Origin of the sequence: Paraburkholderia sp. RL17-383-BIF-A (assembly GCF_046028015.1) — a bacterium.
Taxonomy (GTDB): domain Bacteria; phylum Pseudomonadota; class Gammaproteobacteria; order Burkholderiales; family Burkholderiaceae; genus Paraburkholderia.
Genome location: NZ_JARESR010000016.1, coordinates 111,117 through 166,666 on the forward strand (window position 1 = coordinate 111,117; position 55,550 = coordinate 166,666).

Annotated in this window: 54 protein-coding genes and 1 tRNA gene (2 of these 55 cut by a window edge); 20 read left to right on the forward strand and 35 right to left on the reverse strand. The window is 63.0% G+C overall.

The genetic code is table 11. The features are described from left to right. The 3 genes from P0D71_RS19710 to P0D71_RS19720 form a co-directional block, all read left to right on the forward strand. Positions 1-417: the 3' portion of a ClpXP protease specificity-enhancing factor gene (locus tag P0D71_RS19710; RefSeq protein ID WP_091798546.1), read on the forward strand. Its footprint begins 93 nt before the window's first position; the window shows 417 of its 510 coding nt (coding positions 94-510); its start codon lies off the left edge, out of view; its stop codon occupies positions 415-417. Between the two features lie 19 nt (positions 418-436). Then, positions 437-512, forward strand: a tRNA-Thr gene (locus P0D71_RS19715). A 697-nt stretch (positions 513-1,209) separates the two neighbouring features. Further along, entirely contained in the window at positions 1,210-2,334 is a 1,125-nt protein-coding gene (locus tag P0D71_RS19720) for a methyltransferase (RefSeq protein WP_408353079.1), read from the forward strand. A 44-nt stretch (positions 2,335-2,378) separates the two neighbouring features. Here the strand turns inward: P0D71_RS19720 and P0D71_RS19725 are convergent, their stop codons facing one another. Continuing rightward, positions 2,379-3,662, reverse strand: coding sequence for a TIGR03862 family flavoprotein (locus tag P0D71_RS19725; RefSeq protein ID WP_408481638.1), 1,284 nt, complete (start codon positions 3,660-3,662; stop codon positions 2,379-2,381). Positions 3,663-4,039: 377 nt separating this feature from the next. Here P0D71_RS19725 and P0D71_RS19730 point away from each other — a divergent pair, with 377 nt between their 5' ends. Continuing rightward, a complete protein-coding gene (locus tag P0D71_RS19730; RefSeq protein ID WP_091798627.1) occupies positions 4,040-4,249 on the forward strand; it encodes a DUF1059 domain-containing protein in 210 nt (69 codons plus the stop codon). A gap of 89 nt (positions 4,250-4,338) precedes the next feature. Here P0D71_RS19730 and P0D71_RS19735 read toward each other — a convergent pair whose 3' ends face one another. Further along, positions 4,339-4,659, reverse strand: coding sequence for a type II toxin-antitoxin system HicA family toxin (locus P0D71_RS19735; RefSeq protein ID WP_091798629.1), 321 nt, complete (start codon positions 4,657-4,659; stop codon positions 4,339-4,341). A 384-nt stretch (positions 4,660-5,043) separates the two neighbouring features. Here P0D71_RS19735 and P0D71_RS19740 point away from each other — a divergent pair, with 384 nt between their 5' ends. Beyond that, entirely contained in the window at positions 5,044-5,886 is an 843-nt protein-coding gene (locus tag P0D71_RS19740; RefSeq protein WP_408481640.1) for a class I SAM-dependent methyltransferase, read from the forward strand. Positions 5,887-5,923: 37 nt separating this feature from the next. Here P0D71_RS19740 and P0D71_RS19745 read toward each other — a convergent pair whose 3' ends face one another. Next, positions 5,924-6,478, reverse strand: coding sequence for a DUF1415 domain-containing protein (locus P0D71_RS19745; protein WP_408481642.1), 555 nt, complete (start codon positions 6,476-6,478; stop codon positions 5,924-5,926). Positions 6,479-6,582: 104 nt separating this feature from the next. After that, the gene (locus P0D71_RS19750) at positions 6,583-7,236 is read right to left on the reverse strand and encodes a TetR/AcrR family transcriptional regulator (protein WP_408481644.1); all 654 of its coding nucleotides are present in this window, start codon (positions 7,234-7,236) and stop codon (positions 6,583-6,585) included. A gap of 155 nt (positions 7,237-7,391) precedes the next feature. Here P0D71_RS19750 and P0D71_RS19755 point away from each other — a divergent pair, with 155 nt between their 5' ends. Both P0D71_RS19755 and P0D71_RS19760 read left to right on the forward strand, forming a co-directional pair. Next, on the forward strand, positions 7,392-8,675 hold the full coding sequence (locus tag P0D71_RS19755) for an MFS transporter (protein ID WP_408481646.1): 1,284 nt from the start codon (positions 7,392-7,394) through the stop codon (positions 8,673-8,675). Between the two features lie 189 nt (positions 8,676-8,864). Continuing rightward, entirely contained in the window at positions 8,865-9,458 is a 594-nt protein-coding gene (locus P0D71_RS19760) for a nitroreductase family protein (protein ID WP_408185666.1), read from the forward strand. A 55-nt stretch (positions 9,459-9,513) separates the two neighbouring features. Here the strand turns inward: P0D71_RS19760 and P0D71_RS19765 are convergent, their stop codons facing one another. Next, positions 9,514-10,989: an MFS transporter gene (locus tag P0D71_RS19765; protein WP_408301930.1), complete on the reverse strand. Its 1,476-nt coding sequence runs from the start codon at positions 10,987-10,989 to the stop codon at positions 9,514-9,516. Between the two features lie 188 nt (positions 10,990-11,177). On the opposite strand from P0D71_RS19765, the gene P0D71_RS19770 reads away from it, so the two are divergent. Continuing rightward, a complete protein-coding gene (locus P0D71_RS19770; protein WP_408301932.1) occupies positions 11,178-12,428 on the forward strand; it encodes an Hsp70 family protein in 1,251 nt (416 codons plus the stop codon). A gap of 112 nt (positions 12,429-12,540) precedes the next feature. On the opposite strand, the gene P0D71_RS19775 is transcribed toward P0D71_RS19770, so the two are convergent. After that, the gene (locus P0D71_RS19775; protein WP_007180251.1) at positions 12,541-12,744 is read right to left on the reverse strand and encodes a cold-shock protein; all 204 of its coding nucleotides are present in this window, start codon (positions 12,742-12,744) and stop codon (positions 12,541-12,543) included. A gap of 481 nt (positions 12,745-13,225) precedes the next feature. Here P0D71_RS19775 and P0D71_RS19780 point away from each other — a divergent pair, with 481 nt between their 5' ends. Then, entirely contained in the window at positions 13,226-14,821 is a 1,596-nt protein-coding gene (locus tag P0D71_RS19780) for an APC family permease (RefSeq protein WP_408301934.1), read from the forward strand. A 129-nt stretch (positions 14,822-14,950) separates the two neighbouring features. Here the strand turns inward: P0D71_RS19780 and P0D71_RS19785 are convergent, their stop codons facing one another. From P0D71_RS19785 to P0D71_RS19815, 7 genes are all read right to left on the reverse strand, one after another. Next, positions 14,951-15,736 (reverse strand): DODA-type extradiol aromatic ring-opening family dioxygenase, encoded by a 786-nt coding sequence (locus tag P0D71_RS19785; RefSeq protein WP_408185669.1) that lies wholly within the window; start codon positions 15,734-15,736, stop codon positions 14,951-14,953. 152 nt (positions 15,737-15,888) lie between these two features. Beyond that, positions 15,889-16,488 carry a UbiX family flavin prenyltransferase gene (locus P0D71_RS19790; RefSeq protein ID WP_091798655.1) on the reverse strand — a complete coding sequence of 200 codons (600 nt, stop codon included), beginning with the start codon at positions 16,486-16,488 and terminating at the stop codon, positions 15,889-15,891. Positions 16,489-16,532: 44 nt separating this feature from the next. Beyond that, positions 16,533-16,844, reverse strand: a complete 312-nt coding sequence (grxD, locus tag P0D71_RS19795; protein WP_007180255.1) for a Grx4 family monothiol glutaredoxin — start codon at positions 16,842-16,844, stop codon at positions 16,533-16,535. A 118-nt stretch (positions 16,845-16,962) separates the two neighbouring features. Beyond that, positions 16,963-17,832 carry a peptide chain release factor N(5)-glutamine methyltransferase gene (gene prmC, locus P0D71_RS19800; RefSeq protein WP_408481648.1) on the reverse strand — a complete coding sequence of 290 codons (870 nt, stop codon included), beginning with the start codon at positions 17,830-17,832 and terminating at the stop codon, positions 16,963-16,965. 7 nt (positions 17,833-17,839) lie between these two features. Beyond that, positions 17,840-18,922 carry a peptide chain release factor 1 gene (gene prfA, locus P0D71_RS19805; protein WP_091798661.1) on the reverse strand — a complete coding sequence of 361 codons (1,083 nt, stop codon included), beginning with the start codon at positions 18,920-18,922 and terminating at the stop codon, positions 17,840-17,842. A 125-nt stretch (positions 18,923-19,047) separates the two neighbouring features. After that, the gene (hemA, locus tag P0D71_RS19810; RefSeq protein WP_091798664.1) at positions 19,048-20,334 is read right to left on the reverse strand and encodes a glutamyl-tRNA reductase; all 1,287 of its coding nucleotides are present in this window, start codon (positions 20,332-20,334) and stop codon (positions 19,048-19,050) included. Positions 20,335-20,397: 63 nt separating this feature from the next. Then, positions 20,398-21,108, reverse strand: coding sequence for a response regulator transcription factor (locus P0D71_RS19815; protein ID WP_408353059.1), 711 nt, complete (start codon positions 21,106-21,108; stop codon positions 20,398-20,400). 204 nt (positions 21,109-21,312) lie between these two features. Here P0D71_RS19815 and P0D71_RS19820 point away from each other — a divergent pair, with 204 nt between their 5' ends. Genes P0D71_RS19820 through P0D71_RS19830 form a run of 3 tightly spaced genes read left to right on the forward strand, consistent with a single transcriptional unit; the run spans position 21,313 to position 24,055 of the window. Continuing rightward, positions 21,313-21,567: a hypothetical protein gene (locus P0D71_RS19820; RefSeq protein ID WP_408481651.1), complete on the forward strand. Its 255-nt coding sequence runs from the start codon at positions 21,313-21,315 to the stop codon at positions 21,565-21,567. Between the two features lie 19 nt (positions 21,568-21,586). Beyond that, on the forward strand, positions 21,587-23,401 hold the full coding sequence (locus P0D71_RS19825) for an aminopeptidase P family protein (RefSeq protein WP_408481653.1): 1,815 nt from the start codon (positions 21,587-21,589) through the stop codon (positions 23,399-23,401). A gap of 30 nt (positions 23,402-23,431) precedes the next feature. After that, entirely contained in the window at positions 23,432-24,055 is a 624-nt protein-coding gene (locus tag P0D71_RS19830) for an HAD family hydrolase (RefSeq protein ID WP_091798678.1), read from the forward strand. A gap of 95 nt (positions 24,056-24,150) precedes the next feature. Here P0D71_RS19830 and P0D71_RS19835 read toward each other — a convergent pair whose 3' ends face one another. From P0D71_RS19835 to ugpB, 7 genes are all read right to left on the reverse strand, one after another. After that, the gene (locus P0D71_RS19835) at positions 24,151-25,272 is read right to left on the reverse strand and encodes a DUF748 domain-containing protein (protein ID WP_408481656.1); all 1,122 of its coding nucleotides are present in this window, start codon (positions 25,270-25,272) and stop codon (positions 24,151-24,153) included. 316 nt (positions 25,273-25,588) lie between these two features. After that, positions 25,589-27,253: an energy-dependent translational throttle protein EttA gene (ettA, locus tag P0D71_RS19840; protein WP_408481658.1), complete on the reverse strand. Its 1,665-nt coding sequence runs from the start codon at positions 27,251-27,253 to the stop codon at positions 25,589-25,591. 233 nt (positions 27,254-27,486) lie between these two features. Further along, complete coding sequence (locus P0D71_RS19845) at positions 27,487-27,783, reverse strand: DUF3761 domain-containing protein (protein ID WP_408185676.1); 297 nt, start codon at positions 27,781-27,783, stop codon at positions 27,487-27,489. Between the two features lie 49 nt (positions 27,784-27,832). Further along, a complete protein-coding gene (locus tag P0D71_RS19850; RefSeq protein ID WP_408481660.1) occupies positions 27,833-28,921 on the reverse strand; it encodes a sn-glycerol-3-phosphate import ATP-binding protein UgpC in 1,089 nt (362 codons plus the stop codon). 85 nt (positions 28,922-29,006) lie between these two features. Further along, on the reverse strand, positions 29,007-29,852 hold the full coding sequence (gene ugpE / locus P0D71_RS19855) for a sn-glycerol-3-phosphate ABC transporter permease UgpE (RefSeq protein ID WP_091798694.1): 846 nt from the start codon (positions 29,850-29,852) through the stop codon (positions 29,007-29,009). Continuing rightward, positions 29,849-30,733 carry a sn-glycerol-3-phosphate ABC transporter permease UgpA gene (gene ugpA / locus P0D71_RS19860; protein ID WP_091798697.1) on the reverse strand — a complete coding sequence of 295 codons (885 nt, stop codon included), beginning with the start codon at positions 30,731-30,733 and terminating at the stop codon, positions 29,849-29,851. The genes ugpE and ugpA overlap by 4 nt, the downstream gene beginning before the upstream one ends. A gap of 101 nt (positions 30,734-30,834) precedes the next feature. Continuing rightward, a complete protein-coding gene (ugpB, locus tag P0D71_RS19865) occupies positions 30,835-32,160 on the reverse strand; it encodes a sn-glycerol-3-phosphate ABC transporter substrate-binding protein UgpB (protein WP_408481662.1) in 1,326 nt (441 codons plus the stop codon). A gap of 327 nt (positions 32,161-32,487) precedes the next feature. On the opposite strand from ugpB, the gene P0D71_RS19870 reads away from it, so the two are divergent. After that, a complete protein-coding gene (locus P0D71_RS19870; RefSeq protein WP_408481664.1) occupies positions 32,488-33,465 on the forward strand; it encodes a glycerophosphodiester phosphodiesterase family protein in 978 nt (325 codons plus the stop codon). Between the two features lie 113 nt (positions 33,466-33,578). Here P0D71_RS19870 and ychF read toward each other — a convergent pair whose 3' ends face one another. Further along, positions 33,579-34,673, reverse strand: a complete 1,095-nt coding sequence (ychF, locus tag P0D71_RS19875) for a redox-regulated ATPase YchF (protein WP_091798706.1) — start codon at positions 34,671-34,673, stop codon at positions 33,579-33,581. 394 nt (positions 34,674-35,067) lie between these two features. Between ychF and P0D71_RS19880 the strand changes: the two genes are divergently transcribed. The 4 genes from P0D71_RS19880 (at position 35,068) to P0D71_RS19895 (ending at position 39,723) form a co-directional block, all read left to right on the forward strand. Continuing rightward, positions 35,068-36,240 (forward strand): UbiH/UbiF family hydroxylase, encoded by a 1,173-nt coding sequence (locus P0D71_RS19880; RefSeq protein ID WP_091800995.1) that lies wholly within the window; start codon positions 35,068-35,070, stop codon positions 36,238-36,240. A gap of 121 nt (positions 36,241-36,361) precedes the next feature. After that, complete coding sequence (locus P0D71_RS19885; RefSeq protein WP_091798709.1) at positions 36,362-37,087, forward strand: DsbC family protein; 726 nt, start codon at positions 36,362-36,364, stop codon at positions 37,085-37,087. A 94-nt stretch (positions 37,088-37,181) separates the two neighbouring features. Next, positions 37,182-38,972: a M61 family metallopeptidase gene (locus tag P0D71_RS19890; protein ID WP_408481667.1), complete on the forward strand. Its 1,791-nt coding sequence runs from the start codon at positions 37,182-37,184 to the stop codon at positions 38,970-38,972. Positions 38,973-39,126: 154 nt separating this feature from the next. Further along, on the forward strand, positions 39,127-39,723 hold the full coding sequence (locus P0D71_RS19895; RefSeq protein WP_091798715.1) for an FMN-dependent NADH-azoreductase: 597 nt from the start codon (positions 39,127-39,129) through the stop codon (positions 39,721-39,723). A gap of 136 nt (positions 39,724-39,859) precedes the next feature. Here P0D71_RS19895 and P0D71_RS19900 read toward each other — a convergent pair whose 3' ends face one another. The 8 genes from P0D71_RS19900 to rpe all read right to left on the reverse strand — a co-directional run bounded on the left by P0D71_RS19900 (position 39,860) and on the right by rpe (position 47,368). After that, positions 39,860-40,702, reverse strand: a complete 843-nt coding sequence (locus tag P0D71_RS19900; protein ID WP_408481669.1) for a uracil-DNA glycosylase — start codon at positions 40,700-40,702, stop codon at positions 39,860-39,862. 231 nt (positions 40,703-40,933) lie between these two features. Continuing rightward, positions 40,934-41,560: a CYTH domain-containing protein gene (locus tag P0D71_RS19905; protein ID WP_408301959.1), complete on the reverse strand. Its 627-nt coding sequence runs from the start codon at positions 41,558-41,560 to the stop codon at positions 40,934-40,936. 52 nt (positions 41,561-41,612) lie between these two features. Beyond that, positions 41,613-42,398, reverse strand: coding sequence for an indole-3-glycerol phosphate synthase TrpC (gene trpC / locus P0D71_RS19910; RefSeq protein WP_408481671.1), 786 nt, complete (start codon positions 42,396-42,398; stop codon positions 41,613-41,615). An 18-nt stretch (positions 42,399-42,416) separates the two neighbouring features. After that, positions 42,417-43,448 (reverse strand): anthranilate phosphoribosyltransferase, encoded by a 1,032-nt coding sequence (gene trpD, locus P0D71_RS19915; RefSeq protein WP_408301963.1) that lies wholly within the window; start codon positions 43,446-43,448, stop codon positions 42,417-42,419. A gap of 17 nt (positions 43,449-43,465) precedes the next feature. Beyond that, positions 43,466-44,068, reverse strand: coding sequence for an aminodeoxychorismate/anthranilate synthase component II (locus P0D71_RS19920; protein WP_408187528.1), 603 nt, complete (start codon positions 44,066-44,068; stop codon positions 43,466-43,468). 13 nt (positions 44,069-44,081) lie between these two features. Continuing rightward, on the reverse strand, positions 44,082-45,575 hold the full coding sequence (gene trpE, locus P0D71_RS19925) for an anthranilate synthase component I (protein ID WP_091798732.1): 1,494 nt from the start codon (positions 45,573-45,575) through the stop codon (positions 44,082-44,084). A gap of 367 nt (positions 45,576-45,942) precedes the next feature. Next, on the reverse strand, positions 45,943-46,659 hold the full coding sequence (locus P0D71_RS19930) for a phosphoglycolate phosphatase (protein ID WP_408481673.1): 717 nt from the start codon (positions 46,657-46,659) through the stop codon (positions 45,943-45,945). Between the two features lie 25 nt (positions 46,660-46,684). Further along, positions 46,685-47,368, reverse strand: a complete 684-nt coding sequence (rpe, locus tag P0D71_RS19935; RefSeq protein ID WP_007180282.1) for a ribulose-phosphate 3-epimerase — start codon at positions 47,366-47,368, stop codon at positions 46,685-46,687. Positions 47,369-47,658: 290 nt separating this feature from the next. On the opposite strand from rpe, the gene apaG reads away from it, so the two are divergent. Further along, positions 47,659-48,033 (forward strand): Co2+/Mg2+ efflux facilitator ApaG/CorD, encoded by a 375-nt coding sequence (gene apaG / locus P0D71_RS19940; protein WP_091798739.1) that lies wholly within the window; start codon positions 47,659-47,661, stop codon positions 48,031-48,033. 45 nt (positions 48,034-48,078) lie between these two features. Here apaG and P0D71_RS19945 read toward each other — a convergent pair whose 3' ends face one another. Then, complete coding sequence (locus P0D71_RS19945) at positions 48,079-48,249, reverse strand: hypothetical protein (RefSeq protein WP_408187530.1); 171 nt, start codon at positions 48,247-48,249, stop codon at positions 48,079-48,081. Here P0D71_RS19945 and mltA point away from each other — a divergent pair. Further along, entirely contained in the window at positions 48,170-49,402 is a 1,233-nt protein-coding gene (gene mltA / locus P0D71_RS19950) for a murein transglycosylase A (RefSeq protein ID WP_408301984.1), read from the forward strand. The two genes, P0D71_RS19945 and mltA, sit on opposite strands and share 80 nt — an antisense overlap. Positions 49,403-49,494: 92 nt before the next feature. Here mltA and paaK read toward each other — a convergent pair whose 3' ends face one another. The 5 genes from paaK to paaN form a co-directional block, all read right to left on the reverse strand. After that, positions 49,495-50,799, reverse strand: a complete 1,305-nt coding sequence (paaK, locus tag P0D71_RS19955) for a phenylacetate--CoA ligase PaaK (protein WP_091798744.1) — start codon at positions 50,797-50,799, stop codon at positions 49,495-49,497. Between the two features lie 202 nt (positions 50,800-51,001). Further along, positions 51,002-51,463, reverse strand: a complete 462-nt coding sequence (gene paaI, locus P0D71_RS19960) for a hydroxyphenylacetyl-CoA thioesterase PaaI (RefSeq protein WP_091798747.1) — start codon at positions 51,461-51,463, stop codon at positions 51,002-51,004. A 1-nt stretch (position 51,464) separates the two neighbouring features. Beyond that, entirely contained in the window at positions 51,465-52,256 is a 792-nt protein-coding gene (gene paaG, locus P0D71_RS19965; protein WP_408481676.1) for a 2-(1,2-epoxy-1,2-dihydrophenyl)acetyl-CoA isomerase PaaG, read from the reverse strand. A gap of 49 nt (positions 52,257-52,305) precedes the next feature. Beyond that, positions 52,306-53,508: a 3-oxoadipyl-CoA thiolase gene (pcaF, locus tag P0D71_RS19970; RefSeq protein WP_408481677.1), complete on the reverse strand. Its 1,203-nt coding sequence runs from the start codon at positions 53,506-53,508 to the stop codon at positions 52,306-52,308. A 124-nt stretch (positions 53,509-53,632) separates the two neighbouring features. Continuing rightward, entirely contained in the window at positions 53,633-55,333 is a 1,701-nt protein-coding gene (gene paaN / locus P0D71_RS19975; RefSeq protein WP_408481678.1) for a phenylacetic acid degradation protein PaaN, read from the reverse strand. Between the two features lie 137 nt (positions 55,334-55,470). On the opposite strand from paaN, the gene P0D71_RS19980 reads away from it, so the two are divergent. Then, positions 55,471-55,550, forward strand: partial view of an enoyl-CoA hydratase gene (locus tag P0D71_RS19980; protein WP_091798759.1) — the 5' end (the start) only. 697 nt of this gene lie beyond the right edge of the window; only the first 80 of its 777 coding nucleotides appear in the window; it begins with the start codon at positions 55,471-55,473; its stop codon lies beyond the right edge, outside the window.

The window sequence follows — 55,550 nt, forward strand, 5'->3', positions numbered from 1 at the left end:
GACAACCAGACGCGCGTGCCGCGTCAGTTCGTGCGCGACAACGAAATCGTGTTGAACATCAGCTTCGAGGCGACCAGCCAGCTGCAGATGGGCAACGAGTGGATCGAGTTCAGCGCGCGTTTCTCCGGCAAGTCGCACAAGATCGAAGTGCCGATCGCCAATATTCTCGCGATCTACGCGCGCGAAAACGGGCAGGGCATGGCATTCCCGGTCGAGTCGACAGGCGGTGAAGCGCAGGATTCGGGCACCGACGCCGAAGTGGCGGACGAGACCGAGGCGCCCGCGCCGCGTGCGGTCGAAACGGCGCCGGCCGCGGATGCCGCCGCCGCCAAAGCGGAAAGCGCGACGGACGCCCCGCAACCTGACGACGATGGATCGAAAGGTGGCGGAAGGGCTCGCCTCAAGATCGTAAAATGAAGTAGAATCACGGCCTCATGCCGGCTTAGCTCATCAGGTAGAGCGCTTGACTTGTAATCATGAGGTGGCGGGTTCGAGTCCTGCAGCCGGCACCAGTTGTACTAAACGGGGTTTCTGTTCATTCAGAAACCCCGTTTTTCATTTATGCGTGCGCACGCTACGTGATTAAAAAATCACCGCGCTTAAATGCGTGTTGTCTGGAATAAGCAGATTAATGAGAAACGAGTTGCGGACGCGAATTAGCATCCGCAATCGTAGGTTTATTTTGATGAGCTGGCGACGTGGAGGGTTTTGCCCGGCGCCGCCGTGGGTCTCTCAGGTTCTTCTTGGAATAGTTGCGTTCCACTAATTGGGAAAACTATACCGGTCACATTCCTTTCTGTCCATTAACCGGCTGTAAACCCCTACAAAGAATTTCGTCTCGGGATAGACGAGTTGTCCACTTGTATAAGATTTTGCCTATTCAATCGAATAAATCGCGGAGTCGCGTAGGACTGAGCCGCTCCTCGTTGATAAAGTGCGCAGAGAGAGGCGGTTCCGTGAAGCAACGGTGAGGCTCGATATCGGTCCAAAAATGCCATATCTCTTTCACCTTGTCGATGGTGGACTTTTTAGTCCGCGTCGGCGCGTTTCTCCAGGGGTTTGCCGGCGAATACCGCACCGCGAACCCGAACCACCGAGGTACTATTCGGGCGTCAGTCGGCCACGCTATCAAGTTACTCCGGCGGGCAACGCCCCCGAAGACGCGGTTTCTCAGCGCGTCGCTCCCGCAACACCGATCCCACCTTCACCATGACCAGCCCAGCAACCATCACCTGGCCCGAAGCCGACGGCCCCCGCGCCGCGCGTTGGCGCTCCGAAGCGGCCGTGCCGCCGCCCAAGCGCGTCATTGTCGCGGACGACCGCACCACCGCCGATTCCGCTTACCGTCTCGCTTGCGAAGGAACGGCACTGCTGTGGAACGGAGACTTCCAGAACGCTCGCCAACTGCTGCAAGCGGTCACGCGCCGGCTCGAGCGCAAGCCTCGCAAGCAGGGGGAAACGCCGCTCGACGCGTTCAACCTGCACAGGCAGGCACAGTCGCAACGCGCGCGCACGCTCGGCATGATCCTGATCCCGCTCGACGCCGCATACGGCATTCCGCTGCGTCGCGCGCCCGATGTCCAGCAAGCCTGCATCGAAACGTATGGACCGGCCACCGGCGAGGCGTCCGTCGTATCGCTGCGCGAGTTGCTCGGCATGATCGGTGCGCACGAATGGCGCAAGAAGGGCGTCGAGATTGCCGCACTGGGCGAGCGGATCCATCCGCACTACGGGGTGTTTTCACCGGTGCGCGGCGAGTATGTGGATCTCGTCGCGCGCACGCCGCTGCCTTCGCTGAACAAGGCGTTCGATATCGGCACGGGCACGGGCGTATTGTCCGCATTGCTCGCCAAACGCGGCGTGAAGAAAATCATCGCCACCGATCAGGATCCCCGAGCGCTCGCTTGCGCGCGTGAGAACCTGACGCGTCTCGGCTACGACCAGCAGGTCGAGGTCGTGCAAGCGGATCTGTTTCCGGAAGGCCGTGCGCCGCTCGTGGTGTGCAACCCGCCGTGGCTGCCGGCAAGGCCCGCTTCTCCGATCGAATATGCGATCTACGATCCGGAAAGCCGTATGCTGCTCGGTTTCCTGAATGGGCTCGCGGAGCATGTGTCGCCGGGCGGTGAAGGCTGGCTGATCATGTCGGACTTCGCGGAGCATCTCGGCTTGCGCACGCGCGACTGGCTGCTCGCCGCCATCGACAAGGCCGGATTGACGGTGATCGGGCGCGAGGACATTCGTCCGCGGCACCCCAAGTCGACCGATGAAACCGACGCGCTGCACACCGCGCGCATGGCTGAAGTCACTTCGCTGTGGCGTCTCAAGCCGCGATAAGCGGCCAATGCGTTGCCACGCGGCAAGGCGGGCAACGCGGCGCGTCACGTCGAAGCGCCGCTCGCCTTGAGTTTGCCGAGGTATGCCGCCGCGCCGCGCCCTGCCGCGAGGCCGCTGGCAAAGCAGGCAGTGAGGAGATAGCCGCCCGTGGGCGCTTCCCAGTCGAGCATTTCGCCTGCGCAGAATGCGCCCGGCAGGCGTTCGATCATCAGGTGCTCGTCGAGCGCCTCGAAGGGAATGCCGCCGGCGGTGCTGATTGCCTCCGCGATCGGCCGCGCACGGGTGAGGCGCACCGGCAGCGCCTTGATGGCGTGCGCAAGGCCGTTCGCGTCGGCGAAGGCCTCTTTCGACAAAATCTCATGCAACAGAGCCAGTTTGACTCCGCCGATTCCGATCCGGCCATGCAGATGGCTCGACATCGAGCGTGAGCCGCGCGGCCGCGTGACTTCGGCGACGACTCGCTCCAAGGGCAGGCCCGGCGCCAGGTCCAGCGCGATTGTCGCGGAACCGTCGGCGAGAATTCGGTCGCGGATCACCGCCGACAAGGCATAAATCAGACTCCCTTCGAGGCCGGTTTCGGTCAGAAGTATTTCACCTTGTCGATTGTGGACTTTATTGTCTACGCTCGTCAGTGCGATGGCTACCGGCTTCACCGGTTGGCCTGCAAAACGCTCGCGCAAGTAGGGGCTCCAGTCGGCGTCGAAGCCGCAATTCGCCGGCAGCAAGGGCGTCACCGGTACCTCGCGCGAGGCCATCAACGGCACCCAGGCGGCGTCCGAACCCAGACGCGGCCAGCTTGCGCCGCCAAGCGCGAACACTACGGCGTCGACGGTTACAGTTTGCTCACCGTTGGGCGTGGCAAATCGAAGTGTATGCGTGGCAGCGTCCCCGCCCGCTTCGGTGTCCCAGCCGGTCCACTTGTGGCGCATGTGAAAGCCCACGCCCGCTTCGCGCAATCGATGCAGCCACGCACGCAGCATGGGCGCGGCTTTCATGTCGGTCGGAAAAACGCGGCCCGAACTGCCGACGAAGGTTTCCACGCCCAGCCCGTGCAACCACACACGCAAGGCGTCGGGATCGAAGGCGTTCACGAGCGATGCGAGTTGCTCGCGGCGGGCCCCGTAGCGCCCGAGGAACGGCTCGAGCGGTTCCGAATGGGTGATATTCATGCCGCCTTTGCCCGCCATCAGGAATTTGCGGCCGACCGACGGCATGGCGTCGTAGACGTCGACCCGCACGCCTGGCCGGGCGAGCGCCTCGGCGGCCATCAAGCCGGCGGGGCCGCCGCCAATCACGGCGACGCGGGCGGAATCGAATGAGGATGACATGCGGACCTGCGGATGAGCGGAGGAGGCGGCGCGCCGGCCGGACCAGATGAGCGGGCGGTGCGAAGGGCGCTATTTTTACACCGCGGCCAGCGCAGGGCAAACGCGAGGGCGGGCACGTGGGCTGAAAAAGGCTCGGTTCAGGCGGTCCCGCGTTCGGCTGGATTGCGTCTGCGGCTTCGTTGTCGGCTGGCGCGACCTATAATTTTCAGACACCTTCCATCGGACGCCGTGCGCGTCTTTCCCGCGTCAAACCCAGCTCCCGTCTTCTTGCCATTCGACGCGCCTCCGCTGTCTGTGACGCCGCGTCACGGAAGGCTCTGTGCTTCGCGCGTCTGCTGCCTGCGTGGATATCTGAACGTCTGACCAAGGAGACTGCCATGTCCCGCAAATACATTGATTGTCGCGAATTCCCGAGCGAAATGAACTGCACGGTTGCCCTATCTGCCGACACCGAGAGCGAATTGCTCGACGCCGCAGTCCAGCATGCGGTCTCTGTGCACAAACACACGGATTCGCCGGAGTTGCGGTCGCAACTCAAGACCCTCTTTCACGACGGCACGCCACCGGTCGAAGCTCCGCGCGCGTGAGTTGCTGTCTTTCGGGAATGAGATAGGCCGTGCGACCTGCACGAGCGGCGTCTGGCCGCCCGTGCGGGTAGCGACGTATTGGGACTGTCCTAGCCAGGGTAAGCCTCGTCTACCTTCAAGCCCGCAAGCTTGAAGATGACCCGCAGCGTTTGCGGCTTGATATCGCGCCGCGAAGCGAGCGTCGTCATGACAAAGTCGAGGACCTTGGCGTACTTGAGCATGGTCAGGCAGGTTTCCATGTCAACGCTGCCGTCGCGCATGATTTCGGCGAGACGGAGCATTTCCGTGGAGATGTCACGGGCCATTTCCAGCTCGAGTTGCTGCTTCTCCGACCAGGCCGGGGTGGCGATGAGCTTCGCCAGCATTTCCTGAAACTTCTGTTCGACGTTTCCGTTGGGTACCGTATCCATTGCTGCCTCTTCTATTTTCCGAGCGCGCGTCCGGTGGAAGTCTCGGCGCGCTGCTGGTTACGTAACGTTCGGCCCGTGTTCCGGGACCGTCCTCCCCACATGCATTCGGTTCGCGTGATCAAAGTCACGGCCGCAGCCACTTGTTATAGGCGAGACGGCCGACGCCGACGGGCTCAGCCGGTACGCACGCTGCTTTTTGCGCCTATCTGGCCCCCCTGAGTAGAGCTTTTAGAGCAGGAAGTGTTCCAGATTGACACCATTTCTTGCATGATCCGCGCGGCTCTTTCGGTAAGCGGGCCGCACTTTGGGTAAACTGGCAGCAACTTTTCCCTTTTTCCGTCGCCTGTCGCACGTTCGCGCTGCAATTGATGACGGTTTCCCCCGATGTCCAGCAAAACTCACGAAATCCGTCCCAACCAATCCGTCGAATTGCTGAAGGAGCTCCATATCCTCACGCGCGACGGCAAGATGAACCAGGACAGCCGTCGCAAGCTGAAACAGGTCTATCACCTGTTCCAGTTCATCGAGCCGCTGCTCAAGGACCTCAAGGACAAACAGGGCGCCGTGTCCCTCGTCGATCACGGCGCGGGCAAGTCCTACCTAGGTTTTATCCTGTACGACCTTTTCTTCAAGGAGTTTCAGGCTCAGGCTGGTGGGGCGTCGCACATATACGGCATCGAAACGCGCGAGGAGCTGGTCGCGAAGTCGGAGGAACTGGCGAACCGGCTGGGCTTTACGGGCATGTCGTTCCTGAATCTTTCGGTGGCGGAGTCGATCACGTCGGATCGCTTGCCGGCCCAGATCGACATCGTGACGGCGCTGCACGCCTGCAATACGGCGACCGACGACGCGCTGCGCTTCGCTCTGGAGAAGAAAGCGAAATACATCGTGGTCGTGCCGTGCTGTCAGGCTGAGGTGGCGGGTGTGCTGCGGCAGAACAAGGGCAAATCGCTGGGGAGCGCCTTGACGGAAATCTGGCGGCATCCATTGCATACGCGGGAGTTTGGAAGCCAGATCACAAATGTGCTGCGATGTTTGCAGCTCGAAGCGCACGGCTATCAGGTCAGCGTGACCGAGCTGGTGGGATGGGAGCATTCGATGAAAAACGAACTCATCATCGCCCAGTACAAGGACTTGCCGAGGCGGCGGCCGGCCGAGCGCCTCAATGAGGTGATGGAGACGCTCGGTATCGAGGAACTGAAAGAGCGGTTCTTTGTATCGGCTTGACGAGGCGGCTTTTCTTCGCGCCGAGCCGCTGGATGAATTACGGCTTCATCAACGCATTCCAACCGGCAAGGCCGATTCGCCGAAGCGTTTCCTGATTTCGCTCGTAAATCTCTTCCGCATCGGGAAACGCCTGAACCGCGCGCTCGATGCTGTCCTCGCGCAGCAAGTGCAAAATCGGGTAGGGCGCCCGGTTCGTGTAGTTTTCGATATCGTCAGGCTGGCTGTCTTCGAACTGATATTGAGGATGAAAGCTGGCGATCTGAACGATGCCTTCGAGCCGAAGCTGCTTGAGCATGCGGTCGGCGAAAAACAGGCAGTCGTTGTAGTCGAGAAAGTCGCCGAGTGCGTGGGGCACGATCAACAGTGTCGTATCCACCGCGTCCGCATCGGCCGCCATCAACGTCTGAAGCTCGGTTTCGAGATCGGTCAGCACGCCTTCCATGTCCGCGGCATGGCTGACTACGTAGCGAATCTGGCCCTTCACATGCACGGCCTTGGCAAACGGACACAGGTTGAGGCCGATCACCGCCTCGGTCAGCCAGTGACGAGTGGCGGCAACGACAGCATTATCGGATTCGGCGGACAAAGACATGGCAGGTGGCGGCGGGGAAATAAACGCCATTCTAACGGCGCGCCTCGCAACCGTTTCGAGGCTCACGCAAACCCTCGCCCAAGCAACGCCGCGAGCTAAAAATCTCAAGCCCCCGAGGGCGCCGCCGCCGTCGTGCCGCATGCGGCGGCGATCAACTGCGCAGCGACTTTAGGCGCGGCCAGAATGGGCCCGCATCCAGGGCCGTAGGTCTGGCTCGCCGCGTACACGCCTTCGATCATTAAACCGAGCGCATTGGCCAGCGCTTCGGGATCGTCGGCGCCCGCCGCCGTGGTTAGTTCCGTGAGGCGCGCCATCAACCGCGCCTTGTTGCGGAACACGAACTGTCGCGCCGGATGTGCCGCGTCCGGAAACTCGACCGACACGTTCACGAAGGGACAGCCGCGATAGCCGTCGATCGACGCGCGCCCCGCGAGATCGTCGAAATATTGCTGAAGCTGTTTGGCCGGCTCGCCCGGATGCTTCGCGAAGCTCCTCTCCACATAACCGAAGAACTGCTCGTCCTTGCGCTCCAGATAAGCCATGATCAGTTCGTCCTTCGACGAAAACTGGCGGTACAAGCTCATCTTGTTCACGCCGGCGCGTTCGACAACCGCGTCGACGCCGACGGCTCGCACGCCCTCGCGATAGAACAACTCGTCCGCGGCACGAAGCAGATGCTGCTGCGCCTGCGGCCCGGCCGTCTGTGCGCCGCGCGCACGCCGTGCACCGGCAGGCTTGTGAGTTTCGTTGTCGGACATGGATGGCCACCTGAATGAACTTGACGCCTTGACATGTTACCGACCAGTAACTAATATCGCAACACTCATTGTGACTGATCTGTCACAAGTCCTTTACCGAAGTCGTAAGAATATGAGCGGCGTGGCCTGCGAGGTCGGCGTCGATTGGAGAACCGATGAATTGGGCAGCGAAACTGATTGGCGGACGTTTCCACTACGGCTGGTTGACCGTCGCAGTGGTGTTTCTGGTGCTGCTGGCGGCAGCGGGCACGCGTGCCACGCCGAGCGTGATGATGGTGCCGCTCGAGCATCAATTTGGCTGGAGCCGCGCAACGATCTCGTTGGCAATTTCGGTGAATATCGCGCTGTACGGTCTCATGGGGCCATTCGCGGCCGCGGCGATGCAGCGTTTCGGGGTGCGTCCCACGCTGCTGGCCGCGCTCGGCACGATGGCGGCGGGCGTGGCGCTCTCGTCGCTGATGACGCACCCATGGCAAATGGTGCTGATCTGGGGCGTGATGGTCGGCGGCTCGACGGGCGTCGCGGCGCTGTCGTTGTCGGCGACGGTAGTGACGCGCTGGTTCACGACGCGGCGTGGCCTCGTCATGGGCATTCTCACGGCCAGTTCAGCGACCGGGCAACTGGTGTTCCTGCCTATGCTCGCGGCCATTGCGGAGCATCAAGGCTGGCGGCAAGTGGTGTGGGTCGTCGCCATCGCTGCCGCGATCGTGATTCCGCTGGTGGCGTTTCTCTTGCCCGAACGTCCGGCCGACATGAAGTTGCGCCCGTACGGCGAGCCGCACGATACGCCGATCAACAGCACCGTCACGAAGCAGAATCCGCTGGCGATCGCCTTCGGCACACTCGCGATGGCGAGCAAAACCCGCGACTTCTGGCTGCTGTTTTTCAGCTTCTTTATCTGCGGCGCAAGCACCAATGGCTACGTCGGCACCCATCTGATCGCGATGTGCGGCGATTACGGCATGACGGAAGTGCAGGGCGCCTCGCTGCTCGCCGCGATGGGCATCTTCGATCTGTTCGGCACGACACTCTCTGGCTGGTTGTCGGACCGCTTCAATAGCCGCGTGCTGCTGTTCTGGTACTACGGTTTGCGGGGTTTGTCGCTGATGTATCTGCCGCACGCGTTCGGCATCGACTTCTTCGGTTTGCCGCTGTTCGCCGTGTTCTACGGCCTCGACTGGATTGCTACCGTGCCGCCGACCGTGCGTCTGGCTACCGACGTCTACGGCAAGGAGTCGGCGCCGGTGGTGTTCGGCTGGGTCGTCGCCGGCCACCAGCTCGGCGCGGCGTTCGCAGCGCTCGGCGCGGGCATGCTGCGCGCGAGCCTCGGCACCTACACGGTGGCGTCGATGATTTCGGGCGGTTTGTGTCTCGTGGCGGCGGTGATCGTGTTGCGAATCAACCGGCCCGCCAAAGTGCCGGAGCCGCAGGCGATCTGAAGCCGATCGACTCGAACGGAGCACGGCACAGTTGTTTGGAACGACGGCCCCGCGCGGGGCCGTTTTGCTAGTGCTTCACTGCGCGTAAACAAACTGCTGCCCTGATGGAGCACGCGCGCCGAAGCCCGGTTATGCTATGTGACCCCGGGCAGTCGCCCGTCGATCATGAATTTCGACCGAGAGAAGCGCATGACCAACAAACCCGCCCCTACCGCAGTTGCCATTCACGAGCTGATTGCAGGCCGCTGGAGCCCGCGCGCCTATTCGAGCGAGCCGGTGAGCCGCGAACATCTGCAATCCGTGCTCGAAGCGGCACGCTGGGCGCCATCTTCGTACAACGGGCAGCCGTGGCGTTTTCTCGTGTTCGACCGCAGCGTCGATGAAGTCTCGTTCAAGCAGGCCTTTGCCACGCTGGTGCCGTTCAACCAGGGCTGGAATGCGCCGGCGCCGGTGCTGATCGCGGTGACTACGCACACGCTCACCAACAAGGGCGAAGTGAATCGCTGCGCGCCGTACGATGCGGGCGCCGCGGCGATGGCGCTGGTCTTGCAGGCCCATGCACTCGGACTTGCCGCGCACCAGATGAGCGGCTTCGACCCGAACGCATTCCGCACGGCATTCAAGTTGCCGACCGACGTCGACGTGATCGCCATCATCTCGCTCGGTCATTACGGCGACGTGGACAAGCTGGATCCGGTGTTGCGCGAGCGCGAGAAGTCAGTGCGTCAGCGTTTGCCGCTGGCGGAAATTGCCTACGGCGGTGGCTGGAAGAAAGCGTTCTAAGCGGTTTGAAGGTTTCGTTCGAAGCAAAAAACGCGCGGCGACGACCGCGCGTTTTTTATTCCGCGCCGTCCGCGACGCTGGAGAGCGGCGTGGCCACGCTCTCCAGCGACTTGCGTTCCGCATCCACGCCCCAGATCGCCGCGATCACCGCCGCCGCGAGCATCAGCCCCGAGCCGACCAGATAGCCGGAAAACACCGCGCTGCGCTGATGCGTGTCGATGAGCCGGCCGAAGAACGCAGGCCCGGCGACGCCACCTAGCGCCGTGCCGAACGCATAGAAAACAGCGATGGCCAGCGCGCGAATTTCCAGCGGAAACGATTCGCTGACGGTCAGATATGCCGAACTCGCGGCCGCCGACGCGAAGAAGAAAATCACCATCCACGCGACGGTCTGCGTGACGACGGTGAGCAACTGCTGCTCGAACAGGTAGCCGCTCAGCGTCAGCAGGATCGCGGACATTGTGTAAGTCGCAAAGATCATCTTGCGCCGGCCGATCACGTCGAACAGCCGGCCGAGCAGCAGCGGTCCGAGGAAATTGCCCAGCGCGAAAGGCAGCAGATACCAACCAATGTGGTCGCCCGGCACCTGGTAAAAATCGGTGAGCACCAGCGCGTAAGTGAAGAAGATCGCGTTGTAGAAGAACGCCTGTGCGGTCATTAGCGACAGGCCGACCAGTGCGCGCCGTCGATGCACGTTGAAGAGCGTGTGGAACACCTCACGCAGCGGCGTATGCCCGCGAGCGCGCAAGCGCAGACGCATGAGGCTGTCGTCGCAGAGCGTGTGGCCTTCGTGGCGAAAACGCGTTTCGATCCCTTCGACAATCGCGCGTGCGTCGCGCTCGTCGCCATGCGTGAGCAGCCAGCGCGGACTCTCCGGCACCCAGATGCGCATCGGCAAAATACCCAGCGCGAGCACCGCGCCGATGAAGAAGCAGGCGCGCCAGCCCCAGTCGGCCGGTAGCAGATGCGGATCGAGCAGCACCAGCGAGCCGGCCGCGCCCAGCCCCGCGCCGATCCAGAACGTGCCGTTAATGCCCAGATCGGTCCAGCCTCGCACCCGAGCCGGTGTGAATTCCTGGATCGTCGAATTGATCGCCGTGTATTCGCCGCCAATGCCCGCGCCGGTCAGGAAACGAAACAGCAGAAAGCTGGCCAGATTCCACGACAACGCGGTCGCCGCAGTCGCCGCCAGATACAGCGCGAGCGTGATGAAAAACAGTTTGCGACGGCCGAGCCGGTCGGTCAGCCAGCCGAACCCCAACGCGCCCAGCACCGCCCCGGCGATGTAGGCGCTGCCGGCCAGGCCGACGTCGGCGTTGGTAAAGTGCAACGATGGACTAGACTTCAACGCACTCGCCACTGCGCCCGCCAGCGTCACTTCCAGCCCATCGAGCAGCCATGTGACACCGAGCGCCACCACGATCAGCGAGTGAAAGCGGCCCCATGGCAAGCGGTCGAGCCGCGAGGGCAGGTCGGTATCGACGACCGTGGCGCTTTTTTCGTGAACAGCGGCGGTGGGCGGCGCGCTCATTGCTTGAAGTCTCCTGAATTCCGAAAATTGGCGGCGTATCCTGTCCAAATGAGCAATATTCGTTCCGTCGAGCCGGGCCTCTCGGTTATCGCGGCCGTGCCGGAAACGCCAGTTGATGCTGGCTGGCCTTTCGTGATACAAAGCCGCTCCCCTTCTGTCCGCGCCAGCCGTGAGCGGCGATTCCTGCCATGAACTATTGCGCGATTGACTTCGGTACTTCCAACTCGGCCGTGGCCGTTCCTGACGGCGGCGCGCTCAGGCTCGCGCCGGTCGAGGGCGCCTACACGACGCTGCCCACCTCGGTCTTTTTCAATACCGACGAGAACACCCGCGAATTCGGGCGAGCGGCGCTCGCTGCGTACATCGACGGCTTCGACGGTCGCCTGATGCGCTCGATGAAGAGCATTCTCGGCTCGCCGCTCGCTGAGAACTCCACCGATCTGGGCGACGGTTCCGCGATCAAGTACACCGACGTGATCGCGATTTTCGTCGATCACCTCAAGCGCTCGGCCGAAAAAAGCGCCGGCGGCCCGATTAGCCGCGCCGTGCTGGGCCGCCCGGTATTTTTCGTCGACGACGATCCGCGCGCCGATCAGATGGCGCAGCGGCAACTCGAAGCCGCCGCACGCTCGGTTGGTTTGCAGGAGATTCACTTCCAGTATGAGCCGATCGCCGCGGCGTTCGACTACGAATCGCATCTGACGGAAGAAGGGCTCGTGCTGGTGGCCGACATCGGCGGCGGTACTTCGGACTTTTCGCTGGTGCGGGTCGGGCCGGAGCGCATGAAGCGCGTCGAGCGCAAGGACGACGTGCTGGCCCACCACGGCGTACACGTCGCGGGCACGGATTTCGACCGTCGCGTGGAACTGGCGACGATCCTGCGCGAACTGGGTTATCTGACGCTGGACCCGGAAGGCCGCGAGATCCCGAACCGGGTCTACTTCGACCTCGCGACCTGGCACCTGATCAACACCGTCTATGCGCCGAAGCGCGTCAGCGAACTCGCGCTGATGCGGCATCTGTTCACCGAGGTCAAGCATCACGACCGCCTGATGCGCGTCGTGGACCGCCGTTTGGGCCACGCGCTAGCGGCGCATGCGGAAGAGGCGAAGATCGGCGTGGCGGCGGGCGGGGAGACCGTGATCGATCTCGACGAAGTGGAAGACGACCTGCGACTCGCGTTCGATGAAACACAGCTCATCAAGGCCGGGCAGGAGGAAACGCGCCGCATCGTGCAAGCGGCGCGCGACACGGTGCAGGCAGCCGGCGTCACGACGCGCGAGCTCAGTGCGATTTATTTCACTGGCGGCTCGACCGGATTGGGATTTTTATCGGGTGCATTGGCGGCAGCGTTTCCGGACGCCAAAGCGGTATTCGGCGATCGTCTCGCAAGTGTCGCGACCGGACTCGGTATTCACGCACGGCGTCTGTTTGGATAACCAGAAATTATCAATCGCATTCAGCGAAGATAATCGAGGTTTGTAGTTGCAGCAGATATAAAAAAACCCCGCCGAGGCGGGGTTTTTTTGCGTCCAGAAGGAAGCGTGTTGCTTACACCGGCTTGATGTTAGCAGCTTGCTTGCCCTTCGGGCCCGTCTTCACTTCAAACGTAACCTTTTGGTTTTCTTGCAGCGTCTTGAAGCCTTCCGTGCGGATTTCCGAGAAATGCGCGAACAGATCTTCGCCACCGCCGTCCGGCGTGATGAAGCCAAAGCCCTTTGCGTCATTGAACCACTTGACGGTACCGGTTTCCATATTACTTGTTCCTAAAGATGGTAAATAAGGCCGAAGCCCAGAGGGTGCATGAAAATCAAGGAAGGGGGTAATGGGACCAACCGGAGTACCGTTGATGGGCGAACTACGAAAGACCAATTCACTCGCCGCTTGAAATCCTGCCCGAACGTTATACGGCGATTTTGAGAGAAGGTCAACAGTCTCCACATAACTTTACATACTTTCGCACAACGGGCGCAAAAGTTGCTTACAAAGCTTGCCATTCATCCGAATTTTTTGTTAGGGAGAACCCCTAATTTCGGTGCACACGTTGGGTGCAACCGTTAAACTACGCGCCGCGCGCCGGTTGCACCTGTTTGGAATGAACCGTCGCGCAGGCATGCGTGTCACCCGTCTCCAGCGCCATAAGCGATGTCAGCGGTGCGGGCATGGATCTGCTGCAAACTTGCATGGGGCCGGGGCAGGTGCGGAAGCGCCAACGCCGGCCGTCACAGGAGAAGACGTGAAAAGTTCTATACAACGGAACATCGGGCCGTTCGCGCTGATGCTGACCGGCTTGGGTTCGATCATCGGATCGGGCTGGCTGTTCGGCGCGTGGAAGGCTGCAAAAATTGCCGGGCCCGCAGCCATTTGTGCATGGGTGATCGGCGCGGTCGTGATTCTCGCGATCGCATTGACCTACGCTGAACTCGGCGCGATGTTCCCTGAATCCGGCGGCATGGTGCGTTATGCGCGCTATTCGCATGGCGCACTGGTCGGTTTCATCAGCGCATGGGCCAACTGGATCGCTATCGTTTCGGTTATTCCCATCGAAGCTGAAGCATCCATTCAATATATGAGTACGTGGCCCTATCCATGGGCGCATGCGCTATTCGTGGATGGGTCATTAACCACCAACGGGTTATTGCTGTCCGCGGCGCTCGTGATCATTTACTTCCTGCTGAATTACTGGGGCGTCAAGCTGTTCGCGCGCGCCAATTCGGCCATCACGATCTTCAAGTTCCTGATTCCCGGCGCGACGATTCTCGGTCTGATGCTGACGGGCTTCCACAAGGAAAACTTCGGCGAAGTGAGCACCTTCGCGCCGTACGGCTGGTCGGCGGTGCTGACCGCCGTGGCGACGAGCGGCATCGTGTTCGCGTTCAACGGTTTCCAGAGCCCGATCAACCTTGCCGGTGAAGCGCGCAATCCGGCGAGGAGCGTGCCGTTCGCGGTGATCGGCTCGATCCTGCTCGCACTGGTGATCTATGTGCTGCTGCAGATCGCGTATATCGGCGCGGTGAACCCGACCGACGTGGTGAAGGGCTGGAGTCACTTCAACTTCGCGTCGCCGTTCGCCGAGCTCGCGATCGCGCTGAATCTGAACTGGCTGGCAATCCTGCTCTACGTCGATGCATTCGTCAGCCCGAGCGGCACCGGCACGACCTACATGGCGACCACCAGCCGCATGATCTACGCCATGGAGCGCAACAACACGATGCCGAAGATGTTCGGCAACGTGCACCCGTTCTACGGCGTGCCGCGTCAGGCAATGTGGTTCAACCTGCTGGTGTCGTTCATTTTCCTGTTCTTCTTCCGCGGTTGGAGTTCGCTGGCGGCGGTGATTTCGGTCGCCACGGTGATCTCGTACCTGACCGGCCCGATCAGCCTGATGTCCCTGCGCCGCGCGGCCACGGACCTCGAGCGTCCTCTGCATATTCCGGGCATGAAGATCATCGCGCCGTTCGCGTTCGTCTGCGCGTCGCTGATCCTGTACTGGGCGAAGTGGCCGCTGACCGGCGAGATCATTTTGCTGATGGTCGTCGCTCTGCCGGTGTACTTCTACTTTCAGGCGAAGTCGGGCTTTGCCGGCTGGGGGCGTGATCTGAAGGCGGCATGGTGGCTAGTCGCCTATCTGCCGGTGATGGCGATTCTGTCGCTGATCGGCAGCAAGCAGTTTGGCGGTCATGACCTGATCCCTTACGGCTGGGACATGCTCGTAGTCATCGCGTTTTCGCTGGTGTTTTACTACTGGGGCGTGAATAGCGGCTATCGCTCGGAATATCTGGACGAGCGCGAGGAGCACGACGAAGTACTCGAAGGCATGGGTGCGCACTAAGGTGCCGCGCTGAGTCCGCTCGCTGGATCGAAGTCGGATGCGCTGTAAAGAACCCCCGCCTCGAGCAATTCAGGCGGGGGTTTTTGTTTGCGGCGTTCAGGTCGTGCTTAACGCAAGGCGGCCAATGGATCAGACGGTGCCGAACACGTAATTCGTCATGGCCAGCGAACGCTGATACGTTCCGAGCGACTGGATGGCCAGCGAATAATCGTCGTCCGCTGCGCCCAATGCGGCGAAGACCGGCAGCAGATGTTCGTCGGTCGGGTGCATCAGCACCGCATGCGGCGCCTGGCGGCGGTAGTCGAGCAGCGCGTCGATATCGTGCGCGGCGAGCTTTTCCTCGAACCAGCCGGTGAATTCGGCGACGCGCGGATCGGCGTCTTCGGGGCGCGCGGAGAAATCGGCGGCGCGCAGATTGTGCGTGATCTGGCCGGAGCCGATCACCATCACGCCGTCGTCTCTCAGCGAACGCAGCGCACGGCCGACGCGGAAGTGGTGCGCCGGGTCCATGTGCGGCTGGATCGACAATTGGGCGACGGGCACGTCGGCGTGCGGGAACATGAGCAGCATCGGCACCCATGCGCCGTGGTCGAGTCCGTGCGGCTGGGCGTCCGCGAGGATGCCGTTGTCGTTGAGCAGCACCGCGGCACGGCGCGCGACATCGGGCGCGCCCGGCGCCGGATACTGGATCTCGTACAACTGACGCGGAAAGCCATAGAAATCGTGAATGGTTTCCGGCGCCGTCGACGTGCTCACCACTGGCTGCGCCGTGCCCCAATGGGCCGACAGCATCAGCACCGATTCCGGACGCGGCAGTTGTGCGCCGAGTACGCCGAATTCGGCGGACGGCAACGACGGGTCGATCGGCAGCGTGGGCGCGCCGTGCGACAGGAAAAGCGAAGGCAAGCGGTTCATGGCAGCAGCGCCGCCGCTAATGTGCGGCGCAGAGATTGGGTTGCTACCAATATAGGGGTGAACTGCCGTTTGATAAACGGGTAAAAACGGAATTGATTGTGTCGCAGGCGTTGTTAATCAGCGCGTGTGCGCAGACTTATTTCGCTGGCGCGTTATTCCTGAGCGCCGCGCAGCCCAGCCCACGCGGGCGACAAGGCCGGCCCGAGCGCGAACAGATCCAGCACGCGCGCCACGGTGTGATCGACCATTTCGTCGATGGAAGCGGGTTGGTTGTAGAAGGCCGGCAAGGGCGGGAAGATCACGCCGCCCATTTCAGTGACGGCCGTCATATTGCGCAGGTGCGCCAGATTGAACGGCGTCTCGCGCACGAGCAGCACGAGGCGGCGGCGCTCTTTGAGCGTGACATCGGCGGCGCGCGTGATCAGGTTGTCCGAGAAACCGTGGGCAACGCTGGCGAGTGTCTTCATCGAGCAAGGGGCGACGACCATGCCGTCGGTGGCAAAGGAACCCGACGCGATGCTCGCGCCGACGTCGCGCACCGAATGGACGACATCCGCGAGCGGATGCACCTCTTCTTTGCTCAACTGGAGTTCGTGCTGGATGTTGAGCCAGCCCGCGCTCGAAATCAGCAGGTGGCTTTCGACGCCGCCCAGCCGGCGCAGCGTCTCGAGCAGACGGATGCCGTAGATGGCACCGGTCGCGCCAGTGATCGCGACGATCAGCCGGCGTGGCGCCGCAGCGCGTGTTTCCATGGCTCGCGGCGCCTTAGGGATAAAAGCGGGTTGACCGGGACCGCTCAGGCCGCGGCGAACAGTTGCTGCAGTTCGCCCGATTCGTACATTTCCATCATGATGTCCGAACCGCCGATGAATTCGCCCTTCACATAGAGCTGCGGAATGGTCGGCCAGTTCGAGAACTGCTTGATGCCCTGGCGGACTTCGTCGTCTTCGAGGACGTTGACGGTCTTGATTTCACCGACGCCGCACGCCTTCAGGATCTGGATGGCGCGGCCCGAAAAGCCGCACATCGGGAACTGAGCGGTGCCCTTCATGAAGAGAACGACAGCGTTGTCGTCGACGATTTGCTTGATGCGTTGTTGCGTATCCATGACTGACCTTGCGGTTCCGGTATGTGTAGGGAATAGGCTGAAATGATAGCGGATTTCGATACAGCCGGCCGAGCGCCGCGATGCCCGTTCCGCGCTTGTGGATATTAGGCGATGCGGGTCAACCGGCCAAACGCCCGCCGCTGATCCGCTCGATGCCGGCAAGATCGCGTTCCGAGCGGACTTGCGCAAAGCCCTGCGCCGTTAGCAACGCGCGAACGGCTTCGGCCTGATCGTAGCCGTGCTCCATCCACAATACGCCGTTGGCCGCGAGCCGTGCGGGCGCGCCGGCGACGATCGCGCGGATTGCGCTGAGCCCGTCGGCTTCGTCGGTGAGCGCGCCGCGCGGTTCGAAGCGCAGATCGCCTTCATCCAGATGCGGATCGCCGCTTGCGATATACGGCGGATTGCTGACGATCACGTCAAAGCGCAAGGTGGCGTCGAGCGAGTCGTACCAGTCGCTTTGCGTCAACACGACAGCGCCGCCGGGACGCTTCGCGTCGAGTAGGCGCGCGGCGTTGCGCGTGGCCACCGCCAGCGCCTCGGCGGAACGGTCGAGCGCCCAGACCTGCGCGTCCGGCCGCATCGAGGCGATCGCGACGGCAATCGCGCCGGTGCCGGTGCCAAGATCGAGCACGCGAGGCCGCGGGCTGTTTTCGAGCGACGCCAGCGCGGTCTCGACCAGCAATTCGGTTTCGGGGCGCGGAATCAGCACGTGCGGCGTCACTTCGAAATCCAGCCCGAAAAATTCCCGTGCGCCGACCAGTTGCGCCACCGGCTCGCCGGCTGCGCGCCGCGCTTGCAACGCCAGATAACGTTCGACAAGCTCGGCGCCCAGCACTTCGTCGCTGCGCGTAATCAGCTGTGTGGGCCGCCAGCCGAGCACGTGCGTGAGCAGAATCCGCGCTTCGAGCGACGGCAGCGGCGAGGCGCGCAACAGCGTGGCGGGCGTGGCCGGTGCGGCGGGCGTAGCAGGTGTGGCCGAAGTCATGCGCGCGTCAGTCCGCGTCGCCCAGCGAAGCCAGCAATTCGGCCTGATGCTCGCTGACGAGCGCCGCGATCAGCTCGTCGAGATCGCCGTCCATGATTGCGTCGAGGCGGTAGAGCGTCAGATTGATGCGGTGATCCGTCAGACGTCCTTGCGGGAAGTTGTACGTGCGGATACGCTCCGAGCGGTCGCCCGAGCCGATCAGGCTCTTGCGCGTGGCGGCTTCCTTCGCCTGCTGTTCGTGCGACTGCTTGTCCTTGATCCGCGCGGCCAGCACCTTCAGCGCGCGGTCCTTGTTCTTGTGCTGCGAACGATCGTCCTGACACTCCACGACGATGCCGGTCGGCAAGTGCGTGACGCGCACTGCGGAATCGGTCTTGTTGATGTGCTGCCCGCCCGCGCCGGACGCGCGAAACGTGTCGATGCGCAGGTCGGCCGGATTGATCTCGACCTCGCCGATTTCGTCCGCTTCAGGCATTACCGCGACCGTGCATGCGGAGGTGTGAATGCGGCCCTGGGTTTCGGTCGCCGGCACGCGTTGCACGCGATGGCCGCCGGACTCGAACTTCAGCTTCGAATAGGCGGCCTCGCCGGCGATCCGCACGATCACTTCCTTGTAGCCGCCCAGATCGGATTCGCTCGCCGACATCATCTCCACTTGCCAGCGGTTGCGCTCGGCAAAGCGCAGGTACATGCGCAGCAGGTCGCCCGCGAACAGCGCGGATTCATCGCCGCCCGTGCCGGCGCGGATTTCGAGGAAGATGTTGCGATCGTCGTTCGGGTCTTTCGGCAGCAGCATTTTCTGCAACTCGGCGCCGAGCTTGTCCATGCGCTCGCGGGCCGCGCGAATCTCTTCTTCCGCGAAGTCGCGCATGGACGCATCCGCCAGCAGTTCCTGCGCGGTGGCCGCGTCGTTCATGGCCTGGCGCCACAGCGCGTAGTGCTCGACCACCGGCCCAAGCTCGGCGTGTTCCCGCGTGAGCTTGCGGTATTGGTCGAGATTCGAGGTGATGTCCTCTCGGCTCAACAGATCGTTCAGTTCGGCCAGCCGGGTAGTGAGCTGGTCGAGCTTGCGTTGCATGCTCGTTTTCATCGGACGGGTATCGGAGCGGGCTCCGGTAAGGACGACGACTAGGGGAATGGGCGGATGCCCTTGGGTCGGAAGCACGTCGCGGGCCACTTGCGGATGGCCCGGACAGCGCGGTGCTGGCTGCGCCGCTAACGCTCCGTGGAACCGGAGTGTTTGTAGAAACCGCTCATGAGTTCGATGAGCGTGTCACGGTTTTCGCTGCTCGCGCGATTGAGCGCGTGCGTGGGCCCGTGGATCAATTTATTGGTGAGCGCTTGCGACAGCGCTTCGAGTACGGCAGCCGGATCGTCGCCGCGAGCGAGCATTTTCTGCGCGCGTTCCACTTCAGCGCGACGCAGCACGTCGGCCTGCGTGTGCATATGACGGATCACCGGCACGATGCTGCGTGCGTCCAGCCATTGCATGAAATTCTGCACGCGCGTTTCGATGATCGCTTCGGCCTGTGCGACCGCGGCTTGCCGTGATGCATTGCCTTCGCGCACGATCGCGCCGAGGTCGTCGACGGTGTACAGAAACACGTCTTCCAACTGGCCGACTTCGGGTTCGATATCGCGCGGAACGGCCAGATCGACCATGAAAATTGGCCGATGGCGGCGCGCTTTAACCGCCCGCTCGACCGCGCCCAAACCGATGATCGGCAAGGTGGACGCGGTGCACGACACGATGATGTCGAACTCATGCATGCGCGAGGGCAGTTCCGCTAGCGGAATGGCGCGGCCGTTGAAGCGTTCGGCGAGACGCGTGCCGCGCTCGGCCGTCCGGTTCGCGACCACGAGTTCGCGCGGCTGCTGCGCGGCGAAGTGCGTGGCGCACAGCTCGATCATTTCGCCCGCGCCGATGAACAGCACGCGCTGGTTCGAGACCTTGTCGAAAATTCGCTGGGCGAGGCGCACGGCGGCGGCGGCCATGGAAACCGACTGCGCGCCGATTTCGGTGGTGCTGCGCACTTCCTTGGCCACGGCGAAGGTGCGCTGGAACAACTGGTTCAGATAGGTGCCGAGCGCGCCGGCTTCAGACGCGGTGCGCACCGCATCCTTCATTTGTCCGACGATTTGCGTTTCACCCAACACCATTGAATCCAGCCCGGACGCGACGCGGAACGCGTGGCGCACGGCTTCCGACTGCGGCAGCGCGTAGACGTGCGGCGCGAGTTGGTCGATGGGCAGGTTGTGGTATTTGGACAGCCACTGGATCGCGGCTTCGCGCGCGGCCTGGTCGTTGGTCGCGCAGTAGAGCTCGGTGCGATTGCAGGTGGACAGAATTGCCGCTTCCGGCGCGGTACTGGCCGACGGGCCGAGCCAGATGCTCTTGAAGGTGTCCAACGCAGGTTTGATCTGTTCGAGCGGAAACGCCACGCGTTCGCGCAAGGCGACAGGCGCAGTGTGGTGATTGATTCCGATCGTTAGAAGCTGCATTTGGGGGAGCTATGGTTTAGCTGAATATTATAGCGTTTCCACGATTCTTACATTGTGAGGGTGTCATTCGGCCTCCATGACGGCTTCCGGCGGGATTGCGTCGAGTTGGTAGCCGAAGCCGTACAGCGGCGTCAGGCAATAACCGTGTTCGGGGTGAAGTTGCAGTTTGCTGCGCACCCGCGACGCGTGGGTGTCGACGGTGCGTGACCTTACGTCGCGGCGGCGTGCCCAGACGTTTTCAAGAATATGCGCCCGCGACACCGGCCGGGACAGATTGCTGAAGAGCAGCAGCGCAAGGCGGAATTCCTTTGGCGTGAGCGTGACCGTCCGGTTACGGAATGTGACGGCGAATTGCGCCGCGTCGAACGCATATTCGCCGATGATGTCGCGCCTTCGGTTGGGCGGCCGCCGCAAGCCCGCGCGCCGCAGCAGCGCGTCCACCCGCGCCAGCATCTCCGGGCCGCGGACCGGTTTGGTCAGGCAGTCGTCGGCGCCGGCGTGCAGCGCGGCAACAATCTGGCTTTCGCGCGGGGCCGACATCAGCACGATCACCGGCAAGCCCGGCAGGATGACGCGGGCGCGCGGGATGACGTCTTCGGCGGAATGGTCGCCGGCCCAGCTTTCGGTGATGAGAAGGTCGAAGAATTCTTCGTTGGCGCGAGTCAGAAACGGGACGCTCGCGGTGAAGTGCTGACACAGATGGCCGCCGGCGAAAACCAGCCGGCCAACCAGTTCAGCGTGCCGCAGGTCCGGCTCGATAAGGGCGATTCGCATGACGCGCTTTCAGCGTGGCAATGACCGGGGACCAGGCTTTTCCGTAAGGCTTACAGCTTGCCTAACATCACCCCGACCCCTAAACTCAACCGCTATGCGGAAAGCGCCGTGCTGAACTTCTATAGTTAATGAGACAAAAATGCTAGCTGTATTGGCCCCTTGCGCCCATGAGACGAATCCGAAACTGCGCGAGGCCTGCTGCTAATGGGGTGGCCTGGGCTCGTGGTATTGGGGGCGGTGATTGGCCTCGCGGGCTGGTGGTTGAATCCGCTGCGGCGCGCGAGCCGAGCCCGGTGGTGGCTGGCGCTGCTGGCGGGCGTGCTGGGTGCGGCCGTCGCGCACATGGCCGGCAATGTGATTGGTCTCTTTCACGAGGGTGATACGCTCGAATGGCCGGTATGCACCGCCATTGCGTTGATCGCCGTTGCCGTGACGGTCGGCTTGCTTTCCCGTCGATGAATATTTGCAGGTGACTCCGATGAATGCCCGACTTCCCGAAACTTCCTCCATTCCCGAACGGCTCGCGACTTTGCGCAACGCAATGGCGCGCGAAGGCGTTGCTGCCTACCTGGTGCCGTCCGCCGATCCGCATTTATCCGAATATCTGCCTGGGCGCTGGCAAGGCAGGCAGTGGCTGTCCGGCTTCACCGGTTCGGCCGGCACGCTGATCGTCACCGCCGACTTCGCCGGCGTCTGGACGGACAGCCGCTATTGGGAGCAGGCCAATACCCAACTGGCCGGTACCGGCGTTCAGTTGATGAAGATGACCGGCGGCCAGCAGACCGCGCCGCATTTCGAATGGCTCGCGCAGAACGTGCCGGCCGGCGGCACCGTGGGCGTGGACGGCGCCGTGCTCGGCGTGGCGGCGGCGCGTGCCTTGAACCAGGCGCTGAGCGCGCGCGGTGTGAAACTGCGCACCGACGTCGATCTGTTCGACACGATCTGGCCGCAGCGTCCGTCGCTCCCGGCCGCCGCCGTGTTCGAGCACGCCGCGCCGCACGCGAGCGTCGCCCGTTCGGAAAAACTCGCGCAGATTCGCCGCACAATGGCGGACAAAGGCGCGCAATGGCATTTCATCTCCACGCTCGACGACCTCGCGTGGCTGCTGAATCTGCGTGGCGCCGACGTCAGCTACAACCCGGTATTCGTGGCGCACGCGCTGATCGGCGCGGACCACGCATTGCTCTTTGTCGCGGACGGCAAGGTGCCGCAGGCGCTGGCCGATGCGCTGGCGAAAGACAACATCAGCGTCGAGCCCTATGCCAAGGCTGCGGACGCGCTGGCCGCGCTGCCCGCCGGCAGCACGCTGCTGATCGACCCGCGCCGCATCACGTTCGGCTCGCTGCAATCGGTGCCGTCCACGGTCACGGTGGTCGAGGCCGTCAATCCGTCAACCTTCTTCAAGTCGCGCAAGACCGAGGCGGAAGCCGAGCATGTGCGCGAGACGATGGAACAGGACGGCGCGGCGCTGGCGGAATTTTTCGCCTGGTTCGAAGGCGCGCTGGGCCGCGAAACGATCACCGAGCTCACCATCGACGAACAGTTGACGGCGGCCCGGGCGCGCCGTCCTGGCTTCGTGTCGCTGAGCTTCGCGACGATCGCCGGCTTCAACGCGAACGGCGCGATGCCGCACTACCGCGCCACCGAGGAATCGCATTCGGTGATCGAGGGCAACGGCCTGCTGCTGATCGATTCCGGCGCGCAGTATCTGAGCGGCACGACCGACATCACGCGCGTGGTGCCGATCGGCACCATTAGCGAAGCGCAGCGGCGCGATTTCACGATCGTGCTCAAGGGCACCATGGCGCTTTCGCGCGCGCAGTTCCCGCGCGGCATCCGTTCGCCGATGCTCGACGCGATCGCCCGCGCGCCGATCTGGGAAGCGGGCGCCGATTACGGCCACGGCACCGGTCACGGCGTGGGCTACTTCCTGAACGTGCACGAAGGCCCGCAGGTCATTTCGCACTATGCGCCGGCCGAACCGTGGACCGCGATGGAAGAAGGCATGATCACCTCGGTCGAGCCCGGCATCTATCGTCCGGGCAAGTGGGGCGTGCGGATCGAGAACCTCGTGCTGAACGTGCCTGCCGGCCAGACCGAGTTCGGTGACTTCCTCAAGTTCGAGACCTTGACGCTGTGCCCGATCGACACACGTTGTCTCGACCTGTCGCTGCTGCGCGAGGACGAACGCGCGTGGCTGAACGCGTATCACGAGACGGTCCGCACGCGCCTGTCGCCGCATGTGTCGGGCGAGGCCAAAGCGTGGCTGGAGTTGCGCACGCAGCCCATCTGATCGCCCAGGAAACCTGCTCACGGAGCGTGCATGGCCATCAAGGCAGTGGTGTTCGATTTCGGCGGCGTGCTGATCGACTGGAGCCCCGAGTACCTGTATCGGGAACTGATCCCTGACGAAACCGAACGCCGCTGGTTTCTGACGCACGTCTGTTCGATGGACTGGGTAATCCGTCAGGACGGCGGCCAGCCGATCGTCGAGGCCACCGAGGAACTCGTCGCGAAATTTCCCGATCACGAGACGCTGATTCGCGCGTTCTACGAACGCTGGCACGAGATGGTGGCCGGCGTGCTGGACGAGGGCGTGGCGATCATGGAAAAGCTCGAAGCGGCCGGAGTTCCGCTCTTCGGGTTGACCAACTGGTCGGCGGAGACCTTTCCGTATGCGTGGGAGCATTACCCGGTGTTGCGTCGGTTTCGCGACATCGTGGTGTCGGGGCGGGTGCAGTTGGTGAAGCCCGATCCGGCCATCTTCGCGGCCATGCGTGAGCGGATCGAGGCGCAATTGCCGGGCATCGAACCGGCCGAACTCGTCTTTATCGACGACAATCAGAAGAACGCCGAAGCCGCAACGGCGCTCGGTTGGCACGGCGTGCATCACACCAGCGCCGGGCAAACCGAAGCGAAACTACGCGAGCTGGGGCTGCCGGTTTGAGGCGGGCGCTGTTCTAGCGGCAAGGCGGCGCGTAAGTTTTCCAGAAGCGCCGCTTCACCCCTGCCTGTGTCCGCGTTGCGCCCCGGCTGACTGACTTACTGGCCAAGCAGACTCTTCAACGCGTTACCCAGACCTTTCACGGTTTGTCCCGCGCCTTTCGCCACATCCTCGACGCTCACGCCTAGCGCCTTCGCAAAGCCGGTGGCGATGCGCTGCATCAGGCCTTCCTGCACCGAGAATTTCGGGTCGCGCAAATTCCCATCCAGAACGAAATGTAGCGTGATATCGCCGTTGTGCGCCTTGAGCGCGGCGACGGCGGCTTTGGTCGGAATCGACATGAAGGTGTCGAGCGGATTGCCGCTGTCGGCGAGTTGCAGATTGTGGACCGTCAACGTTCCGGGTGCGTGCAGCTGATAGTTGCGCACCGTCGATTCGACGGTCAGGTCGACCGTGCCGCTAGCCACTTGCGCCTTGGCGCCGGCCTTCTTGATCAGGTACGGATCGAGCATCACGACGTCGACGCCTCGCAGTTTGCTGGTGGTCTGCGAATCCTTGCTGGCGATCTTGATCCAGCCGCCGAACGACACGCTGCCCGTGTGTGTGGGACCTTTAATCGAACCCGTGACATTGACGCTGGTCGGCTCGGTGAGGGCGGGCAGGCGCAGATTGTCGACGGTTGCGTTGGCATTGCTGACCGTCACCTTAAACGCCGGTGGACCGACCGTCATGTCGTAGAAGTGGAAGTTGCCCTGTTCGAAACGAATGTGATCGACCTGCTTTTCGCGAGGAATGGACACCGTCGCGTCGCTGGCGTCGGTTTCGGCCTGGTTCACCGTTTGCCGCAGATTTGGCATCAGGCGAATCGCGCCGTCCTTGGTACGCAGCACGGCGATATCGAAGCCGCGCACCACCACGCTGCGGACATGCATGCGCCGCGCGATCAGATCGCGAATGTCGGGCGTGAGGGTGATTTCGTCCGCTCTGAGCGGATCGCCGGCCGGCCAGCCGGGAGGCGCTTTGAGAAGAACGTTGGTGAGACGGACGGACGTCAGGCCGACGTCGATGGTTTCGGCGCTGCCCAGTGGCCCGAGCGCCGCGATCACGCGCTCCTTGACCTCGCGTTGCGCGAACTGCAAGGCGCCGACCACGACGACGATTAGCACCAGCAGCACGCCGCCTACGGCGACGACCCAGCGCTTGCCTCTCGACATCGTCATGCTTACCTCCTCGTCACCGCGTTCCGGGCGGTGTGGCAGTGATCGGCCGTTGCGCTCGTCGGGCGGGCGCGCGTCTGAATTGGACCATCGCGGCGGACCACACGCACTCTGCCGCGATGACACGTATCACGCCACGGTACGCAAGCTGTGTGCCCTGCTGCTCATCTCGGCGACGCCAGGTGTTCGCGGCACCTGCTACGCGGCGCCGCAAAATTCGCCCGCGCGAGCACACGTGGGCACGCGCGCACGCAAGAGCGCGGCCGTCGAGGCGGCCTGCGCGTCAGCCCAGCCGACGAGCAGGCCGCCCGGTTCGAGCTTATCGCGCGATCGGCTTGTAACGCAGACGCTTCGGACGCGCACCTTCTTCACCCAGACGCGCGCGCTTGTCGGCTTCGTATTCCTGGTAATTGCCGTCGAAGAACGTGACTTGCGAATCGCCTTCGAACGCGAGAATGTGCGTGGCGATCCGGTCGAGGAACCAGCGATCGTGCGAGATCACCAGCACGGAGCCTGCGAACTCGAGCAACGCGTCTTCCAGCGCGCGCAGCGTTTCGACGTCGAGATCGTTCGACGGTTCGTCGAGCAGCAGCACGTTGCCGCCCGCGATCAGCGTCTTGGCCAGGTGCAGCCGGCCGCGCTCGCCACCCGACAGATTGCCGACGATCTTCTGCTGATCGCCGCCCTTGAAGTTGAAGCGCCCGATATACGCACGCGACGGCGTTTCATACTTGCCGACCGTCAGCACGTCCGCACCGCCGGAGATTTCCTCAAACACGGTTTTCGAGCCGTCCAGCGCGTCGCGGCTTTGATCCACGTATGCGAGCTTGACGGTCGGGCCTTGCACGATCTCGCCCGAATCCGGCTGTTCGCGGCCGGTCAGCATGCGGAACAGCGTGGACTTACCCGCGCCGTTCGGCCCAATGATGCCGACGATCGCGCCAGCCGGAATCTTGAAGCTGACGTTGTCGAGCAGCAGGCGGTCGCCATACGACTTGCTGACGTTCTTGAACTCGATCACTTCATTGCCGAGACGGTCGCCGACCGGAATGAAGATTTCCTGCGTTTCGTTGCGCTTCTGGTAGTCCTGGCTGTTCAGTTCCTCGAAGCGGGCAATACGCGCCTTCGACTTCGCCTGACGGCCCTTCGGGTTCTGGCGCACCCACTCCAGTTCCTTCTTGATGGCCTTCTGACGCGCCGATTCCGACGATTCTTCCTGCTTCAGCCGCTCTTCTTTCTGGTCGAGCCAGCTGCTGTAGTTGCCCTTCCACGGAATGCCGTGGCCGCGGTCGAGTTCGAGAATCCACTCGGCGGCGTTATCGAGGAAGTAGCGATCGTGAGTCACGGCGACCACGGTGCCCGGGAAGCGCGTGAGGAACTGTTCCAGCCAGTCGACCGATTCCGCGTCCAGGTGGTTGGTCGGCTCATCCAGCAACAGCATGTCCGGCTTTTCGAGCAGGAGCTTGCACAGCGCGACGCGGCGCTTTTCGCCACCCGACAGATGCTCGATCTTTGCGTCCCAGGCCGGCAGGCGCAGTGCGTCGGCAGCGATTTCGATTTGCTGCTCAGCGCTGCCGTCGGCGGTGGCGAGGATCGCTTCGTACTTCGCCTGTTCGGCGGCGAGCGCGTCGAAGTCGGCGTCCGGTTCGGCGTAGGCCGCGTAGATTTCGTCCAGTTTCTTTTGCGCGCCGAAGACATCGCCGAGACCTTCCTCGACCGCTTCACGCACCGTCTTGTTCGGATCGAGTTGCGGTTCCTGCGGCAGATAGCCGATGTTCAGGTTCGGCATCGGCGTGGCTTCGCCTTCGATGTCCTTGTCCACACCGGCCATGATGCGGATCAGCGTCGACTTGCCCGAGCCGTTCAGGCCGAGCAGGCCGATCTTCGCGCCGGGAAAGAACGACAGCGAGATGTCCTTGAGGATTTGACGCTTGGGCGGCACGATCTTGCCGACCCGGTTCATGGTGAAAACGTATTGGGCCATTTGCTTGCAATAGACGTTGACGACGCCGGCCGCGAGGGGGCGGGCAGTCGTGGGTGGATGGGTAATCGGTGTTATGGCCGGGCAGAGCGCCCGGCGCCGGCCGGCGCGGCTTGGAGCGTGGCGTCGAACTTCGCGACACCCCGCGCGCGGGCGGGTTCTTCAAATGGCATTGTACTTCGGCAGGGGCAGGGCACGGCAGTGGGTGTCCGTTCGGCTAGGTCCCGCCCGGATGCTCAGAGCCAATCCGCCACGCCGCCGTGGCGCGAACACGTGCCGCTGCGGTGGCGGCTAAAGCTGTAGGTGCCGTCGCGGCAACGTGCCGTGGCGCCTTCCGGCGCCTTGCCGGATAACGAGCGGGCCGGCGCGTGCACGGTGTTGCCGTCGCGATTGGTGTAGGTATTGTGATTGCTGAGGTTCGCTTCGTCCGGCGTCGTGCCCGGCGCAACATACGCGAACGCCGACGAGACGCTAAACAGCAGCGCTGCGACTACCGCGCAGGATCGCAAGGTCTTACGGGTCATGCCCATCATGGTCTTTCGAGTGCTTGTTATTCTGACTGCTCGGGCGATTTATCAGGCCTCAGTTCGCGCGCTTGCCGCTGGCCGGGTCGAAGAAATGCAGATGTTGCGCGGGCAGCGCCACGTGCAGCGCTTCGCCCGCCGCGGGCCGATGCGCATGCGGCAAGCGCACCGTCACGTCATGCTTGCCCCAGCGACCGTGCGCGAGATTGTCCGCGCCGAGCAGTTCGCAGGAATCGACGGTGAGCGTCGCGTGAGGCGCGTCCGCCTGACCCGGGCTCATGTGTTCCGGACGAATGCCGAGTGTCCACTCGCGCCCTTTGGCGACTTCGCGGCCGATCGACGCCACGCCCGTCAAAGGCAGCTTTGGACCGTTGCCCGCCACTTCGAAAACGGAGCCGTCGTCCGACACGCGGCCTTCCAGCAGATTCATCCCGGGCGAGCCGATAAAGCTCGCGACGAACACCGTGGCGGGCCGCTCATAGACTTCGGTCGGCGCGCCGATCTGCTCGGCGTGGCCTTTGTTCATCACGATCACGCGCTGGGCGAGCGTCATCGCTTCGATCTGATCGTGCGTCACATACAGGCTCGTGGTGGCGAGCCGCGCATGCAGACGCTGGATTTCGAGCCGCATCTGCACGCGCAGGCGCGCGTCGAGATTCGACAGCGGTTCGTCGAACAGAAACACCGCCGGCTTGCGCACGATAGCGCGGCCCATCGCGACACGTTGCCGTTGTCCGCCGGACAATTCGCGGGGCTTGCGTTGCAGTAGCGCTTCGAGTTCGAGAATCTGCGCGGCGGCGTCCACGCGCTGCCTGATCTGCGCCCGGTCCACGCCCGCGATCTTCAGCGCGTAACCCATGTTCTCGGCCACGCTCATATGCGGATAGAGCGCGTAGTTCTGGAACACCATCGCGATGTTGCGATCTTTCGGTTCGAGCTGGTTGACCACTTTGCCGGCGATCGAAATACTGCCTTCGGAGATGCGCTCCAGTCCCGCCACCATCCGCAGCAAGGTCGATTTGCCGCAGCCGGACGGGCCGACCATCACGACGAACTCGCCGTCGGCGACGTCCACGTCGATGCCGTGCAACACGAACTGTTTGCCGTCGTAGGTTTTTTTCACGCCTTGCAGAGTCAGTGCAGCCATGCCGTTTTAGCCTTTCGTTGCTTGCCGCGCGTCGTGCGGTGTTGTTATTTCAATGCCGGAATAAGCTCGCTCAAACGGGCGCCGCTTACTTCTCCGCGTCCACGAGTCCGCGCACGAACCAGCGCTGCATCGTCAGCACGACGGCGAGCGGTGGCAGCATCGCGAGCAGCGTCGCGGTCATCACGAGATGCCATTCGGTCGCGGTGTCGCCGGAGGCGATCATGCTTTTTATGCCGACCACGGCCGTGGTCAGCGATTGCTGGCTCGTGATCAGAATCGGCCACAGGTACTGATTCCAGCCGTAAATGAAGGTGATGACGAAGAGGGCCGCCATGTTCGTTTTCGACAGCGGCAGGACCACGTCCCAGAAAAACCGCATGGCGCCCGCGCCGTCGATGCGCGCCGCTTCCATCAATTCGTCCGGCAGCGTCATGAAGAACTGGCGGAACAGGAATGTCGCGGTGGCCGAGGCGATCAGCGGCAATGTCAAACCGCTGTACGTATTGCTCAGATGCATCGACGACACGACCTGCACGGTCGGAAAGATCCGCACTTCGACCGGCAGCATCAACGTGATGAAGATCAGCCAGAACGCGAGATTACGAAACGGGAAACGGAAGAACACGATCGCGTAAGCGGAGATCATGGAGACCGCGATCTTGCCGATCGAAATCACCAGCGCCATCACGAGGCTGTTGAACAGCATGCGGCCGAACGGCGCCGCCGCGTTGCCGCTGCCTTGCGACCAGACCGTCGCGATGTTCTCGAACAGATGCGTGCTCGGCACCAGCGAAAGCGGCACGCTGAACACCTGTTGCTCGCTCATGGTCGCCGCGCAGAACGCGACGTAGACCGGAAACACCACCAGCACGACGCCGAGAATCAGCACCGCGTGGCAGAAGAGGTCGAAACCGCGGCGGTTCTCGATCATGAGTATTGAACCCTGCGTTCGATAAAGCGGAATTGCACGACCGTCAACGCGACGACGATCCCCATCAGGATCACCGACTGCGCGCCGGAACTGCCAATGTCGAGCCCCTGAAAACCTTCGGCGAAGATCTTGTAGATCAGCGTGCGAGTGGATTGCGCGGGGCCGCCGCCGGTGGCTGCGTCGATCACCGGGAAGGTGTCGAAGAACGCGTAGGTGATGTTGATCACCAGCAGGAAGAAGCTGGTCGGCGACAGCAGCGGCAGTGCGATGCCGAAAAAGCGCCGTACCGGGCCGGCGCCGTCGATCGCCGCCGCTTCGATGAGCGAGCGCGGGATCGCCTGCAAGCCGGCATAGAAGAACAGAAAGTTATAGCTGACCTGTTTCCAGACGGACGCGAGCACCACGAGGAACATCGCCTGACCTGCGTTCAGCGCGTGATTCCAGACAATGCCGTACTTGGCCAGCGCGTAGGTGACGAGGCCGATGCTCGGGTTGAACAGAAACGACCACAACACGGCGGCAATCGCGGGCGCGACGGCATACGGCCAGATCAGGAGCGTTTGATAGGTCTTGGCGCCGCGCGTGACGCGATCGGCGCAGACTGCCAGCAACAGCGAGATCACGAGGCCGGACACCGTGACGAGCGCGCAGAAGATCAGCGTCGTGTAGAACGACGACAGGTAGAGCGGATCGGCAAAGAGCTGCTTGAAGTTGGCGAGCCCGACGAACTCGCTCGACGTGCCGAACGCGTCCTGACTTTGCGTGGATTGCCACAGCGCCTCACCGGCCGGCCACAGGAAAAACAGCAGCGTGATCGCGAGTTGCGGCGCGACGAGCAGGTAGGGCAGCAGGCTGGTGCCGAAGCTGGAGCGCTTTTCCATCGATGATATCCAAGGTTCTGCGGCAACCACGGGTTCCGGCGCGGGCGCGCCGGAACCTCGTTCGCTCAGTTTTCCGCTCAGTTTTCCGCTCAGTTTTCGGCTCAGTTGCCGGCTTTCTCGAAGCGGCGCAGCAGTTCATCGCCACGCGACACGGACGCGTCGAGCGCCTGTTGCGGCGTCTTCTTCTGAGCCCAAACCTGTTCGAGTTCTTCGTCGATGATCGTGCGGATCTGCGGCATGTTGCCCAGACGCAATCCCTTCGTGTACGGCAGCGGCGGCTTGTTGAGCATCTGCTTGATGGCGGTGTCGCTGCCCGGATTTTTCTCGTAAAAGCCTTGTTGCTGCGTCAGTTGATAAGCGGCGGTGGTGACCGGTAGATAGCCGGTGTCCTGATGCCACTTGGCCGCAACCGGCGCCGACGACAGATACGAGAGGAATTTTGCCACGCCCTTGTAGACGGCCGGATCCTTGCCCGACAGCACCCACAGGCTCGCCCCACCGATGATCGCGTTCTGCGGCGCGCCCTTCACGCTGGCGTCGTAGGGCATCATGCCGGTGCCGAAGCTGAACTTCGCGTACTTCTTGATCGTGGCGAGCGACCCCGACGAGTTGGTGATGATCCCGCAGTCGCCGCTATAGAACTTCGACACCGGTTCGTCCTTGCGGCCGACGTAGGTGAAGGTGCCGTCCTTCTGCATGTTTTGCAGGAACTGGATATGCGCGACCTGCAGCGGCTTGTTGAATTCCAGTTGCGCGTCCGGGCCGTCGAAGCCATTGTTCTTCGTCGCGAACGGCGCGCCATGCCAGGCGCTGTAGTTTTCGAGTTGGATCCAGCTCTGCCAGCCCGACGAATAACCGCACGCCATGCCCGACGCCTTCAGCTTCTGCGCGTCGGCCTGCAGTTCCGCCCAGGTTTTCGGCGGCTGGTTCGGATCGAGGCCGGCTTTCTTGAACGCGTCCTTGTTGTAGTACAGCACCGGCGTCGAACTGTTGAACGGCATCGAGATCAGCTCGCCCGTTTTCGCGTCGCTGTAATAGCTGGCGATGGTCGGCACGAAGGCCTTTTCATCCAGCGGCACGCCGGCCTGCTTGAACACTTCGGAGACGGGGATCACGGCCTTCTTCGCCTGCATCATCGTGGCGGTGCCGACTTCGTAGACCTGGAGGATGGCCGGCGCATTGCCGCTGCGATAGGCGGCGATGCCGGCGGCGAGGGTCTGGTCGTAAGTGCCTTTGAACACCGGCACGATCTTGTAGTCGCTTTGCGACGCGTTGAACGCGTTGGCAATGTCGTTCAGCCGTTCGCCCAGCGCGGCTTCCATGCCGTGCCAGAACTGGATTTCAGTTGCGGCGTAGGCCGCCTGAGTGAGGCCGGCGCTCAATACGGCGGCAACGGAAAGAGAACGGATTAGCGGCTTCAAACTCATCGATTTGTCTCCAGTGTCGGAACGGGCGCGGATGCGAATCGCGCGATTCTAGTTGTGTTCGATGACAGTCCGGCGTCGGCGGCCGGACGGCGCGCACCATTTTTGGTGGTCGCCGAATGCCGCAATTTAACATCGGTGTCACAAAACGGAAACAGCGGGTGTTGATATGCCCATTGAGTGGGCGACGAATGCGCGAGTTTGCGTGGGAGCAGGGACTGAGCTCGTTCGCTGGACGCGGCCGTTCGCGTGCGGGCATGATAGACGTCCGTTGCGCGTGTGCCTGCTTCGTGTACGTTACGCCACGGTGGGTATTAATCAGGATTCCAGATGCTGAGTTCAGTACGATTGACGGGAGGCAGCTTTATTGCAGGCCTTTTACTGGCGGGTTGTTCGCTCACGCCTCCCTTGACGCCGAACAATGCCGTCACGCAGGTGAGCGCGTTGCCGGCGATCATCGCGCATCGCGGTGGCACGGGCGATGCGCCCGAGAACACGCTCGAAGCGATTCGCCTGTCGATCACGAATCACGCCGACGCGATGTGGCTCACCGTGCAGTTGAGCAAGGATGGCGTGCCGGTTCTTTATCGGCCGGGCGATCTGTCGGCGTTGACCGACGCGAAAGGGCCAGTGTCCGTGTATACGGCGGCTCAACTCGCACGCGTGAATGCGGGGTGGACGTTCCGCCGCGCGGATGCCTATCCGTATCGCGATCACCCTTTGGGCATTCCGACGCTGCGCGAAGCACTGCGCATCATGCCGGCTGGCATGCCGGTGATCCTCGATATGAAGGCGCTGCCAGCCGAACCGCAGACGCTGGCCGTCGCGCGCGTACTCGATGAAGAAAACGCATGGCGGCGCGTGTCGATCTATTCGACTGAAGCGGACTATCAACGGAGCTTTGCCGCGTATCCGCAAGCGCGGCTATTCGAATCGCGCGATGCCACGCGTGGGCGGCTCGTGCGTGTCCTGCTGAATCAGGGTTGTGTGGACGCGCCGGCCGAACACGCGATGAGCGCGTTCGAGTTGCACCGCGCATTGACGGTGGTCGAGAAGTTCACGCTTGGAGAAGGGCGCTCGGACGTGCAGGCTACGTTATGGACGCCTGCCACGGTCGCGTGCTTCAGGCAGAAGCCGGACGTGCGAATCATTGCGATTGCCGTGAACGATGCGGACGATTACCGCACGGCTGCGTGCCTCGGCATCGACGCGGTGCTCGCGGATTCGCCGTCGAAGATGACGCCCGTCAGGAACGGTATCGCGTTGCCGCTGCAGTGCGGGCGCGCCGGCACAAGTGGCGGGCAGTAAAGCAAAGAGCCCGCTCGAAGCGGGCTCTTTCAATGTCACCGGCTGCGCGGATGGCGGCGTTCAGGTTTCCACCCGTGGCCGCCTCGCGCTGAAGCCGAGGTTCAAACTCAAACTTACACGTTGAACAGGAAGTTCATCACGTCGCCGTCGTGCACGACGTATTCCTTGCCTTCCGCGCGCATCTTGCCGGCTTCCTTCGCGCCTTGTTCACCCTTGTAGGTGATGTAGTCGTTGAACGCGATGGTCTGCGCGCGAATGAAGCCGCGCTCGAAGTCCGTGTGAATCGCGCCGGCCGCCTGCGGCGCGGTATCGCCGATATGGATCGTCCACGCGCGCACTTCCTTCACGCCCGCCGTGAAGTAGGTCTGCAGGCCCAGCAGCTTGAAGCCGGCGCGGATCACGCGGTTCAGGCCCGGCTCTTCCATGCCCATGTCGGCGAGGAACACTTCCATGTCGGCTTCGTCGAGGTCGGCGATTTCCGCTTCGATCGCGGCGCACACGGCGACGACCGGCGCGTTTTCCGCAGCCGCGAACTTCGTGACCGCGTCCAGATGCGGGTTGTTCTCGAAACCGTCTTCCTTCACGTTGGCCACGTACATGGTCGGCTTCGCGGTGATCAGGCAGAACGGCTTGAGCGTGGCTTTTTCTTCGTCGGACAGGTCGAGCGCACGGACCGGTTTGGCCTGGTCGAGCTGCGCGCGCACTTTTTCCAGCACGGCGGCGTTCTTGATAGCTTCCTTGTCGTTACCCGACTTGGCCGCCTTCGAATAGCGCGCCAGCGCCTTTTCGACGGTCGCGAGGTCGGCCAGCGCCAGTTCGGTGTTGATCACCTCGATATCCGACAGCGGATCGATCTTGTTCGCGACGTGAATCACGTTCTCGTCTTCGAAGCAGCGCACCACGTGCGTGATCGCATCCGTTTCGCGGATGTTGGCGAGAAACTGGTTGCCCAGACCTTCGCCCTTGCTCGCGCCGGCCACCAGACCGGCGATGTCGACGAATTCCACCACGGCCGGCAGGATGCGTTCCGGCTTGACGATTTCAGCGAGCGCCTTCAGACGCGCGTCCGGCACTTCGACAATGCCGACGTTCGGCTCGATCGTGCAGAACGGGTAATTTTCGGCGGCGATGCCCGCCTTGGTCAGCGCATTGAACAGGGTGGACTTGCCGACGTTAGGCAGGCCGACGATGCCGCATTTGAGGCTCATGGAAATCCTTCATTGATTCAGTAAGTTGCGTGATGCGCTCGACGCTATATGCAGGATTCGAGAAGCCTTCGCGTGTGGCGTGGCGGACAAATGCAGCGGAGCGGGACAAGACACCGGATCGGGGCGTTGCTCGACGACCGGGTGCGAGTTTTCACGGAAAGCGTAATTGTAACCCGTTCGGATCGGCTCACTGCTGCGGCAGACGGAGAGCGGCGCTTGCCGTCCGGGCGGGCGCATGGCGTTCCTGTCTTCCGAGCGCGAATTCACGCGGCTGCGCGAAGCGGACGCGGCGCTGGCGGCGGACGGTCGTCTGCGAGTATCGGCGCGCTTGTTCGGGCGCAAACGCCGAGCGCGTCGATCCGTCCCTCGCAACCCCCGCGGCTATAATGCGCGGATGAATGCACACCACCAGACCTTTGATGCCGCCGTGATCGGCGGCGGGCTCGTCGGCAAGACCGCGGCGCTGGCGCTGACGCAAGGCGGACTGCGCGTGGCGCTGCTCGCGCAGCCCTGCGCGGCGCTGCCCCACGGCGCCAGCTTCGACTCGCGGGTCTACGCGCTGTCGTCGAGCTCGCAGGCTCTGCTGGAGCGTTTGCGGGTCTGGCAGGCGCTCGATCTGACGCGGCTCGGGCCGGTCTACGACATGCGCGTCTACGGTGACGCGCACGCCGAACTGCATTTCTCCGCGTTTCAGGCTTCGGTGCCGCAACTCGCGTGGATCGTCGAGTCGTCGGTGATCGAGCGCGCATTGGACGCCGCGCTGCGCTTCCAGCCGAATCTTACCTGGATCGACACGCGCGCCCAGGCGCTGGACTTCACCGCTGACAGCGCCAGCGTCGGCCTCGCCAACGGCAATGTGCTCGAAGCCGATCTGGTGGTCGGCGCGGACGGCGCGCATTCGTGGGTGCGCGCGCAGATCGGCTCGAAGATGGTCCGGCGCGACTATAAGCAAACCGGCGTGGTCGCCAATTTCAAGGCCGAGAAGCCGCACAGCGAAACCGCGTATCAATGGTTCAAGGACGGCGAGATCATCGCGCTCCTGCCCATGCCGGACGGCCACGTCTCGCTGGTGTGGTCGGCGCGCACCGAGCACGCAGAGCAACTGGTCGCGCTCGATCCGGCGCAGCTCGCCGCTGAAGTGGAACGCGTGACGGGCGGTCAGTTCGGTGCGCTCGATTGCGTGACGCCCGCGCAAGGTTTCCCGCTCGCGCTGCAAACGGTCGACCGGCTGGTGGCGCCACGCGTCGCGCTGGTCGGCGACGCCGCGCATCTGATCCATCCGCTGGCCGGGCAGGGCATGAACCTCGGCCTGCGCGACGTCGCGGCGCTCGCTGACACCGTCGCCGGCAAGGAGTCGTTCCGCGATCTCGGCGACATGGTGCTGCTGCGCCGCTACGAACGCGCGCGCCGCGAAGACATTCGCGCGCTGATGATCGCCACCGACGGTCTGCAAAAACTCTTTTCCGTTCCCGGTCCGTTCGCCAAGGCGCTGCGCAATACCGGCATGGCTTTCGTCGGTGCGCAGCCGTTCATCAAACGCTGGCTGGTGTCGGCCGCGTTGGGCTGACGCGCCCGGCCCGGCATGCCGCTGCCGGCCAGGCAGGTATCATGAACGGATGGACGCCGTTCCGGTCAGACCGGGAACGTCACGAAACGCGCAATAGCGCGATTGAACCCAGGAATTCAGCATGAAGAAGACTTTCCGCGTGGCGGCCGCCGCGCTTGCAATCGCAGCCGTCACGATCGGCTGCTCCGCACAGGCCGACCAGACTACCGACAAGCTCAAAGCCACGCTGCAAACGCGCCTCGCGGACGTGACGATCAAGAGCGTGACGAAATCGCCGATCGCCGGCCTGTACGAAGTGAACCTCGGCTCGCAGATCGTCTATAGCGACGCGAACGGCGACTATCTGATGCTCGGCGACATGGTCGACGCGAAGACCCGTAAGAATCTGACTGAAGCGCGCCTCGCGGAAACCAACCGTATCGATTTCGCGAGCCTGCCGTTCGCCAACGCCGTGAAGGTCGTGAAGGGCAACGGCGCGCGCAAGATCGCCGTGTTCTCCGACCCGAACTGCCCGTACTGCAAGCAGCTCGAAACGTCGCTGAAGTCGATCGATAACGTGACGATCTATACGTTCCTGTACCCGGTGCTGTCGCCCGATTCGACCGCGAAGTCGAAGTCGATCTGGTGTTCGACGGACCGTGCGAAGGCATGGGAATCGTGGATGCAGGACCATCAGGCGCCCACCGCCGCCGGCACCTGCGACACCGCCGCGATCGACAAGAACCTGGCGCTTGGCCACGCGATGAACGTCGACGGCACGCCCACGGTGTTCCTCGCCGACGGCCGCCGCCTGCCCGGCGCCGTGCCGGCCGACCGGCTGGACAAGGAAATGTCCGCAGTGCGCTGAGCACACGGAACACATCGAACAAAGGAGGCGCGACGTGCGCCTCCTTTCGCATCAAGCCCGACTATCCCCGCCTCACCTCTTCTAATCGCCGCCGATGAAGCCGATCCGCTACACCATCGTTCCCAAGCAACCCGCGGCCCACCTGTTCGAAGTCACCGTGACCGTCGCCGATCCCGATCCGGCCGGTCAGCGTTTCATGCTGCCGGTGTGGATTCCGGGCAGCTACATGGTGCGCGAGTTCGCCCGCAACATCGTGACGCTGCGTGCTTTCAACGACGCGGGCCGCAAGGTGCGCGTCGAAAAGACCGACAAGCACACCTGGCATGCCGCGCCGGTCAAAGGCGCGCTGACGCTGCGCTACGAGGTCTACGCGTGGGATCTGTCGGTGCGCGCCGCGCATCTCGACGATACGACCGGCTTTTTCAACGGCACGAGCGTGTTTCTCTCGCCGCTCGGTCACGAAGAGGCGCAGTGCGTGGTCGATATCCAGAAGCCGGAAGGCGCCGCGTATCGCAACTGGCGTGTCGCCACCGCGCTGCCGGAGGCGCGCGGCACGAAGCGTTATGGTTTCGGCGAGTATCGCGCACAGAACTACGACGAGCTGATCGATCATCCCGTCACGCTGGGCGAATTCGCGCTCGCGACGTTCAAGGCGCACGGCGTGCCGCACGACGTCGTGATCGCCGGGCGCGTGGTCGGGCTGGACATGGCGCGTCTGTCCGCCGACCTGAAGCGCATCTGCGAAGCGCAGATCGCATTGTTCGAGCCCAAGTCGAAGAAAGCGCCGGTGGATCGCTACGTATTCATAACCCAGGCCGTCACGGATGGTTACGGCGGCCTCGAACACCGCGCTTCGACCGCGCTGATCTGCAATCGCGGCGATCTGCCGGTGGAAGGGCGCGAGGCGCTCACCGAAGGCTACCGGACCTATCTCGGTTTGTGCAGCCACGAATACTTCCACACCTGGAACGTGAAGCGCATCAAGCCGGCCGTGTTCGCGCCGTACGACCTGAGCGTCGAAAACTACACGTCGCTGCTGTGGCTGTTCGAGGGCTTCACCTCTTACTATGACGATCTGATCCTCGTGCGCAGCGGCCTGATCACGCAGGACGACTACTTCGGCCTGCTCGGCAAGGTGGTCGGTGGCGTGCAGCGCGGCAGTGGGCGCCTGAAACAGAGCGTCGCCGAAAGCTCGTTCGACGCGTGGGTCAAATATTATCGGCAGGACGAGAACGCGCCGAACGCGATCGTCAGCTACTACACCAAGGGTTCGCTCGTCGCGCTGGCGTTCGATCTGACGATTCGCGCGCAGACCAACAACCGCAAATCGCTCGACGACGTGATGCGCTTGCTCTGGCAGCGCTTCGGCCGTGACTTCTATCGCGGCAAACCGGTTGGCGTCGACGAAAGCGAGATTGAGGCGCTTTTCGCGGAAGCGACCGGCGCGAAACTCGGTGAGTTGTTCGCCGAAGCCGTGCACGGCACGCACGATCTGCCGCTCGAGACGCTGCTCGCGCCGTTCGGCGTAGCAATCGCGCCGGAACTCGAAAAGAACGGCAAGCCGTCGCTCGGCGCACGCGTGCGCGGCGGCGCGGATTGCACGCTCGCGGCCGTTCATGACGGCAGCGCCGCGCAAAAAGCCGGGCTCTCGGCTGGCGACGTGCTGATCGCGGTGGACGGCCTGCGCGTGACCGGCTCGAATCTTGACGGATTGCTCGCGCGCTATCAGCCGGGCGCGAAAGTCGAGGTTCACGCGTTCCGCCGCGACGAACTGCGCGTCGCGCAAGTCAAGCTGGACGGGCCTGAGGTCGCGCGCTACAAGCTCGCCGTCAGCGACAAGCGGGCCGCCGCGCGCAAGGCGCGCGAGCGCTGGCTGGAAAGCTGATCGTCATCCGGGCCGTCCACAATGGACGGCCGGGCGCGGCGGATTGTCCTACCAGTGCAACAATCCGTCGCTGCCGGATGGCTTTTTCCCGGGTCGGTAAAAAAACACAATGGCTCCACTCGCGCAACACAGCGCGCCCCTACTGGAGTCAACCATGACCACGATCCTGCAAATCAACTCGGCAGCCCGCTCGCAAGGCGCGAACTCGACGCTACTCGTCAACGAGCTGACCGCAAAGCTGCAACAATCGAATCCGGGCGCGCAAGTCGTCGTCCGCAATCTGCAAGCCGAACCGCTGCCGCATCTGGACGACGCCGTCCTCGGCGCGTTCTTCACGCCGGCTGACCAACGCACGGCCGAGCAAGCCGCGATCGCTGCGCGCAGCGAAGCGCTGATCGCCGAACTGCAAGCCGCCGACATCGTCGTGATCGGCGCGCCGATGTACAACTTCGGCATCTCGTCGCAACTGAAGACGTATTTCGACTTCATCGCACGTGCCGGTATCACGTTCCAGTACACGGCGAATGGTCCGGAAGGTCTCGTGAAGGGCAAGAAGGTGTACGTCGTGTCGGCACGCGGCGGCAAGTATCTCGGCACGCCGAACGATAGCCAGACGCCGTACCTGAAGAGCTTCCTCGGCTTCCTCGGCATGACCGACGTAAACTTCATCTACGCCGAAGGCCTGAACATGGGTCCGGACGCCGCCGGCGCCGCGCTGGCTTCCGCCCGCGAAGCGATCGCCGCTGCGTAAGGCAGGCCGCGCTGCTTCAATGTGCGGCGAATAGTGTTCTGGAATGAAAAACGCCACGGGTTCTGAATCCGTGGCGTTTTTGTTTTGTGGCGCCGATGTGTCGCGGTTGCTTCGTCCCTGTCCGTTGGTGGCGCATTCAGGCGAGCATTTGCGCTTCGTCGGGCAAGCGCCAGTCGATCGGCTCGCGGCCGTGCTGCGCGAGATATTCGTTGGCCTTGGCAAAATGCCCGCAGCCCAGAAAACCTCGATGCGCCGACAGCGGCGACGGATGCGGCGCCTCCAGCACGTAATGCGACTTGCCGCCGAGCAGCGCGCGCTTGGCTTGCGCATGCGCGCCCCACAGCATGAACACGAGGCCGTCGTGGCGCATCGCCAGTTCATGGATCAGCGTGTCGGTGCATTTTTCCCAGCCGCGTTTTGCGTGGCTGGCGGCTGAATCGCGCTCCACGGTCAGCACCGTGTTCAGCAGCAGCACGCCTTGCGTCGCCCAGGTGTCGAGACAGCCGTGACGCGGCGTATCGTGGCCGAGGCTCGCGGTGATTTCCTTGAAGATGTTGCGCAGCGACGGCGGCGTGCGCACGTTCGGCGCCACCGAAAACGCCAGTCCGTGCGCTTGTGGCGTGCCGCGGTCCTCGCCGTGATACGGATCCTGGCCGAGGATCACCACTTTCACGTCGTCTGGGCTGGTCAGGCGCAGTGCGCGGAAAACGTCGGCGGGGTAGACGGTTTTGCCAGCGGCGCGCTCACCATCGACGAAACGGCAGAGCGGCGCATACGCATCGCTTTCGATAAACGGCTTGAGATGCGCGCGCCATGCCGGCGGCAGCGCTTCGAATTGCGCTTCGAGCGTTGGCGGCAGCGCGCTGGCACCGGATTGCTGCGGCGCAGTGGTCGTCATGTCAGTGGCCGGCTCGGGTGCGGCTTCGCCGAACAGCGAAGCCTGCGTCGGATTGGAACGGGTGCGGGAAGCAGAGGTCATGGCGGGGAAGTGTCGCAGCAATCGGCGCGTTGCTCAAGGTGTCGGCGGCGGCGTGTCGTATCTGGTCAGTGTGGGCGCTGGATAGGCGCTCCTGTTCGACGAGATTGCAGGATAGGCGAGCGTCCGCCTGACACTTGACGTTGCGCTGTCGAGCCGGCAGCCGCCGGGAGGAAGTCCTTCGCGAAAGTCGGGCTCTGTGTCGGCCGGCAGGGATAGCGGCCTTAACGCGGCTCAACCTGCCCGCAATTGATAACCACGCTGGGCCTTGCTGATGTCGTCCGGTGCGAGACCGGCTATCTGCTTGCCCAACTCCGCGGCAAGCGTGTGGAGCGCGGCTTCGTCACCGGACTTCAGCTCAAGTTCGACTTCCGAGATCGGTGCGCGGCGTGCCTCGCCGTCAACTTCGGCGAACACATCGCCCTGATCGATCGCCGCTTCGACTTCGGAACCGTCCGCCTGGACGTGCCACAGCGTACGGGTGAAATTCGTGCGGAAGAGTTCGATAAGTTCGGGCGCGGCTTGACGCAAAGCGCTCGCGGCGGACGGTTCGTCGCACTCACGCAGCAGCGCGTCGATCTCCAGCTTTTCACCGGCCACCGGTATTTCCCATTCATGCCGGCTGTGCATGCCGTTTTCAGACTTGCCGACCGTCTTGAAGGTTTGCAGCCAGCCGTCGGGCGTCTGGCGCAAACGCAGGGCGCTCTTCGAGCTTGCCAGCGTCAGCTCAGGCGTGTCGAAGTAAATATTCACCAGCTTGATCGGACGACCCTGCGCCCCGGTGCGCGCAACGAACCACTGCGTCGCCGCTTGCACCTGCGCAGGCGGCAGCGCCAGCTTGATTTCGCGTTCCATACCCATGACTGCTCCGCTACCTATGCCGCGTGCCCTGCGTCGTGTGTCGACACAGCGCTCAGAAAAACATTCGTGCAAGTTCCACACCCGGCTCGTCCGCGCGCATGAACGCCTCGCCGACCAGGAACGTATGCACGTCCATTGCGCGCAGGCGCTCCACATCGACGCGCGACAGAATGCCCGACTCCGTCACGACGATGCGGTCGTCCGGAATCGCTTCGAGCATGCCGATCGTCGTCTCGATCGACGTCTCGAAGGTGCGCAGGTTGCGATTGTTGATACCGATGAGCGGTGTTTTCAGCGTGAGCGATTCCATCAGTTCGTTCTCGTCGTGCACTTCGACCAGCACCGCCAGACCCAGCGAATGCGCGAGCGCTTCGAGGTCCTGCATCTGCGACGTTTCGAGCGCGGCGGCGATCAGCAGGATCGCGTCGGCGCCCATCGCGCGGGCTTCGACGATCTGATACGGATCGACGATAAAGTCTTTGCGCAGCACCGGCAGACTGCAGGCCGCGCGCGCTTCCTGCAGATACGCGACGCTGCCCTTGAAGAACTGCACGTCGGTGAGCACGGACAGGCAGGCCGCGCCGTGCTTTTCATACGAACGCGCGATTTCGGCCGGCACGAAGTGCTCGCGCAACACGCCTTTGGACGGGCTCGCTTTCTTGACTTCGGCGATCACAGCGGCAAGACTCGCCGCGTGTTTCGCGCGCAATGCGCCGACGAAGTCGCGAATGTCGCGCGTCGACGCTTCGAGGCGCAGCTCTTCGAGCGGCGCGCTTTGTTCTGCCGCACGGACTTCTTCGCGTTTGACCGCGATGATACGGTCGAGGATGTCGCTCATAAGTGTCTCGCTACGTGATTACTGCTTGAATTGCTGGGTGAAGCGGACCAGATCGTCGACTTTCGCCCGCGCCTTGCCGCTCGCGATCGCTTCGCGCGCCAACTGGATGCCGTCAGCAATCGACGAGGCCACGTTCGCCGAATAGAGCGCCGTGCCCGCGTTCAGCGTGACGATTTCGCGGGCCACGCCCGGTTTATTGTCGAGCGCGTCGAGCAGCATCGCTTTGGATTCGGTGGCGTCGGCCACTTTCAGGGTGCGGTTCGACACCATCTGCATGCCGAAGTCTTCCGGGTGGATTTCGTACTCGTGGACCTGGCCGTCGCGCAACTCGCCGACTTGCGTCGCCGCGCCGAGCGAGACTTCGTCCATGCCGTCCATACCGTACACCACCAGCACGTGCTTCGCGCCGAGGCGCTGCATCACGCGCACCTGAATGCCGACGAGGTCGCCGTGGAACACGCCCATCAGCTGGTTGGGCGCGCCGGCCGGGTTGGTCAGCGGCCCGAGAATGTTGAAGATGGTCCGCACGCCGAGTTCGCGGCGCACCGGCGCGATGTTCTTCATGGCCGGATGGTGGTTCGGCGCGAACATGAAGCCCATGCCGGTTTCCGCAATCGAAGCCGCCACCTGTTCCGGCTGCAGATCGATATTCACGCCGAGCGCTTCGAGTACGTCCGCGCTGCCTGACTTGCTCGATACCCCGCGGCCGCCGTGTTTCGCGACCTTGGCGCCCGCCGCGGCCGACACGAACATGGTTGCCGTGGAGATGTTGAAGGTCTGCGAGCCGTCGCCGCCGGTGCCGACGATATCGACGAAGTTCGAGTTGTCCGGCACGTCGACGTGCCGGGCGAATTCACGCATCACCGTGGCGGCGGCGGTGATTTCGCCGATGGTCTCTTTTTTGACGCGCAAGCCGGTGATGATCGCCGCCGCCATCACCGGCGAGAGTTCGCCGCGCATGATGAGCCGCATTAAATGCAGCATTTCGTCGTGGAAAATTTCGCGGTGCTCGATGGTCCGTTGCAGCGCTTCCTGGGGCGTAATCGTCATGATGTCGTCTCTCTTCATCAAGCGTTGCGATTGGCCGTTTGCGCGCCGGCGAGCTTCGACTGCTTCACGAAATTTTCGAGCAGCGCATGGCCGTGTTCGGACAGAATCGATTCCGGGTGGAACTGCACGCCTTCCACGGCCAGTTCCTTGTGACGCACGCCCATGATCTCGCCGTCTTCAGTCCATGCCGACACTTCGAGGCAATCGGGCAGCGATTCGCGTTCGATCGCGAGCGAGTGATAGCGGGTCACGACGAAGTGTTTCGGCAGGTCGGCGAACACGCCTTTGCAGTCGGTTTCGATCGTGCTGACCTTGCCGTGCATGATGGTTTGCGCGCGCACCACGCGCCCGCCGAAAGCCTCGCCGATCGCCTGATGGCCGAGACAGACGCCGAGAATCGGCGTCTTGCCGCTGAATTCGCGCAGTACGTCGAGCGTGATGCCGGCGTGTTGCGGATTGCTCGGACCAGGCGACAGGCAGATGCGCTCGGGGTTGAGCTTCGCGATTTCGTCCAGCGTGATTTCGTCGTTCCGATAGGTGCGCACGTCTTCGCCGAGTTCGCCGAAGTATTGCACCAGGTTGTAGGTGAACGAGTCGTAGTTGTCGATCATGAGCAGCATGGTGTGTCTCCGGTCAGAAGTCGCTATCGAGGCCGTCTTGAACCTGTTCGGCGGCGCGCAACACGGCGCGTGCCTTGTTCTCGGTCTCTTGCCATTCGGATTCCGGCACCGAATCCGCGACTACACCCGCTGCCGCCTGCACGTACAGATTGCCGTTCGCGATCACGCCGGTGCGGATCGTAATGGCCAGATCCATTTCGCCGGTGAACGACAGATAACCGACCGCACCGCCATACAGGCCGCGCTTCACGGGTTCCAGTTCGTCGATCAGTTCCATCGCGCGGACCTTCGGCGCGCCCGACAGCGTGCCGGCCGGGAAGGTGGCGCGCAGCACGTCGAAATTGGTGGTGCCGGGTTTCAGCTTGCCTTCGACCGAACTCACGATGTGCTGCACGTGCGAGTACTTTTCGATCACCATCTTGTCGGTGACGACCACCGAGCCGATCTGCGCGATGCGGCCCACGTCGTTACGCGCGAGGTCGATCAGCATGACGTGTTCGGCGATTTCCTTCGGGTCGTTCAGCAGTTCGGTCGCGAGTTCCGCGTCGCGTTCCGGTGTGTTGCCGCGCGGACGCGTGCCGGCGAGCGGCCGGATCGTCACGATGCGATCCTCGCCGCGCTTTTCCTGGCGCACCAGGATTTCCGGCGATGCACCCACCACGTGGAAGTCGCCGAAGTTGTAGTAATACATATACGGCGACGGATTCAGCGAGCGCAGCGCGCGATACAGCGAGAGCGGATTGTCGCGGTACGGCTTGATCAGGCGCTGGCCGACCTGCACCTGCATCAGTTCGCCGGCCGCGATGTATTCCTTCGCCTTGCGAACGGCCGCCAGATAATCGTCTTTCGCGAACTCGCGATAGGTCTCGGTACGCACGCTGGCCGAAGTGACCGGCGGCTGCACGGTGGTGCGCAAGCGCTGGCGCAATTCCCGCAGACGCTGTTTGGCTTTGGTGTAAGCCTCGGGCTGCGTCGGGTCGGCGTAGATCACCAGATAGAGCTTGCCCGCGAGGTTGTCGATCACCGCGACTTCTTCGGTCAGCAGCAATTGAATGTCGGGCAGATTCAGATCGTCTTTCGGCGCCGTGTGCGCGAGCTTTTTCTCGATGTAGCGCACCGCGTCGTAGCCAAAATAGCCAGCCAGACCGCCCGCGAAACGCGGCAAACCCGGGCGCTGCGCCACTTTGAAACGGCCCTGGAATTGCTGGATGAATTCGAGCGGATCGCCCTCGTGCGTTTCGACGACCTTGCCGTCGCGCACCACTTCCGACACGCCGTTACGGGTGCGCAGCAGCGTGCGCGCCGGCAGGCCGATGAACGAGTAGCGGCCGAAACGTTCGCCGCCCACCACCGATTCCAGCAGGAACGAGTTGGCGCCGTTGCGCTCGCTCTGCGCGAGCTTCAGGTACAGCGAGAGCGGCGTTTCGAGGTCGGCGAGCGCTTCGGCGATCAGCGGGATGCGGTTGAAACCCTCGTTGGCGAGGGACTGGAATTCGAGTTCGGTCATGTTCCGATCCTGTACGGTGGTCCGGCGGCGTGCGTCGGACAAAGCGGGGCGTAGCGCGCCCGGTCAGGCGTTCGTTCGACGTTTCGACACGATGATACCGACCGGCGCGAGTTTCCCATCGACGCGTGCAAGGGATTTCAGCGCACAGACGTACTTTGCGGGTACACGCAGGCCGAATCAACCGATGCAGCGAAACAAAGTGATGGAAAAAACGCGTGAGCGCAGCGAAGTAAAAAACGGTTGCCGAAGACGAGCTTCAGCGTACCTCAGGCGAGGTTAGCGCGACCAGCGACGCCAGGGCCAGGCTCCCCGGTCGATGCTAATCAGACTCCGTTTTTTATTCAGAAACATGAGGATGAAGGACTTTTCAAGTCGTGGATTGGTGCGCTGCGATCGCCTTGGCGGCGTCGAGCAGCGAGTCAACTATACCATCGGATTTTATTGTTTGTATAGCTTGGCCGTGGTTGTAACCGTAGGGCACCGTTAGCGTGGCCATGCCCGCTGCGCGGCCTGCCAGCGCATCGTTCTCCGAATCACCGATCGCCACCGTGGCTTGCGGCTCGACGCCCAGTTGCGCTGCGGCGGTGAGCATGGGCAGCGGATCCGGCTTCTTTTTTGCCAGACTGTCGCCGCCGATCACGACGCTGAAATATTGCACGAGCCCGTACTGCTGCAGCAACTCCACCGCGAACCGATGCGGCTTGTTGGTCACGCAGGCGAGTTTGAGTCCGGCGTCGCGCATGGCCTTCAGGCCGGCCTCGACGTTGGGATAGAGACGGGTGTGCGTGCCGTTGATCTTCGCGTACTCCTCCTGATAGATCGCGAGCGCCTCGTCGAAGCGCTCTTGCGCATGCTCCGTTTCGAAGCGCGGCGCCAGCACGCTGCGGATCAGATGCTCCGAACCCTTGCCGACATAACCGACCACTTCCTCGCGCGAAGTCTCCTCGGCGTCGAGCTGCGCGAGCATGCCGTTCAGGCCGGCGGTGAAGTCGTCGGCGGTATCGATCATCGTGCCGTCGAGGTCGATGATCGCGGCTTGCAGGCGCGGGCCCGTGAAAGCTGGGGCAGGGAACGGAGTGGTCATGTGCGGGCCGGTTATGCGTTGATTCTCAGTGCTGGATGTTGGCGAGTGCCGCGCGCATCTTTTCGATCACGACCTTGTGGTCCGGCTGGCCGAAAATCGCCGAACCGGCCACGAAGGTATCCGCGCCGGCCGCCGCGATTTCGGCGATGTTGTCGACCTTCACGCCGCCGTCCACTTCCAGATGAATCTCGCGGCCGGTGCGCTCCGTGTAGGCGTTGATGCGCTGGCGTGCCTCGCGCAGCTTGTTGAGCGCTTCCGGAATGAAGGATTGGCCGCCGAAGCCCGGATTCACCGACATGATCAGCACGAGATCGACCTTGTCCATTACGTGATCGAGATAATTCAGCGAGGTGGCCGGATTGAACACCAGCCCGGCCTTGCAACCGTGGTCACGGATCAGCGACAGCGTGCGGTCGATGTGGTCCGAACCTTCCGGGTGAAAGCTGATCAGGTTCGCGCCGGCCTTGGCGAAGTCCGGCACGATCCGGTCGACCGGACGCACCATCAGATGCACGTCGATCGGCACGTCGACATGCGGGCGGATCGCTTCGCAGACGAGCGGGCCGATGGTCAGGTTCGGCACGTAATGGTTGTCCATCACGTCGAAGTGAATCCAGTCGGCGCCGGCGGCGACGACATTGCGGACTTCTTCGCCGAGGCGGGCGAAATCGGCGGACAGAATGCTGGGGGCGATGCGGAATTGCGTCATGGCTGGGGGAGGATGCAAGCGGGAAAGCGCCATTTTACCGTTTTGTGCGCGGGCGCTCCGGTTCGCCGACGCTTTGAGTCCGGCTCCATGTCCGGCCTCGATTCGAGCCGTTACTGTGACAAAACGCCTTAGTAGCCCTTGGCCAAAGGGATTTGTCCGGTTGCGGGCGTGTCGCGCATCAAGCAGAATGCCAACACCATCAGCGCCGCTTCGCCAATGCGCCCGCAAACCATTGGCGTTCGGGCTTTCCCGCGATTTTTCACACCCCGTTTCAGCAGACCGGAATCAGGATGAGCCAGTACGAATTCAGCGTCTCGTCGCAGGTGCAATACCTGCCCGAAGAGTCGGACCCGGAGCGCCGCCAGTACGCATTCGCGTACACGCTGACTATCCGTAACACGGGCCAGGTGCCCGCGCAGCTGATCGCGCGTCATTGGGTGATAACGGACAGCGACAAGAATGTGCAGGAAGTGAAGGGCCTCGGCGTGGTCGGCCATCAGCCGTTGCTCAAACCGGGCGAGCATTTCGAGTACACGAGTTGGGCGGTGATCGCCACGCCGGTCGGCACCATGCGCGGAGAGTACTTCTGCGTGGCCGAGGACGGCGAGCGTTTCGATGCGCCGGTGCCGGAGTTCATCCTGCGCATGCCGCGCACATTGCATTGAACCGGAGGCGCGGCCCGCGGTCTTTAGAAAGCTTAACTTGCGGCTTTACTGCGGGTTTTGCTGTTTTTGTTGCTTTTGCTGTTCACTCGCGTTGGCGCGAGTTGCTTTCTTCTTGCCGGACGACGTCCATACAACGATAAAGACGAGCAGGAAGAGCGCAAGGAGCGATTCCAGCGCGAAGATAAGCATCGGGTATTCGTCGAACAGATCAGACATGGCGGTTTCCATCAAGAACGAACATTGTATGCGTTTTGCCCGCACGGCCGCAGGGTGGCTCGGCGCGCTTTCGGTTGCGGTATTGCTGGCGTCCTGCGGTGGCAGCGGCGCGGTCCGGCCTTCCGTTTCGCCACCCACGGGTGCCGCGATCATACCCGGTCAGATTGCCGCGACGCGGCTGACGGCCGTTGCCTGGCAGCAGGTTCCGGGTTGGCAGGACGACTCGTTGATCGGCGCAACCGCTGCATTGCGGCAAAATTGCGCGAGGCTGGCGCGTCAGCCGAACTGGGCGCGCGCATGTGCCGCGGCCTCGCAACTCGACGACCTCGATGTCACCAGTGCGCGCGCTTTTTTTGAAGCCTATTTCACGCCCTTCCAGTTAGCGAATACCGACGGCACAGTCGACGGTCTGGTCACCGGTTACTACGAGCCCTTGCTGCGTGGTTCGCGCACGCGACACGGCGTGTATCAGACTGCGCTGTATCGCTGGCCATCCGGCTATCGCGCGGGCGCACCGCTGCCGGCGCGAGCGCAACTCGAACGCGCGGGGGTGCTCAACGGCAATGAAATCGTGTGGGTCGACGATCCGATCGAAGCGTTCTTCCTGCAGGTGCAGGGCTCCGGGCGCATCGTGATGGAAGACGGCAGCGTCATGCGTCTAGGCTTTGGCGGCACCAATAATCAGCCGTACAAGTCGATTGGACGCTGGCTACTGGATCGCGGCGAACTCACGCCCGCACAGGCAACCATGCAGGGCATCAAGGCGTGGGCGCGAGCGAATCCCGCCCGCGTCGATGCGCTGCTCGATACGAATCCGCGTTTTGTGTTTTTCCGTGAGATGCCGTCCGGCGAAAACGTGCCGAGCGGCGGCGCGGACGGTCCGATCGGCGCACTGGGCGTACCGCTGACGCCTGAGCGCTCGATCGCGGTCGATCCGACGGCGATTCCACTCGGTACGCCGGTGTTTTTGCAGACCACGCGTCCGTTGACAAACTCGCCGATGAATCGCCTCGTCTTCGCGCAGGACACGGGTTCCGCGATCAAGGGCGGCGTGCGCGCCGATTACTTCTGGGGCCTCGGCGACGACGCCGGCGACCTGGCCGGCAAGATGAAGCAGGGCGGTCGGATGTGGTTGTTGCTGCCGAATTCCTGACCTGCGGTGCGAGTAGCGCATGGCTCGGCGTGGATACGCCGCGTCGCGCGCTACTTCCCGTCTGCTATTTCCCGTTTGGTGTTTCCCGTTTGTTAAAGCCCCGACTGGCGCTTGTCCACCACACGCCGGGCTTTGCCCACTGAACGCTCAATCCCGTTCACACCGAGCACGTTCACCACCGCGCTCACGCCGATCAGCGCCTTGATGTCATAGGCCAACGCCTGCTTGGCCGTGTTCAGCGCGGCCGTGTCCGGTGCCGATTCCGGGCAAGGTTCGACGTTCAACGTCAACACGTCGAGCGGGCCTTCCTTGGTCAGCACGATCTGATAGTGCGGTGCGAGCGCATGCTGCTTGAGCAGCAGTTCTTCGATCTGCGTCGGGAACACATTCACGCCGCGCACGATCATCATGTCGTCCGAGCGGCCGGTGATTTTCTCCATCCGGCGCATGGTGCGGGCGCTGCCTGGCAGGAGGCGTGTCAGGTCGCGGGTCCGGTACCGAATAATCGGCAGCGCTTCTTTGGTCAGCGACGTAAACACCAGTTCACCCAGTTCACCGTCCGGCAGCACCTCGCCGGTTTCGGGATCGATGATCTCGGGATAGAAATGGTCTTCCCAGATGGTCGGGCCGTCTTTCGTTTCCACGCACTCGGACGCGACGCCGGGTCCCATGACTTCGGACAGGCCATAGATGTCGACAGCGTCGATGCCCATGCGCGTTTCGATCGCCTGACGCATGTCGTTGGTCCACGGCTCAGCGCCGAAAATGCCGAGGCGCAACGAACAATTGGCCGGGTCCACGCCTTGACGCTCGAGTTCGTCCGCAATCGAGAGCATGTAGCTCGGCGTCACCATGATGATGTCGGGCCGGAAGTCCTGGATCAATTGGACCTGCTTTTCAGTCTGGCCGCCGCCGAACGGGATCACGGTGAGCCCGGCGCGCTCGGCACCGTAGTGCGCGCCGAGACCGCCCGTGAACAGTCCGTAGCCGTAGCTCACGTGCACTTTGTCACCGCGCCTCGCGCCGGCGGCGCGGACCGAACGCGCGACGAGATTCGCCCACGTGTCGATGTCGCGCGCGGTGTAACCCACGACGGTCGGCTTGCCCGTGGTCCCGGACGATGCGTGAATCCGCGAAATCTGATCCTGCGGCACGGCGAACATTCCGAACGGATAGCTGTCGCGCAGATCCTTTTTGGTGGTGAAGGGAAAACGCGCCAGGTCGGCGAGACTTTTCACTTCGCTCGGGTGAACACCGGCTTCATCGAACTTGCGTCGATAAACGGGTGAGTTTTCATAGGCATGGTTCAGCGACCATTTGAGCCGTTCAAGTTGAAGCGCGGCAAGTTCGTCGCGGCTGGCGGTCTCGATCGGATCGAGCGGAAGGGCGGTGGTCATTGAATGTCTCCTTGCTGCCTCAATGCTTGGGTCTGGTGTACGTGCGCTTGTGCGCGAAAACCGGGGCGGGCTGCTGTTTAACGGCGTGGCGCCAGAGAGCGCCACTCGGCCACGAATCTGTTGCGGGCTTGTCGCAAGTCACTGCGGAGTTGCGGCGAGTTTGGCGAAAGTTTGCCGCGAGTTTGTCGCGAGTTTGTCGATATCAGTTGCCTGCAGGAATCAGGTTCCCCTTAATCTGTGCCGATTTGCCGCGAAACATCGCGACGGTTTCCTCGGCGCGATTGGTTACGCGAATGTCGTAAATTCCGGTTCGGCCGCTCAACGTCTGTTCGACGGCTTCCGCCGTCAGCACGTCGCCGCCTTGCACGGGCCGCAAGAACTCGATCGAGCAGCCCGCTGCGACCGTGTTGATGTTGTACGTGTTGCAGGCGAACGCGAACGTGGAATCCGCGAGCGTAAAAATGAGGCCGCCGTGGCAAATCTGATGGCCGTTGAGAAAGTCGTCGCGCACGGCCATGCGCAGGCGCGCGTATCCAGGGCGCACTTCGACGATTTCGAGGCCGAGGGCGCGGCTGCACGCATCGTTCTCGTACATCGCGGCCGCGGTAGCGCGGGCGAGTTCGTCCGGCGTCATCTGGCTGGGATGGTTGGCTCGATTCGACATCTCAACGTCCCTTGAAGCGCGGCGCGCGTTTTTCCACGAAGGCTTGCACACCTTCCGCGTAGTCGTGGGAGGCACCCAGTTCGCGTTGCAGATCGCGTTCCAGATCGAGTTGCTGGTCGAGTGTTTGCGTCACGCCCGCGCGCATGGCCTGCTTGATTGCGGCAATGGCGCGCGTGGGTTGCTGCGCGAGCTGGGACGCGAGTTTCGTCGCGGTGTCGGCAAGCTCCGCGTCGTCGACTGCTTGCCAGATCAAACCCCAGCTTTCGGCTTTTTCCGCGCTGAGTTTGTCGCCGGTAATGGCAAGTCCCATGGCGCGAGCCATGCCGACCCGCTGCGGCAGAAACCATGTGCCGCCCGAGTCCGGCACGAGGCCGATCTTCACGAACGCCTGAATGAAGCTGGCGGAACGCGCCGCGAGCACGAGGTCGCACGCTAGCGCGAGATTGGCGCCTGCGCCGGCCGCCGTGCCGTTTACCGCGGCGATCACCGGCAACGGCAATGCTTGCAGGCGGCGAATCAGCGGATTGAAATGTTGCTCGATCAGTTCACCCAGATCGGTCATGGCGCCGGGTGTGAAGTCGAGGTCGGCCAGATCCTGGCCTGCGCAGAAGCCGCGGCCCGCGCCGGTTAGCACTAGCGCGCGGGCACCGGACGCTTCGACCTGGTCGAGCGCGGCGCTCAGTTCCTGATGCATCGCGCGAGTAAAGCTGTTGAGTTTGTCCGGCCGATTCAGCGTGATGGTGGCGACATGGCTCGATGCGTCGATGTCGAGACGAATCGCTTCATATGACATTGGGTGTCTCCTCAAAGTCTCTTGACCGATGGGCTCTGTAGCGTTGGCGTTAGAGCCGCTCGATAACCAGGGCGATGCCCTGGCCTACGCCGATGCACATCGTGCAAAGCGCAAAGCGGCCGTTGATCCGTTCCAGTTGGTACAGCGCGGTCGTGATCAGACGTGCGCCCGATGCGCCCAGCGGGTGGCCGAGTGCGATAGCGCCGCCGTTCGGATTGACGCGCGGGTCGTCGTCGCGCAGACCGAGTGTGCGCAGAACCGCCAGGCCTTGCGACGCGAACGCTTCGTTCAATTCGATCACGTCGAGTTGTTCGAGCGTCATGCCGAGTTGCTTCAGTAGCTTTTGCGTGGCCGGCGCCGGACCGATACCCATGATGCGCGGCTCGACCCCCGCCGTCGCCATGCCCACCACACGGGCGCGGCGGCGCAGGCCGTATTGATCGGCTGCCTGCTGGTTCGCGAGTAACAACGCGCAGGCGCCGTCGTTCACGCCCGACGCATTGCCGGCCGTCACGCTGCCGTCCGGCCGAACCACACCCTTGAGCTTGCCGAGACTTTCGAGCGAAGTTTCGCGCGGGTGTTCGTCCAGCAGCACGCGCACAGGGTCGCCTTTTTTCTGCGCGATCTCGACGCCGACGATTTCCTGGGCCAGCGTTCCATCCTGCTGGGCGCGGGCCGCCTTTTGCTGACTCGCTAACGCAAACGCGTCCTGATCCGCACGACTCACGCTGAATTCGACAGCAACGTTTTCCGCGGTCTCAGGCATCGAATCGACGCTGTATTGACGTTTCATCAGCGGATTGATGAAGCGCCAGCCGATCGTCGTGTCGTAAATGTCAGCCTGACGTGAGAACGCGCTAGCAGCCTTGCCCATCACGAACGGCGCACGTGTCATGCTTTCGACGCCGCCGGCGATCATCAGGCGTGCTTCGCCCGCCTTGATGGCGCGCGCTGCAGTGCCGACCGCATCCATACCCGAGCCGCACAGGCGATTGATGGTGGCGCCCGGCGCCTCGGTGGGCAAGCCGGCCAGCAATGCCGACATCCGCGCGACGTTGCGATTGTCTTCGCCGGCCTGGTTGGCGCAGCCGTAGATCACGTCGTCGAGAGCGCGCCAGTCGACGCCGGGATTGCGTTCGATCAGCGCCTTGATCGGCACCGCGCCGAGGTCGTCGGCACGGACATCTTTCAGGGCGCCGCCGTAGCGGCCGATTGGGGTGCGAATCGCATCGCAGATGAAGGCGTCGTTCATGTGGATTCCTGCCAGGGCGGATCGGCGAGAGATGCCGATCCGATGTCTCATGTTAGTTGGGGCGCACGGCCCGGTCCATTCGGCCAAACGGTATAGGACGAAGCCGTGCTTTGTCTTATGCCATTCAGCCAGCTACCGCCGGCGCCGCTTTCGGTTCAACATGAACGCGGCTCTGAACTACGCGGAAGCGATTCGCAACGAAGGCTGCGTCAGCCAGCGCGGCATTGGCCGCCGGGTTCGCGCCCGTGCCGTGAAAGTCCGAAAAGGCCGCCGACTGATTGACGAACACGCCGCCTGTCAGATTGATCGACAGGGCCACGCCACCGCGGATCGATGCTTCGTGCGCCTGTTCGAGCGCCGCTTCGTCCGTGCTGTAGACCGACAGCGTCAATGCGCCGTGTTCGGCGGCGATTGCACCGGCGAGGTCGAGGGACTGCGCAGTGGAGTCTGTCGCGATCACGAAAGAGATCGGGCCGAACCATTCCTTGGTGAATTGCGCGTGGTCGGTCGCGGCATCCAGTTGGACCACGAGCGGCGTGCGCACGCGGGCGCCGGCAAAAGCGGGATGCTCGAGCGTCTGGCTCTCGACGAGAACGCGGCCAAGTTTTGCGGCTTCACCCACGCGTTGGGCTACGCCCTCGTTCTGAATCGCGCCGAGTAGCTCGACCGCGCGGGCCGGGTCGGAGACGAGCTTTTGCACTGCGCCGGCAATGGCTTGCGCGACTTCGTCAAAGCCAAGCGTGCCTTCCGCGGTGCGGATGCCGCCGCGCGGCACGTAGATGTTTTGCGGCGCGGTGCACATCTGGCCCGAGTACAGGGCGAGCGAGAAGGCGATGTTGCGGGCAACGGCTTTGATGTCGTCAACAGAGTCGATCACGATCTGGTTCACGCCGGCTTTTTCGGTGTAGACCTGCGCCTGGTGCGCATTGCGCTCGAGCCACGTGCCGTTTTGCGTACTGCCCGTGAAGTCGATCAGCTTGATTTCCGGGCGCACGGCCAGCTCCTGGACAAGCGCGCCGTCGTTCGGTTCGGTGGCCAGCAAGGTGACGACGTTCGGATCGAAGCCCGCTTCGCGCAGAACGTCACGCGCAATTCGTACCGTGATAGCGAGCGGCAGAATTGCGCCCGGGTGCGGCTTGACGATGACCGTGTTGCCCGTGGCCAGATCCGCGAAGAGTCCGGGATAGCCGTTCCACGTCGGGAATGTGCAGCAGCCGAGTACGAGGCCGGTGCCACGCGGCACGACGGTGTAGCGCTTGTGCATGGCGAGCGGCGGATTCTTGCCTTGCGGCTTTTCCCAGTGGGCGTCGCCGGGAATGCGGCGCAATTGGTCCCATGCGTACGCGACGGCTTCGAGCGCACGATCTTGGGCGTGTGGACCACCGGCCTGGAAGGCCATCATGAATGCCTGACCGGTCGTGTGCATCACGCTGTAGCCAATCTCAAAGCTGGCGCGATTCACGCGCGCAAGAATTTCGAGGCACACGCCGATCCATGCTTGCGGGCCGGCGGCGCGCCAGTCGCGCTGGGCAGCGGCAGCCGCCGCGATCAGGGTGACGGGGTCGGCCTTCGGGTAGCGCACACCGAGCGGGAATCCAAACGGCGAGACTTCGGCCCCGACAGTTTCGCCCGTCGACGGTTGGTCTAGCTGGAACGTCGCGTTGAGATGCGCTTTGAATGCGGCTTCGCCGTCTGCGTTAGCTGTTTCCCCGTACACTTTCGGACTGGGCATTTCGACGAACGGGCTCCAGTAGCCGCGCGTTTCAATCGCGGTGAGTGCCTTTTGCAGCGTGTCTTCGTGCTTGGTGAATAGCGGATGTGTCATGGCAGAGGGGCTTGGCTTGTACGTTGGGGAAAGCCTGTCGAATAATTGACCGACCGGTTGGTTGGGGAATGTTAGCATTATTAAGATGGCCGCGCGAAGTGTTTTCGCGCGCGATTTTTCTACCTTAAGGAGGCGGCATGGCTTACGAGAACATTCTGGTTGAGACGCGGGGTCGGGTCGGGTTGGTCACATTGAATCGCCCGAAGGCGTTGAACGC

Bases quoted from the DNA above. Each gene is read 5' to 3' on its own strand.
- P0D71_RS19720 (WP_408353079.1), top strand. From the start codon at position 1,210: ATGACCAGCCCAGCAACCATCACCTGGCCCGAAGCCGACGGCCCCCGC.
- P0D71_RS19725 (WP_408481638.1), bottom strand. From the start codon at position 3,662: ATGTCATCCTCATTCGATTCCGCCCGCGTCGCCGTGATTGGCGGCGGC.
- P0D71_RS19730 (WP_091798627.1), top strand. From the start codon at position 4,040: ATGTCCCGCAAATACATTGATTGTCGCGAATTCCCGAGCGAAATGAAC.
- P0D71_RS19735 (WP_091798629.1), bottom strand. From the start codon at position 4,659: ATGGATACGGTACCCAACGGAAACGTCGAACAGAAGTTTCAGGAAATG.
- P0D71_RS19740 (WP_408481640.1), top strand. From the start codon at position 5,044: ATGTCCAGCAAAACTCACGAAATCCGTCCCAACCAATCCGTCGAATTG.
- P0D71_RS19745 (WP_408481642.1), bottom strand. From the start codon at position 6,478: ATGTCTTTGTCCGCCGAATCCGATAATGCTGTCGTTGCCGCCACTCGT.
- P0D71_RS19750 (WP_408481644.1), bottom strand. From the start codon at position 7,236: ATGTCCGACAACGAAACTCACAAGCCTGCCGGTGCACGGCGTGCGCGC.
- P0D71_RS19755 (WP_408481646.1), top strand. From the start codon at position 7,392: ATGAATTGGGCAGCGAAACTGATTGGCGGACGTTTCCACTACGGCTGG.
- P0D71_RS19760 (WP_408185666.1), top strand. From the start codon at position 8,865: ATGACCAACAAACCCGCCCCTACCGCAGTTGCCATTCACGAGCTGATT.
- P0D71_RS19765 (WP_408301930.1), bottom strand. From the start codon at position 10,989: ATGAGCGCGCCGCCCACCGCCGCTGTTCACGAAAAAAGCGCCACGGTC.
- P0D71_RS19770 (WP_408301932.1), top strand. From the start codon at position 11,178: ATGAACTATTGCGCGATTGACTTCGGTACTTCCAACTCGGCCGTGGCC.
- P0D71_RS19775 (WP_007180251.1), bottom strand. From the start codon at position 12,744: ATGGAAACCGGTACCGTCAAGTGGTTCAATGACGCAAAGGGCTTTGGC.
- P0D71_RS19785 (WP_408185669.1), bottom strand. From the start codon at position 15,736: ATGAACCGCTTGCCTTCGCTTTTCCTGTCGCACGGCGCGCCCACGCTG.
- P0D71_RS19790 (WP_091798655.1), bottom strand. From the start codon at position 16,488: ATGGAAACACGCGCTGCGGCGCCACGCCGGCTGATCGTCGCGATCACT.
- grxD (WP_007180255.1), bottom strand. From the start codon at position 16,844: ATGGATACGCAACAACGCATCAAGCAAATCGTCGACGACAACGCTGTC.
- prmC (WP_408481648.1), bottom strand. From the start codon at position 17,832: ATGACTTCGGCCACACCTGCTACGCCCGCCGCACCGGCCACGCCCGCC.
- prfA (WP_091798661.1), bottom strand. From the start codon at position 18,922: ATGAAAACGAGCATGCAACGCAAGCTCGACCAGCTCACTACCCGGCTG.
- hemA (WP_091798664.1), bottom strand. From the start codon at position 20,334: ATGCAGCTTCTAACGATCGGAATCAATCACCACACTGCGCCTGTCGCC.
- P0D71_RS19815 (WP_408353059.1), bottom strand. From the start codon at position 21,108: ATGCGAATCGCCCTTATCGAGCCGGACCTGCGGCACGCTGAACTGGTT.
- P0D71_RS19820 (WP_408481651.1), top strand. From the start codon at position 21,313: ATGGGGTGGCCTGGGCTCGTGGTATTGGGGGCGGTGATTGGCCTCGCG.
- P0D71_RS19825 (WP_408481653.1), top strand. From the start codon at position 21,587: ATGAATGCCCGACTTCCCGAAACTTCCTCCATTCCCGAACGGCTCGCG.
- P0D71_RS19830 (WP_091798678.1), top strand. From the start codon at position 23,432: ATGGCCATCAAGGCAGTGGTGTTCGATTTCGGCGGCGTGCTGATCGAC.
- P0D71_RS19835 (WP_408481656.1), bottom strand. From the start codon at position 25,272: ATGACGATGTCGAGAGGCAAGCGCTGGGTCGTCGCCGTAGGCGGCGTG.
- ettA (WP_408481658.1), bottom strand. From the start codon at position 27,253: ATGGCCCAATACGTTTTCACCATGAACCGGGTCGGCAAGATCGTGCCG.
- P0D71_RS19845 (WP_408185676.1), bottom strand. From the start codon at position 27,783: ATGATGGGCATGACCCGTAAGACCTTGCGATCCTGCGCGGTAGTCGCA.
- P0D71_RS19850 (WP_408481660.1), bottom strand. From the start codon at position 28,921: ATGGCTGCACTGACTCTGCAAGGCGTGAAAAAAACCTACGACGGCAAA.
- ugpE (WP_091798694.1), bottom strand. From the start codon at position 29,852: ATGATCGAGAACCGCCGCGGTTTCGACCTCTTCTGCCACGCGGTGCTG.
- ugpA (WP_091798697.1), bottom strand. From the start codon at position 30,733: ATGGAAAAGCGCTCCAGCTTCGGCACCAGCCTGCTGCCCTACCTGCTC.
- ugpB (WP_408481662.1), bottom strand. From the start codon at position 32,160: ATGAGTTTGAAGCCGCTAATCCGTTCTCTTTCCGTTGCCGCCGTATTG.
- P0D71_RS19870 (WP_408481664.1), top strand. From the start codon at position 32,488: ATGCTGAGTTCAGTACGATTGACGGGAGGCAGCTTTATTGCAGGCCTT.
- ychF (WP_091798706.1), bottom strand. From the start codon at position 34,673: ATGAGCCTCAAATGCGGCATCGTCGGCCTGCCTAACGTCGGCAAGTCC.
- P0D71_RS19880 (WP_091800995.1), top strand. From the start codon at position 35,068: ATGAATGCACACCACCAGACCTTTGATGCCGCCGTGATCGGCGGCGGG.
- P0D71_RS19885 (WP_091798709.1), top strand. From the start codon at position 36,362: ATGAAGAAGACTTTCCGCGTGGCGGCCGCCGCGCTTGCAATCGCAGCC.
- P0D71_RS19890 (WP_408481667.1), top strand. From the start codon at position 37,182: ATGAAGCCGATCCGCTACACCATCGTTCCCAAGCAACCCGCGGCCCAC.
- P0D71_RS19895 (WP_091798715.1), top strand. From the start codon at position 39,127: ATGACCACGATCCTGCAAATCAACTCGGCAGCCCGCTCGCAAGGCGCG.
- P0D71_RS19900 (WP_408481669.1), bottom strand. From the start codon at position 40,702: ATGACCTCTGCTTCCCGCACCCGTTCCAATCCGACGCAGGCTTCGCTG.
- P0D71_RS19905 (WP_408301959.1), bottom strand. From the start codon at position 41,560: ATGGGTATGGAACGCGAAATCAAGCTGGCGCTGCCGCCTGCGCAGGTG.
- trpC (WP_408481671.1), bottom strand. From the start codon at position 42,398: ATGAGCGACATCCTCGACCGTATCATCGCGGTCAAACGCGAAGAAGTC.
- trpD (WP_408301963.1), bottom strand. From the start codon at position 43,448: ATGACGATTACGCCCCAGGAAGCGCTGCAACGGACCATCGAGCACCGC.
- P0D71_RS19920 (WP_408187528.1), bottom strand. From the start codon at position 44,068: ATGCTGCTCATGATCGACAACTACGACTCGTTCACCTACAACCTGGTG.
- trpE (WP_091798732.1), bottom strand. From the start codon at position 45,575: ATGACCGAACTCGAATTCCAGTCCCTCGCCAACGAGGGTTTCAACCGC.
- P0D71_RS19930 (WP_408481673.1), bottom strand. From the start codon at position 46,659: ATGACCACTCCGTTCCCTGCCCCAGCTTTCACGGGCCCGCGCCTGCAA.
- rpe (WP_007180282.1), bottom strand. From the start codon at position 47,368: ATGACGCAATTCCGCATCGCCCCCAGCATTCTGTCCGCCGATTTCGCC.
- apaG (WP_091798739.1), top strand. From the start codon at position 47,659: ATGAGCCAGTACGAATTCAGCGTCTCGTCGCAGGTGCAATACCTGCCC.
- P0D71_RS19945 (WP_408187530.1), bottom strand. From the start codon at position 48,249: ATGTCTGATCTGTTCGACGAATACCCGATGCTTATCTTCGCGCTGGAA.
- paaK (WP_091798744.1), bottom strand. From the start codon at position 50,799: ATGACCACCGCCCTTCCGCTCGATCCGATCGAGACCGCCAGCCGCGAC.
- paaI (WP_091798747.1), bottom strand. From the start codon at position 51,463: ATGTCGAATCGAGCCAACCATCCCAGCCAGATGACGCCGGACGAACTC.
- paaG (WP_408481676.1), bottom strand. From the start codon at position 52,256: ATGTCATATGAAGCGATTCGTCTCGACATCGACGCATCGAGCCATGTC.
- pcaF (WP_408481677.1), bottom strand. From the start codon at position 53,508: ATGAACGACGCCTTCATCTGCGATGCGATTCGCACCCCAATCGGCCGC.
- paaN (WP_408481678.1), bottom strand. From the start codon at position 55,333: ATGACACATCCGCTATTCACCAAGCACGAAGACACGCTGCAAAAGGCA.